Below are 57,423 nucleotides of genomic sequence, written 5' to 3' on the forward strand. Positions count from 1 at the left end.
AGGGGCCGGTCGGGACGACGTCCCGACCGGCCCCTCCGCCGTCGTGGTGGTGCAGTCGGCGTGCTCAGTCGCGCCTCGAGCCGCTCAGCGCGGCCTGTCCCGCGGTCCGCTCCGGCGCGACAGCAGCTCCGTCAGCCGCCGCGGCCTCGGCCGGCGGGGACGGGACGGCGGTCTCCGCGCCCCCGACCGCGGCGTCGGTCCGGCCGCCCCGGCGCGGGCGGGGCAGCAGGGCGATCGCGAGCGGGGTGATCCCCGCCGAGTGCAGGATCGTGCGCATCTCGCGGAGCTCCCGGCCATCCACCCGACCGCTGGGAACGACCAGGACGACCTCGTCGTGGCGCTCCGCCACGTCCTTCCAGGCCCGCAGGGGGACCAGCGGGTCGCCGACGTCCAGCCGGATCCCCTCGGCCTCGGTCGGCTCCCCGGTCCCCGGGGAACCGACCGAGGCGTCCAGGCCGCGGCTGCGCAGCACGCCGGTCACCGACTCGGCGAACCGGCGGACGGTGTCCTCCTCGCCCGGCGTGGGCGCCACGACCACGACCCGCGCCGACCCCTGCGCGGCCCGCAGCTCGATGCGGCGGGCCAGCGTGCCGGCCACCTGGCCGGTCAGGGCGCCGTGCCGGGCCCGGCCGGAGGGCTGCACGAGCACCTCGGTCGCGCCGCCGTCCTCGCCCCACGCGAGCCGCAGGCCGTCCTCGGTGGCGAGCGTGGTGTCCGTGCGGCTGCGCACCACGGCGGCGGCCAGACCGAGGAACAGACCGGCGAGCACGCCGAGCGACAGCACGAACAGCAGCACCGGGGACGACGGCGAGTCGGGCGCCACGGCCGGGTCGGCGACGGTGAGGTGCACCGGCTCGTCGCCCGACGACGGGGTCTCCAGGGTCTCGACGGTGTCGGCGAACCGGTCGGCGACGGCGTTGGCGATCTCGGCCGCCTCGGCCGGGTCCGGGCCGCTCACGGTGACGTGCAGCTGCGTGGTGTCCGGCGGGTTGGTCGCCGAGACCCGCGCCCGCAGGTCGGTCAGCGACTCGTCGAGGTCCAGGTCCTCCAGGACCGGGGCGAGCACCGCCTCGCTGCGGACGAGCGCCGGATAGCTCGTGACCCGCTGCTGCACGAAGGAGGCGCTGTTGGGGATCGACGGCGACACCGAGACGAAGACGGTCGAGCTCGCCTCGTAGGTCTTCGGGGTCAGCGAGAAGACCAGCAGCCCGCCGAGCGCGCCGACGACCGTCGCGCCGACCCAGACGGCCCAGTGCCGCCGCAGCGCGGCGAGGTAGTCCCGCAGTTCCATGTCGTGTGCTCCCTGCCCGCGCGTCCCCGGGGTGAGCACCACCGCGGTGTGCGGCCGCGAGCTCCGTCCCCCTGTCGGAGCGGCGACGGTAACCCGCAGGTCAGCGCGCCGGACCCGGACCGATCAGCGCCCTCACCCCTCCGGGGGGCGCCCCGCCGGTCCGCCGAGGTGACCGTGCCGCTCCGAGCCGCCCGAAGGGGTGAAGATGCCCGGGGGCGTCACCATGAGTGACCGGATCCGGCTACTTTCCTGGATGTTCACGGAGTCGAGCGCCATGGATGCCGCTCCTACGTGACGCAGCGTCATCAGGCGCGTGGTCCCGTCCGGGGACCGCGGCGCCACGGGAGGATCGGGGGATCCCATGACCGTCGTCGGCTACGCGCCGGGTGCGTACGACCTGTTCCACATCGGGCACCTGAACGTGCTCCGGCACGCCGCCGGGCACTGCGACCACCTGATCGCGGGTGTGGTCTCCGACGAGGTGCTGCTGCAGACCAAGGGGCGCCTCCCGGTCGTCCCGCTGGCCGAGCGCATGGAGATCGTCCGGGCGCTGCGCTTCGTCGACGACGTCCACGCCGAGGTCGTGCCGGACAAGATCGACACCTGGCGCGAGGTCCGTTTCGACGTCATCTTCAAGGGCGACGACTGGCGGGGGAGCCCCAAGGGCGTGAAGCTCGAGCGCGACTTCGCCGCCGTCGGCGTCGAGGTGCGCTACTTCCCCTACACGATGCACACCTCCAGCACGGCGCTGCGGAAGGCGCTCGCCACCCTGGAGGCAACGGTCCCGGCCCCGCGCACCGCCGTCCGCGCCTGACCGCGCGCACCCGGGTCCCCGGGGACGACGGCGGCGGCCGTCGGTGCGCGCGGCTAATCTCGGGAGCCGGCCCCGCCGCACTCGCGGCACCGTTCGGGGCCGGTCGATCTCCGGGAGTCCGATCCACGTGTCCCTGCGCGGCGTGCTCGACGTCGTCCTGACCGATCCCGGCATGGCCCGCGTCGTTGCGGCGGCCGGCCGGGCCGAGCTCGCGGTGACCGCACCGCCGCCGGTCCAGCCGCTCGTCGCCGCCGCGCTGGCCGCGGGCCCGCGCGACGCCGGCGGCGCCGCCGGGGTGCCGGTCCTCGTCGTCACGGCGGGGGAGCGGGACGCCGACGCGACCGCCGACCTGCTGCGCTGCTTCGTCCCCGGCGCCCGGGTGGAGGTGTTCCCCGCCTGGGAGACGCTGCCGCACGAGCGGCTGAGCCCCCGCGCCGACACCGTCGGCCGCCGCCTCGCCGTGCTCCGCGACCTCGCCCACCCCGGCGACCGGCCGCCGGTCGACGTGCTGGTCGCCCCGGTGCGCAGCGTCCTGCAGCCGCTGGCGCCCGGGCTGGGCGAGCTGGCCCCGGTCGAGCTGCGCCCCGGCCAGGAGGCCGAGCTCGACGACGTCGCCCGCGCGCTGGCCGACGCCGCCTACACCCGCGTCGAGCTGGTCGAGAAGCGCGGTGAGTTCGCCGTCCGCGGCGGCCTGCTCGACGTCTTCCCGCCCACCGAGCCGCATCCGGTCCGCGTCGAGTTCTGGGGCGACGAGGTCGACGAGCTGCGCTACTTCTCCGCAGCCGACCAGCGCTCCCTCGACGACCGCCCCGAGCGGCTGTGGGCGCCGCCGTGCCGGGAGCTGCTGCTCACCGACGCCGTCCGCGCCCGCGCCGCGGAGCTCGCCGCGGAGCACCCCGGCCTGGGCGAGATGCTGGGGAAGCTGGCCGAGGGCATCGCCGTCGAGGGCATGGAGTCCCTCACCCCGGCGCTGCTGGGCCAGCAGCCGATGCAGCTGCTCACCGACCTGGTGCCGCGGGGCACCCACGTGCTCGTCTGCGACCCCGAGCGGGTGCGCAGCCGCGCCGCGGACCTGGTGCGCACCGCCGAGGAGTTCCTCGCCGCCTCCTGGGCCACCGCGGCCGAGTCGGGCGAGGCGCCGCTGGACCTCGGGGCGTCGTCCTTCCGCGACCTGGCCGACGTCGAGGCCGCCGCCCGCGGCCGCGGCCTGCCCTGGTGGACCACCGGCGCGTTCACGATCCAGGCCGAGGACGACGACACCCAGGTCACCCTCGACGCCACCACGGTCGACCGGTTCGCCGGTGACGTGCCGAAGGCGATCGAGACCATGCGCGGCTGGCACCGGGAGGGCTGGCGGGTCGTCGTCACCTTCGCCGGCCCGGGGCCCGCGCAGCGCGCCGCCGACCAGTTCGGCGAGGCCGAGCTCGGGGCCACGCTGGTGCCCGGCATCGAGGCCGCGCCCGACCAGCGGCTGACCACCGTCACCCAGGGCAACCTGGAGACCGGCTTCGCCTTCCCCGGCGTGGGCCTGGCCCTGCTCACCGAGCACGACCTCACCGGCTCCCGCGGCACCACCATGCGCGACGCGGTGAAGATGCCCGCCCGCCGCCGCAACGCCGTCGACCTGGTGCAGCTGCAGCCCGGCGACCTGGTCGTCCACGAGCACCACGGCATCGGCCGGTACATCGAGATGATCAGCCGCACCGTCAACGGCGGGCAGCGCGACTACCTGATCGTCGAGTACGCCCCGGGCAAGCGGAACCAGCCGCCGGACCGGCTGTTCGTGCCGACCGACTCCCTGGACCAGCTGACCCGCTACGTCGGCGGCGAGGCCCCGGCGCTGTCCAAGCTCGGCGGCGCCGACTGGCAGAAGACCAAGGGCCAGGCCCGCAAGGCGGTCAAGCAGATCGCCGCCGAGCTGATCCGGCTGTACTCGGCGCGGATGGCCACGCAGGGCCACGCGTTCGGCCCGGACACCGTCTGGCAGCGCGAGCTGGAGGACGCGTTCCCGTTCCAGGAGACGCCCGACCAGCTGGCCGCGATCGACGAGGTCAAGACCGACATGCAGAACCCGGTCCCGATGGACCGGATCATCTGCGGCGACGTCGGCTACGGGAAGACCGAGATCGCCGTCCGCGCGGCGTTCAAGGCGGTGCAGGACGGCAAGCAGGTCGCCGTCCTCGTGCCGACCACGCTGCTGGCCAACCAGCACTTCAAGACCTTCTCCGAGCGGTTCGCCCAGTTCCCGGTGACCGTGCGGGTGCTGTCCCGGTTCCAGTCCGAGGCCGAGAGCTCCGAGACGCTGCGCCAGCTGGCCGCCGGCGAGGTCGACGTCCTGGTCGGCACCCACCGGCTGCTGCAGCCGACCACCCGGTTCAAGGACCTCGGGCTGGTGATCGTCGACGAGGAGCAGCGCTTCGGCGTCGAGCACAAGGAGTACCTGAAGACCATGCGGACGGCGGTCGACGTCCTGTCGATGTCGGCCACCCCGATCCCGCGGACCCTGGAGATGAGCCTGACCGGCATCCGCGAGATGTCGACGATCCTCACCCCGCCCGAGGAGCGGCACCCGGTGCTGACCTACGTCGGCGCGTGGGAGGACAAGCAGATGGCCGCCGCGGTCCGCCGCGAGCTGCTGCGCGACGGCCAGGTGTTCGTGATCCACAACCGGGTGCAGTCGATCGACAAGGCCGCGGCCAAGATCCGCCACCTGGTGCCCGAGGCCCGCGTCGCCGTCGGCCACGGGCAGATGAAGGAGCACGAGCTCGAGCGGATCATGGTCGGCTTCTGGGAGAAGGAGTACGACGTCCTGGTGGCGACGACGATCGTCGAGTCCGGCCTGGACATCCCCAACGCCAACACCCTGATCGTCGACCGCGCCGACACCTTCGGCCTCTCCCAGCTGCACCAGATCCGCGGGCGGGTCGGCCGCGGCCGGGAGCGCGCGTACGCCTACTTCACCTACGACCCGACCCGGCCGCTGACCGAGACCTCGGTCGACCGGCTCACCACGATCGCCAACAACACCGACCTCGGCGCCGGCATGGCGGTGGCGATGAAGGACCTGGAGATCCGCGGCTCGGGCAACCTGCTCGGCGGCGAGCAGTCCGGGCACATCGCCGGGGTGGGTTTCGACCTCTACGTGCGGCTGGTCGGCGAGGCGGTCGCGGACTACCGGGCGCAGGTGACCGGCGAGTCGCCGCCGGTGGAGCCCGCCGAGGTCCGGGTCGACCTGCCGGTCGACGCGCACCTGCCGCACGACTACGTGCCGGGCGAGCGGCTGCGGATGGAGGCCTACCGCAAGGTCGCCTCCGTGCAGGACGACGACCAGGCGCAGGCCGTGCTTGACGAGCTCACCGACCGCTACGGCGCCGCGCCCGCGCCCGTGCTCAACCTGCTGGCCGTCGCCCGCTTCCGGGTGGCGATGCGGGCGCTGGGCATCACCGAGGTGTCGCTGACCGGGCGGGTCATCCGGATCGGCCCGGTCGACCTGCCCGAGTCCAAGCAGATGCGGCTGGCGCGGCTGGCCGAGGGCGCCACGTACAAGGCGGCCGCCTCGACCATCTCGCTCAAGGTGCCGGTGGGCCCCGACCGGCGGACGCCGCTGCGCGACGTCGCGCTGCTGGAGAACCTGCACGCCACCCTGCAGGCGGTGCTGGGGCAGCCGGTCGCCGCGTGAGGCAGGGGGCGCCCGCCGCGTGAGGCAGGGGGCGCCCGCCGCGTGAGGCCGGGGGCGCCCGCCGCGTGAGGCCGGGGGCGCTCGCCTGCGACGGCGGTCACAGCCCGGTGTGGGAGTGTGCGGGTCGTGCGCACGCGTCGACCGGCCGCCGTCCTCGCCCTCGGGCTGATCGCCGGGCTCGCCCTGACCGGCTGCCGGAACAGCCCGGCCGTGGCCGCCTACGTCGGTGAGGACACGGTCACCGTGGACGAGCTGGACGCCGCCGTGCAGGAGCGGCTGGCGGACCCGGCGCTCGCGGCGGCGGTCGGGGACGACACGGTCGGCTACACCCGCCAGGTGCTCGGCGAGCTGATCAACCGGGAGGTGCTCGACGTCGCCGCGCAGCGCTACGACGTCGCGGTCGACGACGGCGAGGTCCGCGCGCGGCTGGCGGAGCTGCTGGGCGGCCGGGACGAGGACGAGGCGCTGGCCGCGCTGGCCGAGCAGGGCGTCGGGCGGGCGGACCTGCTCGCGAACCTGCGGGTGCAGCTGGTGCTGGAGGAGGTGGCCGTGGCCGCCGAGACCTCCGGCGCGGTCGACGAGGCCGCCCTCGGGGACGCCTACGACCGGCTGCGCGCCTCGGGCGAGGCCCGCCCGCTGGGCGTGGTCACCGCCCCCGACCAGGCCTCCGCCGACGCGGTGGCCGAGGCGCTGCGGGCCGACCCCGGCGCCTACGCCGACCTCGCCGCGCAGTACCCCGGCCCGACGACGCTGTCCGACGTGCAGGACATCGGCCCGGGTCAGCTCCCGCCGGAGCTCGCCGCAGCGCTGGCCACCGCCCCGGCCGGCTCGGTCACCGTGCAGCCGGTCGAGGGGTTCGGCGGCGTCGTCGTCCTGTTCGTGCCGCCGCTGGAGACCGTCCGCCCGCAGCTGCTGCGCCAGCTGCGGACCCAGCTGCAGCAGTCGGCGGCCCCGCTGGTGCAGGAGCTCGTCGGCGACCTCGACATCACCGTGAACCCGCGCTACGGCACCTACGACCAGGGCGGCGTGGTGGCCCCGGAGGGCGGCGTGGTGCAGCTGCTCGAGGAGCCCGCGGACACCGGGCCGGCGGCGGGCGGCGTCCCGGCCGGCAGCGACGCGGCCGGGACTGCCGGAGACTGACCGCCGTGCCCGTCGCCCTCGCCGTCGTCACCAGCCCCCGCCTGCCCGGACTGCTCGGTCCCGCCGGCTGGCGCGCCGTCACCACCGCGCCGTCGCTGGCCGCCGTCCCCGGCGCCGCGGCCACCGCGGCCGCGCTGCGCGCCGAGGGCCTGGCGGTGACCGACGTCGCCGACCTGGCCGCCGCCGCGGCGCTGCCCGGCGAGGTCGTCTGCCTGGTCCCGGCGGGGGAGCCGGTGGGGGAGGTGCCCGTCGTGGCCGGCGCGCCGGAGCCCGCCGGCGCCCGGCTGCTCGACGTCGTCGCGGTGATGGACCGGCTGCGCTCGCCCGGCGGCTGCCCGTGGGACGCCGAGCAGACCCACTCCTCGCTGCGCGGCTACCTGCTCGAGGAGGCGCACGAGGCCTACGACGCGATCGTCGACGACGACCCGGTCGCGATGCGCGAGGAGCTCGGCGACGTGCTGCTGCAGGTCGTCTTCCACGCCCGGGTGGCCGCCGAGGCCGCCGCCGGGCGCCGGTTCGACGTGGACGACGTCGCCGCGGAGCTGGTGGAGAAGCTGGTCCGCCGGCACCCGCACGTGTTCGCCGACGCCGGCCCGCGCGACGTCGCGCAGGTCGAGGCCGGCTGGGAGGAGATCAAGAAGGCGGAGAAGCAGCGCCGGTCCCCGACCGAGGGCGTCTCCCGGTCCCAGCCGGCCGCCGCGTGGGGCGCCGCGCTGGTGCGCCGGGCGGGGCGGGCGGGCCTGCCGACGCCGGACGCCGCCGAGCTGGCCGCCCGGAGCCCGGAGGAGCTGGGGGAGCGGCTGCTGGCGGTGGTGGCCGCCGCGACCGCCCGCGGGTGGGACGTGGAGGACGCGCTGCGCGAGGCGGTGCGCCGCTACGCCGGGGAGCTGGACGCCGCCGCCGGGGCCCGCGCGCAGGGCTGAGCCGGCCGCCCGCGGCGAGGGGCGCGAAGGGCGCGCCGGGGGCTCGTTAGGCTGCCCCCGTGGCCAGCATCGACGCCGTCGGCGCGCGGGAGATCCTCGACTCGCGCGGAAACCCCACCGTGGAGGTCGAGGTCGCCCTCGACGACGGGACGATCGCCCGGGCGGCGGTGCCCAGCGGCGCCTCCACCGGCGCCTTCGAGGCGGTGGAGCTGCGCGACGGCGGTGAGCGCTACGGCGGCAAGGGCGTGACCCAGGCCGTCGACGGCGTCCTCGACGTGATCGGTCCGGAGCTCGTCGGCTACGAGGCCAGCGAGCAGCGGCTGGTCGACCAGCGCCTGCTCGACCTCGACGGCACCCCCGACAAGTCCCGCCTGGGCGCGAACGCGATCCTCGGCGTCAGCCTGGCCGTGGCCCGCGCCGCCGCCGACTCGGCCGGCCTGCCGCTCTTCCGCTACGTCGGCGGGCCCTCGGCGCACCTGCTGCCCGTCCCGATGATGAACATCCTCAACGGTGGCGCCCACGCCGACAGCAACGTCGACGTGCAGGAGTTCATGATCGCCCCGATCGGCGCGGCGACCTTCGTCGAGGCGCTGGCCGTGGGCACCGAGACCTACCACGCGCTCAAGTCGGTGCTGAAGGGCCGCGGCCTGTCCACCGGCCTCGGCGACGAGGGCGGCTTCGCCCCCGACCTGCCCAGCAACCGCGACGCGCTCGACCTCATCGCCGAGGCCGTCGAGAAGGCCGGCTACACCGTCGGCACCGACATCGCGTTCGCGCTCGACGTCGCCGCGACCGAGTTCCACACCGACGGCGGCTACGACTTCGAGGGCCAGACCCGCACGGCGGAGTACCTCACCGACTACTACCGCGAGCTGGTCGACGCCTACCCGATCGTGTCGATCGAGGACCCGCTGTCGGAGGAGGACTGGGACGGCTGGATCGCCCTCACCGCCGCCCTCGGCGACCGCGTGCAGCTGGTCGGCGACGACCTGTTCGTCACCAACCCCGCCCGCCTCGCCGACGGCATCGAGCGCAAGGCGGCCAACGCGCTGCTGGTGAAGGTGAACCAGATCGGCACCCTCACCGAGACCCTCGACGCGGTGGACCTGGCGCACCGCAACGGCTACCGCAGCATGATGAGCCACCGCTCCGGCGAGACCGAGGACACGACGATCGCCGACCTCGCCGTCGCCACCGACTGCGGGCAGATCAAGACCGGCGCCCCCGCCCGCAGCGAGCGCGTCGCCAAGTACAACCAGCTGCTGCGCATCGAGGAGGAGCTCGACGACGCCGCCCGCTACGCCGGCGCGTCGGCCTTCCCGAAGCTGGCCGCGCGCGGCTGACGTGGCGGGTTCGGGGGACCGGCGCGGGCCCCGGCGACGGAGTACCGGCCGGCCCCTGGCGCACGCGGCGTCCCGGCCCCTGCCCACCGGGCGGGTGTCGGGCGCCGGCAGCCGCCCGGAGCGGCGCCGTCCGGTCCGCCGGGCCCCCCGGACGGCGGCGGCACCGGGCCGCGCGCGCAGCCAGCTGTTCACCGGCCGGGCCGTGCTGCTGGTCGGCCTGGTGCTGCTGCTCGCCCTCACCCTGGCCGGCCCGGTGCAGCAGTACCTGGCCGGCCGGGCGGAGATCGCCCGGCTGGACGCCCAGGCCGCGGCCCTGGACGAGCAGATTGCCGAGCAGGAGGCGCGGCTGGCCGAGCTGAGCGACCCGGTCGTGCTGGCCCGCGAGGCGCGGGAGCGGTTCTTCTACGTCGCCCAGGGCGACCGGCTGGTCCGGGTCGTCGACGAGGCCGACGCGCAGGGCGACGCGGGCACCGTCCCCGACTCCCCGGACCGTGGCCCGCGCACCTGGTACGACGGCCTGATGGGCTCGCTGGCCACCGCCGACGACCTGGGGGACCGATGAAGGACCCCGCTGCCCCCCAGACCTCGCGAGCTCGACCTGGGCCCCTGCAGCGCGGCCGTTCCAGCCCCGTCTCCGAGGAGGACCGTGCGGTCGTGGAGCGGCAGCTGGGCCGCCCGCCGCGCGCGCTGGCCGCGGTCGCGCACCGCTGCCCGTGCGGGCAGCCCGACGTCGTCGAGACCTCCCCGCGGCTGGAGGACGGCACCCCGTTCCCGACGCTGTACTACCTGACCTGCCCGCGGGCGTCGGCCGCGGCCAGCCGGCTGGAGTCGGCCGGGCGCATGCGCGAGTGGCAGGAGGAGCTGGGCACCGACACCGAGCTCGCCGCCGGCTACCGCGCCGCGCACGAGGCCTACCTCGCGACCCGCGACGCCGCCGCCCGCCCCGGCGAGCCGGTGCTGGAGACGCGCACGACCGCCGGCGGCATGCCCGACCGGGTCAAGTGCCTGCACGCGCTCGCCGGGCACAGCCTGGCCGCCGGGCCGGGGGTCAACCCGGTCGGCGACCGGGCGGTGGCCGAGATGGGGCAGTGGTGGGCCAAGGGGCCCTGCGCGCTGCCCGGAGGGGACGACGCATGACCCGGGTCGCGGCGATCGACTGCGGCACCAACTCCATCCGGCTGCTGGTCGCCGACGTGCCCGAGCGGGGAGCGCACACCGACCTGCTGCGCCGCATGGAGGTCGTCCGGCTCGGAGAGGGCGTGGACGCCACCGGCCGGCTGTCCGACGCCGCCATCGAGCGCACCCGCCGGGTGCTGGCCGAGTACGCCACCCAGGCCCGCGAGCTCGGGGCGACGGCCGTGCGCATGGTGGCCACCAGCGCCAGCCGCGACGCCGCCAACCGCGCCGACTTCGAGCAGATGGTGCTGGCCACGCTGGGCCGGCTGCCCGACGTCGTCCCCGGCTCCGAGGAGGCGCACCTGTCCTTCCTGGGTGCCACCGCCTCGCTGGACGCCGCCGTGGCCGCGCACGGCGGGGCCGCCCCCGAGGCGCCGTACCTGGTCGTCGACATCGGCGGCGGCTCCACCGAGTTCGTGCTCGGCGGCCCCGACGGGGTGCGCGCCGCCCGGTCGGTGGACGTCGGGTGCGTGCGGCTGACCGAGCGGCACCTGCACGGCGACCCGCCGACCGCCGACGAGATCCAGCGCGCCGAGGCCGACGTGCGCGCCGCGCTGACCGAGGTGCTGGCCGACGTCCCGGTGGGGGAGGCCGCGACGCTCGTCGGGCTCGCCGGCTCGGTGACCACGGTGGCCGCGCTCGCCCTGGACCTGCCCGCCTACGACGCCGCGGCGATCCACGGCTCGCGGATCCCGGTGTCCGCCGTCCGCGCCGTCACCGCCGGGCTGCTGACCGCCACCCGCGAGCGCCGGGCCCGGTACGCGGTGATGCACCCCGGCCGGGTCGACGTCATCGGGGCCGGTTCGCTGGTGCTGCGGGTGGTCATGGACGCCTTCGCCCTGGACTCCGTCGTGGTCAGCGAGCACGACATCCTCGACGGCATCGCCCTGCAGCTCGCCCGCGGTGGCTGAGGACACCGAAGGCTTCCACGTGACCCGGACCGCGGCCGGGGTGGTCCGGTCGGCCCGCGGGGTGCGCGACCTCGCCGTCCTGGACGCGCGCGTCTCCGGCTGCCGGGCCTGCCCGCGGCTGGTCGCCTGGCGGGAGGAGGTCGCCCTCGTCAAGCGGGCCTCCTTCCGCGACGAGGAGTACTGGGGCCGGCCGGTGCCCGGCCTCGGTCCGGCCGACGCCCGGATCGCCGTCGTCGGGCTCGCCCCGGCCGCGCACGGCGGGAACCGCACCGGCCGGGTGTTCACCGGCGACCGCAGCGGGGACTGGATCTTCGCCGCCCTCTGGCGGGCGGGGCTGGCCAACCAGCCGACGTCCACGCACGTCGGCGACGGCCTGGAGCTCACCGGCGTCCGGGTGGCCGCCGCGGTGCGCTGCGCGCCGCCGGCCAACGCCCCCACCCCGCAGGAGCGCGACACCTGCTCGCCGTGGCTGGCCCGCGAGCTGGCCCTCCTCCCGCGGCTGCGGGTGGTCGTGGTGCTCGGCGGTTTCGGGTGGACGGCGCTGTGGCCGGTGCTCGCCGGCGCCGGGTACGCGCTGCCCCGGCCGCGGCCGGCGTTCGGGCACGGCGTGGAGGTGACCCTGGAGGGCCCGAGCGGGCCGCTGACCCTGCTGGGCAGCTACCACGTCAGCCAGCAGAACACCTTCACCGGCCGGCTGACCGAGCCGATGCTGGACGCCGTCCTGACCCGGGCCACCGCGCTCGCCCGCGGAACGGCGCCCGGCGGCTAGCGTCTGCTGCGCGCCCCCGTAGCCCAACCGGCAGAGGCAGGCCCCTTAAAAGGGTCCGAGTGTGGGTTCGAACCCCACCGGGGGCACCCGGGCGAGGGACTCCCGCCAGGTCAGGAACGCGATGCACTTCTGCGACGTTGGACAGATCGAGTGGGGTGCAGGACCGTTGACCCCACGACCGCCAGTCACCTCGAGGAGATGACGATGCCCAGCTCCAACCCGGCCTTCGGTCGGGGCTTCGCCAACGCCACCAACGGCGCGGCGGGCCAGCAGTACGCCAGCTGGGGCGCCCCCCAGCAGTACGGAGCCCCCACCCAGGACCCGTACGCCGCCCCGGCGCCGTACACGCGCAGCACCACCCGCTACATGACGATGGACGACGTCGTCCAGAAGACGGGCCTGTCCTTCCTCGTCACCGTCGTCTCGGCCGCCGCCACCTGGGCGCTGCTGCCGCAGGAGTCCGCGCTCGCGCTGGCCCTCCCGGCAGTGCTGGTCGCCTTCGTGCTCGGCCTGGTGATCTCCTTCAAGCAGATCGCCAACCCGGCCGCCACGCTGGCCTACGGCGCGCTCTACGGCGTCGCCCTCGGCGCGATCAGCGAGGCGTTCAACAACCTCTACCCGGGCATCGTGATGCAGGCGGTGATCGGCACCTTCGGTGTCTTCGCCGGCATGCTCGTGGTCTACAAGACCGGTGCCATCCGGGTCACCCCGAAGCTGACCCGCTGGGTCGTGGGCGCCATGTTCGGTGTCCTCGCGCTGGTGCTGGTGAACCTGGTCGCCGGCTTCTTCGTGGACGGCGGGCTGGGCCTGCGCAGCGGCGGCCCCGTCGCCATCCTGTTCAGCCTGGTCGTCATCGGTGTCGCGGCGTTCACGCTGCTGCTCGACTTCGACATGGCCGACGAGGCCATCCGCCGCGGCGCCCCGGCGAAGTTCGCCTGGTACATCGCCTTCGGCCTGCTGGTCACCGTCGTCTGGCTGTACCTGGAGATCCTGCGCCTGCTCTCCTACCTGCAGAACGACTAGTCCGCACCGCACCACGAGCCGGTGGCCCGGTCCCCTCGCGGGGCCGGGCCACCGGTCCGTCCGGGGGACGTCGACCGCCCCCTTCCCGGACGCGCGACGGCCCGGCCCCCCCGAGGGGGGCCGGGCCGTCGTCGTACGCCCCGCTACCGGCGCCCGCGCCGAGCTCGGGAGGCGTGGGGGGCAGCGGCGTCCCTCGTCAGGAGAGGCGCTCCAGGACCATCGCCATGCCCATGCCGCCACCGACGCACATGGTCTCCAGGCCGAAGGTCTCGTCCCTCGTCTGCAGGCCGTTGATCAGCGTGCCGGTGATGCGGGCGCCGGTCATGCCGAACGGGTGACCGACGGCGATGGCGCCGCCGTGCACGTTCAGCTTGTCGATGTCGATGCCCAGGTCGCGGTAGCTCGGGATGACCTGCGCGGCGAACGCCTCGTTGATCTCGACCAGGTCGATGTCGTCGATGGTCATGCCGGCCCGCTTCAGCGCCAGCCGGGAGGCGTCGACCGGGCCGTAGCCCATGATCTCCGGCGACAGGCCGGTGACCGCGGTCGAGACGATCCGCGCCAGCGGGGTGAGGCCCAGCTCGCGCGCCTTGGTGTCGCTCATGACCACCACGGCGGCGGCGCCGTCGTTGAGCGGGCAGGCATTGCCGGCGGTGACCCGGCCGTCGGGGCGGAAAACCGGCTTGAGGGCGGAGATGCCCTCGAGGGTGGTGCCGGCGCGGGGGCCGTCGTCGGCGCTGACGACCGTGCCGTCGGGCGTGGTGACGGGCGTGATCTCCCGCTCCCAGAAGCCGTCGGCGATGGCCTGCTCGGCCAGGTTCTGGCTGCGGACGGCGAACTCGTCCATCTCCTGGCGGGAGACGTCCTTGAGCAGCGCCAGGTTCTCCGCGGTCTGGCCCATCGAGATGTAGATGTCGGGCGTCTGCCCGTTCTCGCGCGGGTCGGTCCACGAGTCGGCGCCGCTCTCGGCGGTCTTGGCGACCCGCGCCGCGGCCTCGTCGAACAGCGGGTTGTGCGTGTCCGGCAGGGAGTCGCTGTTGCCCTTGACGAACCGGGACACCATCTCCACGCCGGCCGAGATGAAGACGTCGCCCTCGCCGGCCCGGATGGCGTGCATCGCCATGCGGGTGGTCTGCAGGGACGAGGAGCAGTAGCGGGTGGTCGTCGTCCCTGGCAGGTGGTCCATGCCGAGCAGGACGCTCACGACGCGGCCCATGTTGTTGCCCTGCTCGCCGCCGGGCAGGCCGCAGCCGAGGAGCAGGTCGTCGATGTCGGTCGGGTCGAGGGCCGGCACCTTGTCCAGGGCGGCGCGCACGATCGTGGCGGTGAGGTCGTCGGGCCGCAGGTCCTTCAGCGAGCCCTTGAACGCCCGCCCGATGGGCGAGCGCGCGGTCGCGACGATGACGGCTTCGGGCATGGGTCCTCCACGACGAGCGGGGTGGTTCGGTCACCGCGAACGTACCCCCGCGCGGCGCCTCTCCCCGGTCCCGGGGCCCACGCCCCGGGGCGCTGCCGGGCGGCCCCGGGCTCAGGCGACCGGGACCTGCGGGGTCTGCTCGTCCTGCTCGGCGCGTTCGGCCTGGTCCGACGTCGGCAGCTCCGGCGGCCGGCGGCGTCGCAGCCGGGCCCACGCGCCGCGCGGGCCGGTGCCCGAGCCGCGTACCTCCGTCGGCTGCACCTCGGTGCCGGGCCGGTCGGCCGCCCGGGCCGCGGCCCGCTCCACGGGGCGGACGGTGTCGCGGCGCAGCTTCCGCAGCCCGCGGTCGGCGGCGGCCGGCCACACGCCCAGCGCGTCGGCCAGCGCCGGCAGGATCACCGCCGCCGCGGCGGCGTAGCCGGCGGCGCTGGGGTGGAACTCGTCGGCGCCGAACATCGAGCGGTCGCGGGCGAAGGTCGGCCCGAGGATCGACCCGAGGGAGACGGTACGGCCGCCGGCCTCGACCACCGCGACCGTCTGCGCGGCGGCCATCTGCCGGCTCCAGTGCCGCGCGAACTGCCGCAGCGGCTGGGCGATCGGCCGGATGGTGCCCAGGTCCGGGCAGGTCGCCACGACGACCTCCGCGCCGATCGCCCGGAACCGGCGCACCGCCTCGGCCTGGAAGGCCACCGAGACCGCCGGCGCGGTGCGGGTGGTGACGTCGTTCGCGCCGATCATGACCAGGACGGCGTCCGGCCGCTCCGTCAGCGCCTGCTCCACCTGCTCGGGCAGCTCGCGCGACTCCGCGCCGGAGACGGCCAGGTTGACCAGCCGGACCGGTCGCTCGGCGAGCTCGGCCAGCGCGGCGGCCAGCAGCACCCCGGGCGTCTCGGCCGCGCGGTGCACCCCCAGCCCGACACCGGTGGAGTCCCCGAGCACGGCCAGCACCAACGGCTTGCCGCGGCCCCGGCCGTAGACGCCGTTGCCCGACGGCGGCAGGTCCTTCGTGGTCCGGGCGGCGATCGCCCGGCGGGCCAGCCTGGCCTGGCCGCGCAGCAGGACGAACAGCCCGCCGAGGGCGACCCCGAGGCTGCCGCCCATGCCGGCGACGCCCGTGGCCAGCCGGCGCGCCGTCCCCGTGTCCGTCATCGCCGCCCTCCCATCGGTCCCACCGTGCAACCACCTGGTCCGCAGGTTAACCGCCGCCTACGGTCCACCCGTGCCAGATTCCCCCCTCGGGGTCACCCCGGGCGAAACCGCGGGTGAACGCTCGCAGCTCATCGTCGCCACCCTCGTCGAGGCGTTCGCCGAGCTCATGACCGCCGACGCCGACGCCTTCCGGACCAAGTTCCGCAAGATGGCGGCCGACCCGTTCGCGTTCTACCGGGGCAGCGCCTGCCTGTTCTACGCCGACATGGCGCGGCTGGAGGACCGGTGGAGCGACGAGCGCACCTCCCGGGTGTGGATCCAGGGCGACCTGCACGCGGAGAACTTCGGCACGTACATGGACGCGCAGGGCCGGATCGTGTTCGACGTCAACGACTTCGACGAGGCATACCTCGGGCACGTCAGCTGGGACCTGCGCCGGTTCGCCGCCAGCTTCGCCCTGCTGGCCTGGCGCAAGGCGCTCGGCGACGAGGTGATCGGCGACCTGCTGCGCACCTACCTGGAGGCCTACCTCGACCAGGTCGCGGCGTTCACCCGCTCCGACGACGACCGGTCCTTCGCCCTGACCCGTGACAACACCGAGGGCGCCGTCCGGGACGCGATCCTGGCCACCACCGCCCGCAGCCGGCTGCAGCTGCTGGACCGGATGACGGTCGTCGAGGGCTTCGAGTGGCGCTTCGCCGACACCGGCCGCACCCGCCGCCTGGACGACGACGAGCGCGGCCGGGTGCTGGCGGCCCTGGAGCGATACCGGCACACCCTCCTGCCGCCGCCGCGTCGCCGCGACGTCACCTTCGACGTCAAGGACGTCGTGGGCACCGGCGGCTTCGGCATCGGCAGCGCCGGGCTGCCGGCGTACAACGTGCTGCTGGAGGGCTACGACCAGGCGCTGGAGAACGACGTCGTCCTGTCGCTGAAGCAGGGGAACGTGGCCGCGCCCAGCCGGGTGGTGACCGACGCCGACGTGCGGGCGGCGTTCGAGCACGAGGGGCACCGGACCGCCGTCAGCCGGCGGGCGCTGCAGGCCAACGCCTCGCAGTTCCTGGGCTGGACCGAGGTCGACGGCGTCGGCTTCGTCGTCGCCGAGCTCTCGCCGTACGAGGTGGACCTGGAGTGGGACGAGCTCACCGAGCCCGAGGAGATCGCCCCGGTGCTGGTCCAGTTCGGGCGCGCGACGGCGAAGATGCACTGCGTGGGGGACGCCGACAGCGAGCACACCCTCGTGCCGTTCCAGACCGAGGAGGCGATCACCGCGACGGTCCTGGACCGCCGCGAGGAGTTCGTGGCCGACCTGGTCGACTTCGCGCACTCCTACGCCCGCCGGACCCAGACCGACCACCGGCTGTTCGTCGACGCCTTCCGCGCCGGCGCGATCCCGGGCATCACCTCCAGCGGCGCCCTCTCGGCCCCGTCCCGGGGCCGCCGGGGATGAGGAGGACGGGGTCCTCCGTCAGCGGGCGCGGCGACCGCGCCGGGCACGCAGGTAGTCGGCCACCACGTACTCGCCCAGCCGGTCGCTGTCCGGGGTGAACACCCGGCCGCCGGCCCGTTGGGTCATGTCGTGGACGAAGTGCACCAGCGCCGGCTCCGGGTCCAGGGCGAAGACGTTCAGCGTGGCGCCGGAGCGGGCCACCTTCTCCACCTCGGCGACGGTCCGCGCGATCGTCTCGGGCATCGGCGGCCAGCAGAAGAACGGCGTCCCGTCCGGCTCCAGGTGCGCGGTCGGCTCGCCGTCGGTCACCACCAGGACCACCGGCTCGGCGTCCCGGTGCCGGGCGAGGAACCGGCGGGCCAGCATCAGCCCGTGCTGCAGGTTGGTGCCCTGCAGGGTGTCCACGCTGAGCTCGGCCAGCGTCTCCGGGCGCAGCACCTGGGCCACCGAGGAGAACCCGATGATCTGGATCGCGTCCTGCGGGAACCGCGTCGTCACCAGCGAGTGCAGCGCCATCGCCGTCGACTTGGCCGCGCCCCACGTGCCGCGCAGCGCCATCGAGTAGGACAGGTCGACCAGCAGCGCCACCGCGGCGCCGGTGCGCCGCTCGGTCTCCACGACCTCGAAGTCCTCGACGGCGATCCGCACGGCCCGGTCCCCCTCGCGCGGGGCGCCGGAGGTCCGCAGCACGGCGTTGCGCACGGTCCGGACGACGTCCAGCGGCTGCTCGTCCCCGAACTGCCACTCCCGCGAGGCGCCGGTGAGCTCCCCGGCGGCGCCGGCGTCGGCGACGTCGTGCTCGCCGCGGCCGGCCGAGTCCAGCTGGGCGAAGACCCGCCGCAGCGCAGTGGCGCCCAGCCGCCGCACCGCCTTGGGGGAGAGCTCCAGCCTGCCGTCGGAGCGGTTGAGGTAGCCCTGCCGCTCCAGCTCGCGCTCCAGCTGGCGCAGCGCGGCGAGGTCGTCGACGGCCTCGCGGCCCAGCGCCTGCTCCAGCAGTTCCTCGTCGACGTCGGCCAGCGAGGCGCCGGCGTACCCCTGCGACAGCTGGTTGGACAGCGCCTCCAGGTCGGCGAGGTCGGCGACGGCGCTGGTGGCGTCCCCCAGGCCGAGGGACTGCTCGCCGTCGGGGACCTGCCCGCGCTGCCCCCAGGGCAGGTCCGGCCGGGCCTGCCGGAGCGCGTCCTGCAGGTGGGCCATCTCGCTGGCCAGCCCCATGTCCTGCATGGTCTGGGCCATCAGGTCCGACAGCTCGGCCCGCTGCTCGGCGGAGAGGCCGGCCATCATGCGTTCCTGCGCCGCCGCCCGGCGGGCGAGGGAGTCGATGAGCTCGTCGACCGACTGCGGGTCGTCGGGGAAGAACTGGCCGTGCTTCTCCATGAACCGGTCGAACTGCTCGTCGGTGTCCTCGCCGCGGTTGTGCGCGTCGACGAGCCGGGAGAGGTCGGCGACCATGTCGCGGACGGCCTGCACGTCCTGCTCGGTCGCGTTCTCCAGCGCCTGCTTCATCGAGGCGAAGGAGCTGTCGAGGACCTCGCGGCGCAGCGTGTCCTGGATCTGCTGGTAGGCCTGGCGGGCCTCCTCGCTGCGCCACGGGTAGTCCTTGAGCGCCCGGACGGCACCCGCGGTGTCCTGCGGCAGCGCGTCGAGCTCGGCCTCGGCGAGCCGGGCGGCGTCGTCGGGGTCGGGGAACAGCTCACGGCGCTCGGCCTCCAGCGCCCGGTCCAGCAGCTCCCGGACCTCCTGCAGCGTGCCGTCCATCCGGCCGGCCTGGCGGGCCTGGCGCAGCCGGTCGCGGACGGTGCGCCGCAGGTCGTCCAGGCCCCGGCGGCCGGCCATGCCGCGCCGCAGCAGCTCGCGCAGCGCCTCCTTGACCCCGCTCCCGCCCAGGACGGAGTCGCCGATCTCGTCGACGGCGTCGCCGAGGTCGTAGGGCGGGGCGAGCGGGTCCGGGCCGCCCCGCCAGCGCCCGTACCGGTAGCCCTTCCCGGGCCGGCGGACCACCTCAGGCCCCGTACACCGTGCGGGCGCCGTCGGTGTCCTTGGCCAGCCGGCGGGTCAGGTACAGGCCCTCCAGCGCGAACTCGACCGCGGCGGCGGCCTGCTCGGCCGACTGCTCGCCCTCGGGCACGCCGAGGCGGCCCAGCAGCTCCGCCAGCCGGGGGATGGTGCCCAGCTGGCCCAGCAGCGCCGCCGCCGGCACGAGCTCGCCGGACTCGACGGTCTCCCCGCCGGTGAAGTGCTCCTGCAGGCCGCTGAGGTCCAGCCCGGCGCAGCGGGCGCGGAAGGTCTGCGCGGTGGCCTGCCGCAGCAGGTGCTCCAGCACCTCCAGCTCCCGGTCGTCGTCGGGGTCGCTGCCGGAGTCGGCGAACTCGACCTTGCCCCGGCTGGCCGGGACGACCGCCGGCAGGTCCACCACGCGCGCCACCGGCCGGTTCTCCCCGGCGACGGCGGCCCGGCGCACGGCGGAGCCGGCGAGGGTCTCCAGCGCGGCGATCGCGAAGCGCGCACTGACACCGGAGCGCTGGTCGACGGAGCCGGACTCGCGGACCAGCCGGGTGAACCGGGCGATGATCTCGACCAGGTGCTCGGGCACCACGGGGGAGTCCAGGGTCGGCATCGCGTCGGGGGCGCCCAGCCCGCTGGTGCGCGCCTCCTGGTGCAGCAGCCGGATCTCGTCGGCGAGCTCGATCGGGTAGTGCGTGCGCACCTCGGTGCCGAAGCGGTCCTTGAGCGGGGTGATGATCCGCCCGCGGTTGGTGTAGTCCTCGGGGTTGGCGCTGGCCACCAGCAGCAGGTCCAGCGGCAGCCGCACGCGGTAGCCGCGGATCTGGATGTCGCGCTCCTCCAGGACGTTGAGCAGCGCCACCTGGATGCGCTCGGCCAGGTCGGGCAGCTCGTTGACGCTGAAGACGCCGCGGTTGGTGCGGGGCACCAGCCCGTAGTGCACCGTCTCCGGGTCGCCGAGCGTGCGGCCCTCGGCGACCTTGATCGGGTCGACGTCGCCGATCAGGTCGCCGACGCTGGTGTCGGGGGTGGCGAGCTTCTCGCCGTAGCGCTCGCTGCGGTGCAGCCAGGTGACCGGGGTGGCGTCGCCGTGCTCGGCGACCTGCCGGCGCCCCCACACCGAGATCGGGTGCAGCGGGTGCTCGTTGAGCTCGCTGCCGGCCAGCACCGGCGTCCACTCGTCGAGCAGGCCGACCAGCGTGCGGATGAGCCGGGTCTTGCCCTGGCCGCGCTCGCCCAGCAGGACGAGGTCGTGGCCGGCGATGAGGGCGCGTTCGACCTCGGGGACGACGGTGTCCTCGAACCCGACGATGCCGGGCAGCGAGGGCTCGCCGGCCGCGAGGCGGGCCAGCAGGTTGGCGCGGATCTCGGCCTTGACCGGCCGGAAGGTGGCGCCGCTCGCGCGGAGCTCGCCGAGCGTCGTCGGAGCGGGGGCGTCGGGGGCGGGGGACGCGGGTGCCGTGGGGGCGCTGTCCGTCACCTCGCCAAACATACGACGACGATGTGCGCATGTCTCCGTCGTCCGCGCTCGTCACCGGTGCCGACGTCGAGGCGGCCGCCGCGCTGCTCGCCGACGTCGTGCGCCGCACCCCGCTGGCCTACTCGCGCGCCCTGGCCGAGCGGGTCGGCGGACCGGTCTGGCTGAAGTGCGAGAACCTGCAGCGGACCGGCTCGTTCAAGATCCGCGGGGCCTACACCCGGCTCAGCCGGCTGACCGCGCGGGAGCGGGAGCGCGGGGTCGTCGCCGCCAGCGCGGGCAACCACGCGCAGGGCGTCGCGCTGGCCGCGCAGCTGCTCGGCATCCGGTCGCGGGTGTTCATGCCGGTGTCCGCGCCCCTGCCCAAGGTCTCGGCGACCCGCGCGTACGGCGCCGAGGTCGAGCTGGTGGGCGCCACGCTGGCCGACGCCCTCGCCGCGGCCGCCGCGCACGCCGAGGCCTGCGGTGCGGTGTTCATCCACCCCTTCGACCACCCCGACGTCGTCGCCGGGCAGGGCACGGTCGGCCTGGAGCTGCTCGAGCAGTGCCCGGGCGTGGCCACCGTCGTCGTCCCGGCCGGCGGCGGCGGGCTGGTGGCGGGCGTCGCGGCCGCGGTGCGCGCCGTGCGGCCCGGCGTGCGCCTGGTCGCCGTCCAGGCCGAGGGCGCCGCCGCGCTGCCCGGCTCGCTGGCCGCGGGGCGGCCGGTGCCGCTGGCGGCCACCGCGACGATGGCCGACGGCATCGCCGTCGGCGCCCCGGCGGAGCTGACGCTGGCGCACGTGCGCGAGCAGGTGGACGACGTGGTCACGGTGTCGGAGGAGGACCTGTCGCGGGCGCTGCTGTTCTGCCTGGAGCGCGCCAAGCTCGTGGTGGAGCCCGCCGGGGTCGCCGCAGTGGCCGCGGTGCTGGCCGACCAGGGTGCGTTCGCGCCGCCGGTCGCGGCCGTCGTCTCGGGCGGGAACGTCGACCCGGTGCTGCTCATGAAGGTGGTGCAGCACGGCATGGCCGCCGCGGGGCGCTACCTGTCCCTGCGGCTGCGCGTGCCGGACCGGCCGGGGTCGCTGGTGGCGGTCCTCGGCGAGCTCGCGGCCGGCGGGGCGAACGTGCTCGAGGTCGAGCACGCGCGGACCTCCCCGGCGCTGCACGTGGGGGAGGTGGAGATCGCCGTCGTCGTCGAGACCCGCGGGCCCGACCACGCGGCCGCGGTGGTCGCGGCGCTGCAGCGGACCGGGTGGCCGGTCGAGGTCGTCTGAGCCACCGCCGATGAGTCCGGCCGGCGCGGGCGGTCGTCCTGGCATGCGACCCCCGAGGCATCCGCGGCGAGCGAGCCGGAACCGTCGGTACCCGGACCTAGCGTGGCCGGCATGACTCCCGCCGTCGTCGTCGAGGGCCTCGTCAAGCGGTTCGGCGCGCACACCGCGCTGGACTCGGTGGACCTGGCCGTGCCGGAGGGCAGCGTGCTGGGCCTGCTCGGGCCCAACGGCGCTGGCAAGACCACGGTGGTGCGCATCCTCACCACCCTGCTGAGACCCGACGAGGGCCGGGCCGAGGTGGTCGGTCTCGACGTCGTCCGCGACGCCGCCCGGGTGCGCGCGGCGATCGGCCTCACCGGCCAGTACGCGGCGGTCGACGAGTACCTGACCGGGTTCGAGAACCTGGAGATGGTGGGCCGGCTCTACCGGCTGGGGCGGCGCGAGGCGCGGGCGCGGGCGGGGGAGCTGCTGGAGCGCTTCGACCTGGTCGACGCGGCCGCGCGCCCGGTCCGCACCTACTCCGGCGGCATGCGGCGGCGGCTGGACATCGCCGCCTCGCTCATCGCCCGGCCGCGGGTGCTCTTCCTCGACGAGCCGACCACGGGGCTGGACCCGCGCAGCCGGCTGGGCATGTGGGAGTTCATCGCCGGCCTGGCCGACGGCGGGACGACGATCCTGCTGACCACCCAGTACCTGGAGGAGGCCGACCGGCTGGCCGACGCGATGGTGGTGATCGACCGCGGCCGGGTCATCGCCCGCGGCACCGCCGACGAGCTGAAGGCGCAGGTCGGTGGCCAGCGGCTGGAGCTGACGGTCGCCGACGCCGCGGAGGTCGCCACGGTCCGGGAGCGGTTGCGCCCGCTGGCGGCCGGCGAGGTCCAGGTCGACGAGCAGACCCGCCGGGTGGGACTGCCGGTCAGCGGCGGCACCGACTCCCTCGCCGAGGCCCTGCGCCGGCTGGAGGGCAGCGGGGTGGTGGTGCTCGACGTGGGGTTGCGCCGTCCCGACCTCGACGACGTCTTCCTCACCCTGACCGGCCGGGGTGCCGACGAGGCAGCCGCGCCGGAGGAGCCCGTCCCCGCGACGTCCGGAGGAGCCCGATGAGCAGCCTGACCGCGGTGGTCGCCGACAGCGTCACCATCACCCGCCGCAACCTGATCAAGGTCAAGCGGGTGCCCGACCTGATCGTCGTGGCGACCCTGTCGCCGATCATGTTCGTGCTGCTGTTCCGCTACGTGTTCGGCGGCGCGATCAACGTGCCCGGGGACGTGAGCTACGCGGAGTTCCTGCTGCCGGGGATCTTCGCGCAGACGGTCGTTTTCGGGAGCACGATGACCGGGGCCAGCCTGGCGGAGGACCTGCAGAAGGGGCTCATCGACCGGTTCCGCTCGCTGCCGATGTCGCGGTCGGCGGTGCTGGTCGGGCGCACGGCCGCCGACCTGGCGCTCAACGGGATCTCCATCGCGGTCATGGCGCTGACCGGCCTCGTCGTCGGCTGGCGGATCCACACCTCCGTGCCCGAGGCGGTCGCCGGCTTCCTGGTGCTGCTGGTGTTCGCGTACGCGGTCAGCTGGCTCATGGCGGTGGTCGGGCTGCTGGTCCGCACGCCGGAGGTGGTGAACAACGCCAGCTTCATCGTGATCTTCCCGCTGACCTTCGTGGCCAACACGTTCGTTCCGCTGGAGAGCTTCCCGCCGGTGCTGCGCACCTTCGCCGAGTGGAACCCCGTGTCCACGGTGGTCCAGGCGGCCCGCGAGCTGTTCGGCAACACCGTGGCGGGGGCGCCGGAGCCGGACGCGTGGTCCCTGCAGAACCCCGTGCTCTACACCCTGCTGTGGACCGTCGCCTTCCTCGCGGTGTTCGTGCCGCTGGCGGTGCGCCTCTACGGCCGGACGTCCAGCCGCTGAGCCGTAGCAGGATGGGCGCCGATGAGCGCCCTCGAGCACCCGACGGTCCCCAACCCCCTGGAGCAGTCCTCGCCGCTGCCGTTCGAGCTGCCACCGTTCGCCGACATCACGCTCGAGCACTGCCGCGAGGCGGTGCTGGCCGGGATGGCCGAGCAGCGGGCCGAGGTTGCGGCGATCACCGGCTCGGCGCAGCCGCCGACGTTCGCGGACACGGTCGTGGCGCTGGAGCGGTCCGGCCGGCTGCTGCGGCGGGCCGACGCCGTCCTGGGCAACCTCTCCTCGTCGCTGTCCACGCCGCGGCTGCGCGAGATCGAGCGGGAGCTCGCGCCGCTGCTGTCGGCGCACTCCGACGCGATCCGCCTCGACCCGGCCCTCTTCGCCCGCGTCGACGCCGTCCACGCCGGGCGGCTGGAGGCGGGCCTGGACCCCGAGTCGCTGCGGCTCGTCGAGCGATACCACCTGGACTTCGTGCTGGCCGGCGCGCGGCTCGACGACACCGGCCGGGCCCGGCTCACCGCGCTCAACGCGGAGCTGTCGCAGCTGTCGACGGCGTTCGCGCAGAACCTGCAGGCGGCCACGGAGGCCGCGGCCGTGCGGGTGACCGACGCCGGTGAGCTCGACGGGCTCGGCGAGGAGGAGGTGGCGGCCGCGGCACGGGCGGCCGCCGACCGCGGCCTGCCGGGGTACCTGCTGACGCTCGTGCTGCCGACCGGCCAGCCGCTGCTGGCGAAGCTGCGCGACCGCGACCTGCGCCGGCGGGTGTTCGAGGCGTCGGTGTCCCGGGCGTCGTCCGGGGAGCACGACAACGGGCCGGTGGCCGCGCGCATCGCGCGGTTGCGCGCCGAGCGGGCGCGGCTGCTGGGCTTCGACACGCACGCCGACCTGGTGCTGGCCGACCAGACCGCGGGCAGCGTGGCGGCGGTCGACGCGATGCTCGCCTCGATGGTCGGACCCTCGGTCGCCAACGCCCGGGCCGAGGCCGCCGTCCTCGCCGAGGCCGCGGCGGCCGACGGCGTCGAGCTGGCCGCCTGGGACTGGGCCTTCTACAGCGAGCGGGTGCGCGCCGAGCGGTACGCCGTCGACACCGCGGCGCTGCGGCCGTGGTTCGAGCTGGACCGCGTCCTCGTGGACGGCGTCTTCCACGCCGCCGAGCTGCTCTACGGCTTCCGCTTCACGCCGCGCCCCGACCTGGCCGGCTACCACCCCGACGTCCGGGTCTGGGAGGTCACCGACGCCACCGGCGCGGCCGTCGGCCTGTACCTGGGCGACTGGTTCGCCCGGGAGGGCAAGCGCGGCGGGGCGTGGATGAGCAGCTTCGTCTCCCAGTCACGGCTGCTGGACACCCGCCCGGTGGTGGTGAACAACCTCAACGTCACCCGCGCACCCGACGGGCAGCCGACCCTGCTCACCCTCACCGAGGTCGACACGCTGTTCCACGAGTTCGGCCACGCCCTGCACGCGCTCAGCTCGGCGGTCACCTACCCGCGCTTCGCCGGCACCGCCGTCCCGCGGGACTTCGTGGAGTTCCCCAGCCAGGTCAACGAGATGTGGGCGATGTGGCCGGAGGTGCGCGACCACTACGCCCGGCACGTCGGGACGGGGGAGCCGCTGCCCGGCGAGGTGGTGACCGCGCTCGACGCGGCGGCGCTGTGGGGCGAGGGGTTCGCCACCCTCGAGTACCTCGCGGCCACGCTGCTGGACCAGGCCTGGCACCGGATCACGCCGGAGACCGAGGTGGGCGACCCGGTGGAGTTCGAGCGCCGCGCGCTGGCGGCGGCGGGCGTCGCCTCCGACCTGGTGCCGCCGCGCTACCGGACGGCGTACTTCCAGCACGTCTTCGCCGGGGGCTACGCGGCCGGCTACTACTCCTACATCTGGTCGGAGGTGCTGGACGCCGACACCGTCGAGTGGTTCAAGGACAACGGTGGGCTGACCCGCGCCAACGGGGACGTGTTCCGGGAGCGGCTGCTCGCCCGCGGCGGATCGGTCGACCCGCTGGAGGCGTTCCGGGCCGTCCGCGGCCGGGATGCCGACCCGGGGCCGCTGCTGCGCCGCCGCGGCCTGGCGGCGTGACCCCTCGCCGCCGCGGTGTCGCCGGCTGACCCCTCGCCCTCGCGCCGTGGCGCGCCCGCGGTCGGGCCGCGGTCCGGGAGGTGGCGGGGCGTTGCGGGTGTTCCTCGTGCCTCGGCGGTCCTGCAGGACCCGCGACGCGCGAGGGACACCCGCAACGGGGTCGCCCGGCGGGCTCCTGCGGTCCTCCTCGTGCTCTCGCGGTTCTGCAGCGCCGCGAGAGCACGAGGAACACCGCACGAGCCGGCGGCGGGCCGGGGGCTCAGAGCCAGGGGAGCGAGAGCACCAGGTCCAGGTCGTCGGGGGCGGCGCCGTCACGGACCAGCCGGTTGGGCTGGCGGTGGCCGCACGCCGTGCAGCGGTGCACCACCTGCCAGCCCTTGCCCGACTTCTCCACCAGCCCGATCGGCTCCATGAGCTGGCGGCAGGTGCTGGCCCGGTCGCCGGGCAGGTCGTCGACGTGCAGCGACCACAGGCAGTACGGGCAGTGGTTGCGGTAGTGCCCGTCGGTGTTGGCGGGCACCGCGGCCCGGCAGTGCCCGCACTCGAAGCCGGTGTTCTCCGCCCGCCGGGAGCGGCGCACGGCGGGGCCCGTCAGGGGACGAAGGGCTCGACCGCGACGACGTCGACGGTGATGTCCCGGCCGTTGGGTGCCTGGTAGGTCACGGTCGCCCCGGGGGCGGCACCCATGATCGCCGCGCCGAGCGCCGACTCCGGCGAGTACACGGTCAGGTCCGTGGTGCCGGCGATCTCGCGGGAGCCCAGCAGGAACTTCTCGGTCTCGTCGTCGCCCGCGAAGCGGATCGTGATGACCGTGCCGGTGGTCGCGTGGCTGGCCTCGGTGGGGGCGTCGCCGACGGACGCCTTGCGCAGCAGGTCGGTGAGCTGCCGGATGCGGCCCTCCTGCTTGCCCTGCTCCTCCTTGGCCGCGTGGTAGCCGCCGTTCTCCTTGAGGTCGCCCTCCTCGCGGCGGGCGTTGATCTCGGCGGCCATGGCCGGGCGGTTCGCCACCAGCTGGTCGAGCTCGGCCTTCAGCCGGTCGTGGGCCTCCTGGGTCAGCCAGATGCCCTGCTCGTTCTCAGTGGGGGTGGTCACGCGGGGGTTCTCCTGGGACTCGGGTGCGACCGTCCGGACGGACGGCGCTCACGGGGTGATCCGCCAACCTAACACCGGGTGGCGACGTGGTGCAGGTTCCTTCGAGTAACCGGAACGTACCGGTCCGGAGAGTGACCCGCGGCACAGCACACCCGTCCGGGTGGCCCGGTCCCGCCGCCTCGTCCCCGGAGCGGGGGATGATGTCCCGGTGACCGACGCAGACCAGCTCCGGCTGCTCGCCGTGCACGCCCACCCCGACGACGAGTCGAGCAAGGGCGCCGCGACGATGGCCAAGTACGTCGCCGAGGGCGCCCGCGTCATGGTGGCCACGCTCACCGGCGGCGAGCGCGGCTCGGTGCTCAACCCGGCCCTGGACCGACCCGAGGTGTGGGAGCGGCTCCCGCAGATCCGCGCCGAGGAGATGGCGCGCGCCCGCGAGATCCTCGGGGTCGAGCAGGAGTTCCTCGGCTTCGTGGACTCCGGCCTGCCCGAGGGCGACCCGCTGCCGCCGCTGCCCGAGGGGTGCTTCGCGCTCGTGCCGACGGAGGAGGCCGCCGCCCCGCTGGTGGAGCTCATCCGCCGCTTCCGGCCGCACGTCGTCACCACCTACGACGAGCGCGGCGGCTACCCGCACCCCGACCACATCAAGACCCACGAGGTCTCGGTGCACGCCTTCGAGGCCGCCGGTGACCCCGACCGCTACCCCGAGCTGGGGGAGCCCTGGCAGCCGAGCAAGCTCTACTACCAGATGAGCTTCACGCTGCCCCGCACGCGGGCGCTGCACGAGGCGATCGTGGCCTCCGGCGGGGAGTCCCCGTACGCGGAGTGGCTGGAGAACTGGGACCCCGAGCAGGACATCTCCCACCGGGTCACCACCAAGGTGCCGTGCGCGGAGTACTTCGCCGTCCGCGACGCCGCGCTGATCGCGCACGCCACCCAGATCGACCCCACGGGCCGCTGGTTCGCCGTGCCGATGGACCTGCAGCAGCGCATCTGGCCGACCGAGGACTACGAGCTGGCCCGGTCGCTGGTCGACTCCCCGCTGCCCGAGGACGACCTGTTCGCCGGCATCCGCAGCGAGGTGACGGTCCGATGATCGACGTGTGGGCGGCCACGGACCAGGTCCCCGAGGACGTCGGCAAGTCCGGGCCCCTCGGCCTGCTGCTGCTGGTGCTCGGGCTGATCGCGGTCGCGTTCCTCGTCCGGTCGATGACCCGCCACCTCAAGCGGGTGCCGCGCAGCTTCGACCCCTCCCGGGAGCAGGAGGTCGTCGTCCCCGACACCGCCGAGGAGCTGCTCGAGCAGCGCCGCGGGCAGCCGGGGCAGGACGTGCTCGACACCCTGCGCCGCGCGCCCCGGGCGATCGAGCCGCCCCGGGACGGGGACCGGGGCGGCGGCTCCGCCGGCTGACCCCGTCACCTGCGCGCACCGGGCGCCGTCCGTGATCGGACGGCGCCCGGTGTCGTCTCACCAGGTGTGCGCGACGTCGACGACAAGCCGCGCGTCGTCGCCGGGGCCGTCGAGGACGAACACCCGGAACGGCAGCCGGGCGCGCACGCCGAGACCCAGGGTGGTGTGGCCCTCGAACGAGCCGCCCCACGCCACCTGGCGGAACGTGGTGTAGCCCGTCACGTCCACGACGCCGGGGACGTAGGTGGCGTCGCCGTCGGCGTCGTAGGCCGGTTCGGCGACGACGACCTGCAGGTCGGCGCCGCCGCTCAGCGGCACGGCCTCGCCCGAGCCGTCGGCGCGGAACTGCGGCACGTACTCCACCCGGTACCCCACGGCCGTGCCGGCCGCGCCGTCGATCACGACGACGAGCCGGTCATAGCAGTCGTGGCGCCCGGTGCGGACGTCGTCGACGGTGCCGGCGCCCCCGCCGGTCGCCGACTCGGGGAGGGAGCCCCAGACGGTGGTGCAGCCGGGGGTGGCGGAGGCGGGGGCGGCCAGCGCCGTGAGGGCGAGGACGGCCCCGCCGGTGAGGGCGGTGGCGAGGCGGACGGGGACACGGGACCGCGGGGACATGGCGACCTCCGAGGGGGTGGTGCGGACGACGGCAGAGTCCGCCGACACGCCCGGAGTGGACAAGGCCCGCCGTGGTGCAGGAGTGACGAAGCACCCGTCGCGGCGTTGGCGAGGTGCTGCCGCGGTGATCGCGCGGCCACGGCATGGAGCGGGCGACATCTGCCAGTGCCCCCGCCGCCGCTGTTCCGCGCGGGGCGAACGGCGGGAGGTGTCCCCGACGCCTAGTCCGGCTTACCGTGTAACTCCGTAATCATCTGAGGAGGTCCTCATGTACGGACAACGCTTCACGGACGCGGCGTCGGGTGCGGGCAGGGGTCCCTGGGGTCGCGGCCGCGGTCCCGGGCGCGGCCGCGGTCAGGACGCCCCGCCGCCCGTCGAGCGCACCGAGGTGGCCGGCTGGTTCGCCGGGCGGCTGCCCGACGGCTGGTTCACGGAGCCGGTGGAGCTGACGGTGGACCGCGACGAGATCACCGTCGTCGGCCGCCTGCCCGAGCCCGACGCGGGCGAGGGGGACCCGGCCGCCGCCCGGGCCGGCCGCATCGCCCGGTTCCGCGAGGACACCCGCACCCAGCGGATGGCGATCGCCGACGCCGCGCAGGAGCGCTACGGCCGGTCGGTGGCGTGGGGTGCGTCCTGCGGCGACGCCCGCGAGCTGTTCACCACCCTGTCGGTGCCGGTGATGACCCGGCTGCGCCAGCCCGAGCGGCTCGTGCTCGACACGCTCGTCGACGCCGGCGTCGCGCGGTCCCGGTCGGAGGCGCTGGCGTGGGCGGTCCGGCTGGTCGGCCGCAACGCCGACGCGTGGCTCACCGAGCTGCGCGACGCGATGACCGCCGTCGAGGAGGTCAGGGCGCGCGGACCGCGCGCCGACTGAGGCACCCTGGCCGGGTGACTCCTCCCTCGCCGGTCGAGCTGCTCCGCACCGCCTACGGCGGCCTCGTGGCGGTGCTGTCGGACCTCACGCCTGATGAGCAGTGGCGGCCCACCGGCTGCGCCGGCTGGACCCCGGTGGACCTGGGCTGGCACCTGCTGGCCGATGCCCGCCGGGGTCTGGTGGCGCTGTCCACGCCCGCCGCGGGGCCGGCGACCACGGACGCCGTCGGCTACTGGCGGGCCTGGCAGCCCGACGGCACCGACGCCGACCACGACCTGTGGGCGACCCGGGTGTCGGCGAGCGTGACCGGCGGGCTGGCGCCCATCCGGGACGCCCACGCCGAGACCACCGCCGCCGTGCTGGTCTCGGCCGGCCGGGTGGGCGGCGACGACCTCGTCGGCACCCAGGGGCACGTGCTGCGCGTTGCCGACCTGCTCTCCACGCTCGCGGTGGAGGCCGCGATCCACCACCTCGACCTGGTGGCGCACCTGGACCGGCCGGGCCCCGCCGCGGCGCCGCTGGCCGAGGTCCGCCGGGTGCTCGAGGGGCTGCTCGGGCAGCCGCTGCCGGCGGGGTGGGACGACGCCACGGCCGCCCGCCGCGGCACCGGCCGCCAGCCGCTGACCGACGCTGACCGGGCCGCGCTGGGCGCCGGGGCCGACCGCTTCCCGCTCCTCGGCTGACGCCGGGGACACTGGGGCGGTGAGCAGCGCCGTCGCCCCGCCGTCCGCCACCGACGTGCTGGTGGTCGGCGCCGGTCCCGCCGGGGCCGCGGCGGCCGCCTGGGCCGCGCGCGCCGGCCACGACGTCCTCCTCGCCGACGCCGCCGTCTTCCCGCGGGACAAGGCGTGCGGCGACGGTCTCACCCCCCGGGCGATCGCCGAGCTCGACCGGCTCGGTCTGGGGGACTGGGCGCGCTCGCGGGCCCGCAACCGCGGCCTGCGCGCCGCCGGCTTCGGCCGCACCTGGGAGCTGCCCTGGCCCGGCGGGGAGTTCCCCGACCACGGCAGCGCCGTGCCGCGCACCGAGCTGGACGCCCGCATCCGCTCCTGCGCGCTGGAGGCGGGGGCGACGCCGGTGGAGGGTGCCCGCGCCGTCGACGTCGAGCGCGACGGCGACCGGGTCACCGGCGTGGTGTTCGAGACCGGCGCCGGACCGGTGACGATCGGCTGCACGCGGCTGGTGGTCGCCGACGGCGTCCGCTCCACGCTCGGCCGGGTGCTCGGCCGGCAGTGGCACCGCGACACCGCCTACGGCGTCGCCGCCCGCGGCTACGTCACCTCCGGCCGGGCCGCCGACGAGTGGATCTCCTCGCACCTGGAGCTGCGCGGCACGTCCGGCGAGCTGCTCTCCGGCTACGGCTGGGTCTTCCCGCTGGGCGCCGCCGCCGGCGAGGTGAACATCGGCGTGGGCACCCTGGCCACCGCCCGCCGGCCCGCCCGCGTGCAGCTGCGGCCGCTGATGGAGGCCTACGCCGCGGCCCGGCGCGAGGACTGGCGGCTGGAGGGCCCGGTGCGGGCGCCCGCGTCGGCGCTGCTGCCCATGGGCGGGGCGGTCTCGGGCGTCGCCGGCCGGAACTGGGCGCTGGTCGGCGACGCCGCCGGCTGCGTCAACCCGCTGAACGGCGAGGGCATCGACTACGGCCTGGAGACCGGCCGGACCGTCGTCGACCTGTTCGGCGAGCCCGACTGGACCCACGCCTGGCCGGCCGTCCTGCGCGGCCACTACGGCCAGGCGTTCTCCATCGCCCGCCGGCTGGCGGGCCTGCTCACCGTGCCGCGCTTCCTGCCCGCCGCCGGGCCGGTCGGCATGCGCTCGCGTGCCCTCATGACCATCGCCCTGCGGGTGATGGGCAACCTCGTCACCGAGCACGACCGGGACGCCGTCGCGCGGCTGTGGCGCGCCGCCGGCCGGGGCTCGACCCGGCTGGACGAACGCGCCCCGTTCAGCTGAACGGCGAGTTGTAGACCGCGAAGTAGACGGCGATGTAGTGGCAGACGGCCGCGACGATCGTCATCGCGTGGAAGACCTCGTGGTACCCGAAGACGCCGGGCCACGGGTTGGGCCGCTTGATGCCGTAGGCCACGCCGCCCAGGGTGTAGAGCACCCCGCCGGCGGCCAGCAGCACCAGCGACGCGACCCCGGCGATCTGCAGGATGTCGGTCAGGATGAAGACGGCGACCCAGCCCAGGCCGATGTACAGCGGGACGCCGAGCCAGCGCGGCGCCGTCGGCCAGGTCAGCTTCAGCGAGACGCCGGCGATCGCGCCCGCCCACACGATGGCCAGGATCCAGTAGCCGGCCGGCTGGTCGACCGCCAGCAGCGCGAACGGCGTGTAGGTGCCGGCGATGAACAGGAAGATCATCGAGTGGTCGAGCCGCTTCATGACCTTCCAGCCGCGCGGTGACCAGCGGCGGCGGTGGTACAGCGCGCTGATGCCGAACAGGCCGCAGATGGTCAGGCAGTAGACGGCGACGGAGAAGCCGGCCCGGGCACCCTGCACCGCGGCGAGCGGGATGAGGACCGCGCCGGCCGCGATCGCGCCGAAGAACGCGAACAGGTGCAGCCAGCCGCGCAGGCGGGGACGGGTGTCGGGGTGGTCCCAGTCGTCGTCGGCGAAGTCGTCGGCGGTCCAGGTGCGCTCGACCTGCTCGCCCTCGGCCGCGACGGTGGCCACCGCCGGGCCGCGGGGCGCCTCGATCTCGGCGCCGTCCGCCTCCACCCGCACGCGCTCACGGTCAGGGGGAAGGGCGCTCATGGACCGAGGTTACGGACCCGCGGCCCCGCCCCGCACGGGCTGGCGACTGTGAGCTGCGCGGCCCAGCGCGCCGGGCCCCCCGCCGCGAGGGCGGGCCCCCGGGCGGGTCACTAGGGTGACCGCCGTGGGGGTGCGTCAGTTCGTTCGCGACGTCCTGACCCAGGTCTACGAGCGACGGCTGGCCCGGGCCCTGGACGGCGCCGACACCCCGCGGCACGTCGGCGTGATCGTCGACGGCAACCGCCGGTGGGCGCGCTCGATCGGCCTCGAGGACCCCAACGCCGGGCACCGCCGCGGCGCCGACCGGATCGCCTCGCTGCTGGGGTGGTGCGACGAGACCGGCGTCGAGGTGGTGACGCTCTTCCTGCTGTCCACCGACAACCTCTCCCGCCCCGAGCCGGAGCTGCTGCCGCTGCTGCGGATCATCGAGGGCGTCGCGGAGGACCTGTCCGCCCCCGACCGGCGGTGGCAGCTGCGCCCGGTCGGTGCCCTGGAGCTGCTGCCGGCCGAGACCGTCGCCGTCCTGAAGCAGGCGGAGGAGGCCACCCGGGACCGTCCCGGGACGTCGGTGAACCTGGCCGTCGGCTACGGCGGGCGGCGCGAGATCGCCGACGCCGTCCGCTCGCTGCTGGCCGAGCACGCCTCGCGCGGGACGTCGCTGGAGCAGCTGGTGGAGATCCTCGACGTCGAGCACATCGCCGAGCACCTGTACACCCGCGGGCAGCCCGACCCCGACCTGGTGATCCGCACCAGCGGGGAGCAGCGGCTGTCGGGGTTCCTGCTGTGGCAGACCGCGCACTCCGAGTTCTACTTCACCGACGTCTACTGGCCCGAGTTCCGCCGCGTCGACTTCCTGCGCGCGCTGCGGGCGTACTCGGCCCGGCACCGCCGCTTCGGCGGCTGAGAGGATCGCCGGCATGAGCCCCGCCCAGGCCGACCCCGCCCTCGAGTACGTCCGGCTGGGGCTGCGCTTCGACCGCCTGGAGAGCGGGTTCGTCGACGCCTACACCGGTGACCCGCGGGTCCGTGCCGCCGTCGAGGACGAGCCGGCGCCCACCCCGCAGGGGCTGCGCGACCAGGCGCGGGCCCTGCTGCGCGAGCTGGACTCCGCCGGGCTGCCGGCCGACCGCACCGAGTTCCTGCGCGGCCAGCTCACCGGCCTGGAGTGCAGCGCGCGGAAGATGAGCGGCGAGCCGGTGACCTTCCGCGACGAGGTGCGCAGCTACTTCCAGGTCGACGTCGAGCTGGGGGACCCGGCCGACTACGCCGCCGCGCACGCCGAGCTGGCCGAGCTGCTGCCGGGCCCGGGGACCCTCGTCGAGCGCTACGCCGCACACCGCCGCCGCGAGGAGTGCCCGCCGCAGCGGCTGGAGGTGGCGGTGCAGGCCCTGTCGAGCGCGCTGCGCGACCGGGTGCGCGCCGGCTACGGGCTGCCGGAGGTCGAGACGGTCCGCTACGAGGTCGTCACCGACAAGCCCTGGTCGGGCTTCAACTACTACGAGGGCGGCTACCGCTCGCGGGTCGCGATCAACGCCGACCTGCCGCACCGGCTCAGCCAGCTGCCGCACCTGGTGGCGCACGAGTCCTACCCCGGCCACCACACCGAGCACTGCCGCAAGGAGCAGGGCCTGGTCGAGCGGGCCGGCCGCCTCGAGCACACGGTCTTCCTGGTCAACACCCCCGAGTGCCTCATGGCCGAGGGGCTGGCCGACCTGGGCGTCCAGGCCGCGATCGGCGACGGCTGGGGGCCGTGGGCGGCCGACGTGCTCGGTGACCTCGGACTGCGCTTCGACGGCGGGCTCGCCGAGCGGATCGCCGCGGCCGCGGCGCCGCTGAACCGGGTCCGCCAGGACGCCGCCCTGATGCTGCACGACCGCGGCGCCGACCCCGACGAGGTCGTCGCCCACCTGCAGCGGTGGTCGCTGGTCGGCGAGGAGCGGGCCCGCCAGCAGCTGCGCTTCCTCACCCACCCCCTGTGGCGGGCCTACATCACCACCTATGTGGAGGGGTTCGAGCTGCTCGCCGGGTGGCTCGACGCCCGCCCGGCGGAGCAGACCGTCGCCGACCGGTTCCTCCGCCTGCTCGACGAGCCGCTCACGCCGGCCGCCGTCGCCGGCGAGCTGCAGACCGCCTGAGCCCGTGGCGCGGCGCAGCCCCGGCGAGGCCCGGTTCCTCGGCCTCTGGACGGCGGGCTGCCTGTTCGTGCTGCTGGTGGCGGGCCTGCTGTGGGTCGGGGACCTCGCGCTGCAGTGGCCGGTGCTGCTGGTGCCCGCGCTGTGGGCGCTGGTCGCCGTCCGGCCCCGCCGCTCCGCCGTCCCGGCCCGGCCGTCGCGGGCCGCCTCGCCGGCCGCGGACGACGGGTGGCCGGCGACCCGGGAGGCCCCGGCGCTGCCGCCGCCCCCGGGCCCGTGTCGCCGGGAGGGGTGAGCGCGCCGCCGGTGGCCTGCCGGGCGGGCGGGCCGGCCGGGCAGAGTGGGTGCCGTGTCGACGACCCGGTTGCTGCTGCTGGGGGCCGTGCGGATCTTCCAGCCCGTCCACGGCTACCTGCTGCGCCGCGAGCTGCTGAGCTGGCACGTCGAGGAGTGGGCGCACGTGCAGCCCGGGTCGATCTACTCGGGGCTGCGGACGCTGGTGAAGCACGGGCTGGTCGACGAGCTCCCCGGTGAGCCGGTCTCCTACCGGCTCACCCCCGACGGGCAGGTCGAGTACGACCGGATGCTGCGTGCCGCGCTGCGCCAGCCCGAGCCGGGGGACCCCAGCCGCCTGCTGGGCGGGCTGTGCTTCGTGACGACGCTCCCGCGCGACGAGGTGCGCGAGGCGTTGCGCGCCCGCGACCTGGTGCTGCAGGCGACGATCTCGGGGCTGGACTCCTCCGTGCGCGGCGTCGAGACCTCGCGCCTGTCGCCGGCCAGCACCGTGGAGATGTTCCACGTCACCCGGGCGTGGGTGGAGGGGGAGCGGGCGTGGGTGCGCGACCTGTGCGCGCGCATCGACGCGGGCCACTACCGCTTCGCCGGCGAGGGCCCCGGGCCTGACCTGCCGGTCGACGGGGTGTGGCCACCGGCGGTGCTGGAACGCCCTTGACGCTGCCGTAGTCAAACTTGAACACTGCGGGTGTGATCCACGCCCGCGGCCTGGCCCGCACCTTCCGCAGGAAGAACCAGGAGGTCCACGCCGTCACCGGGGTGGACCTCGACGTGGCGGCCGGCGAGATCGTCGGCTTCCTCGGACCCAACGGCGCCGGCAAGACGACGACGCTGCGCATGCTCACCACCCTGCTCACCCCCACCGCCGGCACGGCCACCGTCGCCGGGTGCGACCTGGTCGGCGACCCGGTCGGCGTCCGGCGGCGGATCGGCTACGTCTCGCAGACCGGCTCCACCGCGCCCGAGGCGCGAGCCGGCGAGGAGGTCGTCGACCACGCCCGGCTGTACGGGCTGGGCACCGCCGAGGCCGTCGCCCGCGGCCGGCAGCTGTTCCGCGACCTGGACCTCGACGGCCTCTGGGAGCGCCCGCCCAAGGCCATGTCCGGCGGCCAGCGCCGCCGGCTCGACATCGCCATGGGCCTGGTGCACGACCCCGGGCTGGTCTTCCTCGACGAGCCGACCACCGGCCTGGACCCGCAGGCCCGGGCCAACCTGTGGGAGCACGTCCGCGGGCTGCGCGACGACCGCGGGACGACGGTCTTCCTCACCACCCACTACCTCGACGAGGCCGACGCGCTCTGCGACCGGATCCTCGTCATCGACCGCGGCGCCATCGTCGCCACCGGGACGCCCGACGAGCTCAAGTCCCAGGTCGGCGGCGACGTGCTCACCGTGACGGCCGCCGACCCGGCCCGCGCCGCGGACGTCGCCCGGCTGGTCGCCGCGCTGCCGGGGGCGGAGACGCCGCAGGTGGACGGCGCCCGCGTGGTCGGCCGGGTGCCGGCGGGCGGCCGCGCGCTGGTCGGCCTGGTCCGCGACCTGGACGCCGCCGGCATCGACGTCGCCGGGGTGGAGAGCCGCCGGCCCAGCCTGGACGACGTCTTCCTCGGCCTCACCGGCCGCTCCCTGCGCGAGGAGGGCGCCTCCGCGGCCGCCCCGCAGGAGGTGCCGGCGTGAGCACCCTCGCCCGCGACACCTGGACCGTCTTCGCCCGCGCCACCCGCCTGTCGCTGCGCAACCCGGCGTGGGTCGTCATCGGCCTGCTGCAGCCGATCCTCTACATCGTGCTGTTCGGGCCGCTGCTCGAACCGCTGGCCGGCCGGCTGGGGTCGGGCAACGCCTACCAGCTGTTCGTCCCGGGCATCCTCGTGCAGCTGGGCATCTTCGGCGCGCTGTTCGTCGGGTTCGGCCTGATCGCCGAGTACCGCGCCGGGGTGGTGGAGAGCCAGCGGGTCACCCCCGCCAGCCGGACGGCGCTGCTGCTGGGCCGCGTGCTGCGCGACGTCGTCGTCCTGCTCGTGCAGGGCCTGCTGCTGGTGCTGGTGTCCATCCCGCTCGGGCTGCGGGCGCCGCTGCTCGGCGTGGTGCTCACCCTGGTACTCGTCGCGCTGCTGGGGGCCGCGTTCGCCTCGACGTCCTACGCGCTCGCGCTGACGCTCAAGAGCGAGGACGCGTTCGCGCCGCTGCTCAACGCCTTCGTGCTCCCGGTGCTGCTGCTGTCGGGGATCCTGCTGCCGATGTCGCTGGCGCCGGGGTGGCTGCAGGCGGTCAGCGACGTCGTCCCGATCAAGCACGTCGTGGAGGGGACCCGGTCGCTGTTCCTGGGCGACTACGGGGCCGCGGACGTGTGGTGGGGCGTCGGGCTGACCGCCGCGCTGGCCGCGCTGGGCTGGGTGTTCGGGGTGCGCCGGTTCCGGCGGGAGACCGGCTGAGCCGGGTGGTGCGGCTGGGGCTCCCTTTCGGGGGACACGTGGTCTGCCCGACACGTTCCCGTCACCTCCCCGGCCTAGCGTCCGGGGTGGACGGCGGGGTTCCCCCCGGCGTCCACGGGAGGCCCGGTTGGTGCTGACGAGTTCGTCGACCAGGGGGGCCGGTACCCGGCCCCTGCGCCGGGGCCCGGCCACCTTCGAGCAGGGGTGCGCTGCGCACCCCACGGGAGCCGACACGTGACCACTCGCCGCCGCACGTTCGTCCTCGACACCTCCGTCCTGCTCTCCGACCCGGGCGCGCTGCGCCGGTTCGGCGATTCCGACGTGGTGCTCCCGCTGGTCGTCATCGGGGAGCTCGAGGACAAGCGGCACCACCCGGAGCTGGGGTGGTTCGCCCGGCAGGCCCTGCGCATCCTCGACGACCTGCGCCTGGCGCACGGGCGGCTGGACGCGCCGGTGCCCATCGGCGACGAGGGCGGCACCCTGCACGTGGAGCTGAACCACAGCGACCCGTCGGTGCTGCCGGCCGGCTTCCGCAACGACAGCAACGACAGCCGGATCATGGTGGTGGCGCTCAACCTGGCGGCCGAGGGCCGCGACGTCTGCCTGATCACCAAGGACGTGCCGCTGCGGGTCAAGGCGGCCGCGGTCGGCCTGGACACCGACGAGTACCGGGTCGTGGAGGCCGTGGACGCCGGCTGGACCGGCATGACCGAGCTGTCCCTGGACGACGCGGAGCTCGACGCGCTGTACGAGGCGGGGGAGACCTTCGTGCCCGCCGCGGCCGAGCTGCCCTCGCACACGGGGCTGGTGCTGCTCAGCTCGCGCGGTTCCGCGCTGGGGCGGGTCACCCCGGACAAGCAGGTGCGCCTCGTGCGCGGTGACCGCGAGGCGTTCGGGCTGCACGGGCGGTCGGCGGAGCAGCGCGTGGCGCTGGACCTGCTGCTCGACCCGGAGATCGGCATCGTCTCCCTCGGCGGCCGGGCGGGCACCGGCAAGTCGGCGCTCGCGCTGTGCGCCGGGCTGGAGTCGGTGATGGAGCGGCGGGCGCACAAGAAGGTCGTGATCTTCCGGCCGCTGTACGCCGTCGGCGGGCAGGAGCTGGGGTACCTGCCGGGCAGCGAGGGCGAGAAGATGTCGCCCTGGGCGCAGGCGGTCTACGACACCCTCGGGGCGCTGGTCTCCCCGGCGGTGACCGACGAGATCGCCTCCCGCGGGCTGATCGAGGTGCTGCCGCTCACCCACATCCGCGGGCGGTCGCTGCACGACTCGTTCGTCATCGTCGACGAGGCGCAGTCGCTGGAGCGCGGCGTGCTGCTGACCGTGCTGTCGCGGCTGGGGTCGGGGTCGCGGGTCGTGCTCACCCACGACGTCGCGCAGCGGGACAACCTCCGCGTCGGCCGGCACGACGGCATCGCCGCGGTCATCGAGGCGCTGAAGGGGCACCCGCTGTTCGCGCACGTGACCCTGACCCGCTCGGAGCGCTCGCCGATCGCCGCCCTGGTGATTGAGATGCTGGAGGACCTGCCCCTCTGACCCGCCGTCCTGCTGGCTCTTGCGGTGTTCCTCGTGCTCCTGCGGTCCTGCAGCACCGCGCAGGCGCGAGGAACACCGCAAGAGCGCGGGTCAGCGGCGTCGACGGCCGCGGGCGAAGGCCCGGAGCAGCCTGTCGCCGACCGTCCGCGGGGAGTCGAGGTCCGGCCAGGTCCACCGGGCGACCTCCCGGCCGGCGTCGCGCACGTCGTCCTCCCGGACCTTCTCCGCGAAGACCGCGTCGCCGGGGGCCTGGCCGGGTCGCAGCAACCGGCCGTACTTGATGCGGCCGTCGAACTCGGCGACCGTCCGCTCGTCCTCCCAGCCGAAGTCGCAGAACCCGATGCGTGAACCGTCGGTGCGCCAGACCTCCACCTGGAGGTCCGGCGCGGGGAGCCCGAGCCGGTGGATCAGCACGCGGCTGCGGCTCTCGCCGACACTGCCGCTGCGGGCATCGGCGAAGTCGACGACCCGGGCCGCGCGACGGGTCCCGGGGACCGGCCCCATGAGCGCCAGGCGGGCCCGCAGTTCCTCCCTGGTGGTGAGTCCCCGACCGAGGGCGTCGTCCGCGAGGACGACGGCGGACTCGAACGGCACCGTCCGTGCCAGGTCGAGCACGGTCCGCGTCACGTCGGTGACAGGGACGTCGTCCACCACGGCCACCTCGTCGTCGGGCAGGCGGGCCAGGTGGAGGTGCACCCGGGCGCTGCCGCTGCCGGCCGAGCCCGGCCGTCGGGTCACGTGCAGCCGCCGCGCGGGCACCCGCCAGAGGGGCAGGCCGTGCAGGAGTGCCGCGGAGGTGTGGCTGACGACGCCGGGCACCCGCAGGCCGGCCATCGTCGCGGTGATCCGCAGGCGGTCGTCCGGGAGAGTGTCCGGTTCGACGTAGGCCCCTCGCTGGAGGCGGACGAGCTCCCGACGCCGCACCATGCGGGCCAGCTCGTCATCGGAGAGGCCCTGTGCGAGGGCGGCCGGGCGCAGCAGCGGGGGGATCGGACGATCGGACATCACACGAGCCTGGGGAGCCCCGGGCCCCGCTGGTGGACCTCGCCCGGATCTGTGGACAGCGTGCGACCGCTCTTGCGGTGTTCCTCGTCCTCCTGCGGTGCTGCAGGACCGCAGGAGGACGAGGACAACCGCAGGAGCGGGGGGTGCGGGGCCGGAGCCGGGCGAGCCGCGTCGGGTCAGGGAGTGGGGGCGGTCTCCGTGTCCGTGGCGGACGACGGCGCGTCGTGCGCCCCGTCGGGACGACCGGACCCCCCGCGCGGGCGGGCGACGGCGGTCAGCAGCGCCACCACCGCCCAGGCCGCCCCGAGGCACCAGGGCAGCCGGGCCAGCACGTCGTCGGGCGTCAGGTCGCCACGCAGGCCCATGGCGAGCACCGGCAGGGCCAGCACGAGGGCCAGGCCCAGCACCTCCCAGCGCAGCGGGCTCATGCCTCGACGGTCTCCAGTCGCTCACAGAGCAGCGAGGCCCAGCGGTGCGCGGTGGCCCGCGCGCCGTCCAGCAGCGCGACCGGGACGCCGGCGCGGGAGAGCACCGCGGCCGGGTCGGTCGTCAGGTCGGTGTCCTGGACCATCAGGGCGTCGACCCGGGGGAGGGCGTCCAGCCAGGAGCTGAGGTCCTCGGCCTTGCGGGTGGCCTCGACGACGGCCCACACCGCCGACGGCGCCCAGATCGCGAGCATCTGCTCCAGCCAGGTGCGGCCGCCGGCGCGCAGCGGGGCGTCCACCGCGACGATCGTCGTCTCGCCGGCCTGCAGGGACTCCTGCTTGCGCTCCATGGCGGTGTCGACCGACGCGATGCGGCTGGCGTGCGGCACCAGGTTGGCCAGGTCGCCGCGGCTGGCCCACTGCAGCCGGTCGCCGTCCAGGCGCAGGGAGGCGGCCAGCGACCGGGCCGCGGCGAGGGTCTCCGCGCCGGGACCGACCACGAGCAGCACCTCGCCGGGCCCGGTGGGCACCGCGGGCGCGGCCGGCAGCTTGGCCAGGACGCGGGTCAGCGCGGCGTAGGTGCCGGTCGCGGCGATGTCGGCGGCGAACCCGCCGCCCAGCAGCGCCTCGGGCAGACCGAGCGCGCGCAGCCGGTTGACGACGCCGACGGCCTCGATCATCCGCGGGTCGACCATGCCGCCGGCCGGCACCAGGCCGCCGGGACGCTCGCGCACCGAGGTGACGACGACGGGACCGCCGCCCGTCCGCGTGCCGCCACCGGACACCGGCAGCGGGGTGACCGTGGCCAGCCCCTGCGGCGCACGCGACGACGCGACGCGGGCGACGGCCTGGCCGGGCACCGGCGGCAGGCGCCGCGGCGGCGGGACCGGCGGGCGCCCGCCCAGCAGCGGCGGCACGGCCACCTGCGCGCCGGGGACGGGCGGCGGCAGCAGCGACAGCGGGGGCAGGATCGCCGTGGCGTCCAGCGGCAGGGGCGCGGGGTCGCTCGCGGTCGGCGCGAGGACGTCGTCCACGACCTCCCACTCGTCGGACTCCGTGGCGCCCTCGACCCAGGCCTGGGCGCCGGTGCCCGCGCGCAGCGCCGGCCGCTGGGAGGCGTTGGACAGCACGCCGCGCAGGATGTCGGTGAGGACGTCGTCGGAGGTGTCGTGCGCCAGCGCGGCGCGCAGCACCTCGGCGATGGCCTCCTCCCGGACGGTGGCGGGGCCGGCGACCTCGGGCCCGGCGAGCCACTCGGGGGTGCCCGACGCGTCCACGGGGACGGCGAACTCGACCGTGATCGGCTCGGCCAGGCGGGCGGCCTCGCGCTCGGCGGCGACCCGGCCGGCCTCGGCGGCCGCGGCCTGCTCGGCCAGGAGGCGGGCGGCCTCGCGCTCGGCGACCAGGCGGGCGGCCTCGCGCTCGGCGGCGAGACGCGCCGCTTCCTGCTCGGCGGCGACCCGCGCGGCCTCCTCTGCGGCGACGCGGGCGGCCTCGGCCTCGGCGGCGATCCGTGCGGCCTCCTCCGCGGCGGCGCGCTCGGCGGCGATCCGCGCAGCCTCCTCGGCGGCCAGGCGGGCGGCCTCGGCCTCGGCGGCGACCCGCGCGGCCTCCTGCTCGGCGGCGACGCGCGCGGCCTCGGCCTCGGCGGCCAGACGGGCCTCCTCGGCCTCCGCGGCGATCCGGGCCTGCTCGGCCTCGGCGGCGAGACGGGCCTCGGCGGCCAGACGGGCCTGCTCGGCCTCGGCGGCGAGGCGGGCGGCCTCCGCCTCGGCGGCGAGGCGGGCGGCCTCGGCCTCGGCGGCCTGGCGTGCGGCCTCCTCGGCGGCCTGCTTCTCCGCGGCGGCCCGCTCGCGGGCGATCCGCGCGGCCTCGCGCTGCGCGGCGATCCGCGCGGCCTCCTGCTCGGCGGCCAGGCGCGCAGCCTCGGCGCGCTCGGCGGCGGCGCGCTCCGCGGCCGCCTTGTCGGCGGCGGCCCGCTCGACCGCGGCCAGCGCAGCGGCGAGCCCGGCACCGGCGGGGGCCGGTGCCCGGCGCGCGGGCCGCGCCGTCGACCGGGCGGCACGCGCCGGGGTCGCGGTGGCCACGGCCTCCTCGACGGCCGCGCGGACCTCGGCGTCGTCGCTGACGACCTGGGCGAGCGCGGAGGTGAACGGCGACGGGACGGCCGGCTCGGGCAGCTCGGCGTCGGCGGGGGTCACCGGCGGGCGGGTCGCCGCACCGGTCCGGGTGCGCGCAGCGGCGGTGCGCGTCCCGGTGGTGCCCGGCGCGGCCGCGGGGGTGCCCCGGCCGGCGGGGGCGGCGTCCCGAGCGGCCGACGCGGCGGTCGTGCGGCCGGCGGCCGCCGCCCGGGCGAAGCTGGCCCGCGAGTAGACGTCGACCTCGGGGGACTCGCCGGCGCCGGAGCCGAGCAGCCCCGCCAGCTCGTCGACCGGGTCGGGCCGGGACGCGCGGGTGGCGGCCGGCCGGCGGGCCGGCTCGCGGTCGGCGAACCGGTCCTCGGCGAACCGGTCGTCCCGGCTCAGCGCGGCCTCGATGCGGCGGCGCGAGTCCGACAGCGGCGCGGGCTCCCGGCGACGCGGCTGCACCTCCTCGACCTCGGCGACGTAGCGCTCGCTGGCGAAGAAGCCCAGCACCCCGCCGCTGCGCGTCTTGCGGACGGCGACGACGCGGGCGGACGAGCCGTACTTCTCCTTCGCCGCGGCGATGGCACCCTCGCGGGTGGCGGCCTCAACGGATGGCAACGGCACCGTTCACCACTCCCAGTGACTCGATCTGGGCCGTCCGGGAGACCTCCGAGTAGGAGATCACCGGCAGCCGGGGCAGGACCTGGCGCATCAGGCGGGCCAGCGCCGCCCGGACCTGGGGGGAGCACACGAGCACCGGGGACAGGCCGTGGCGTTCGGCGTCCTCCAGCAGCCCGGAGCACCCGGTGACGAGCGCGTCGACGGAGCCGGCGTCCAGCGCCAGCACCTGACCGCCGTCGCTCTGGCGGACCGACTCGAGCAGGCGCTGCTCGAAGGCCGGGTCGAGCGTGAGCACGTGCAGCCGCTCGTCGGGGGTGACGTAGGGGTGGCTGATCGCGGCGCCCAGCGCGGCGCGGACGGCCTCGACCAGCCCGTCGAGCTCGGTCGACGTCCGCGCCCGCACCGACAGCGCCTCGAAGATGCGCACCAGGTCGCGGATCGAGACGTTCTCGGCCAGCAGCGCGTGCAGCACCCGCTGGATCTCCCCGAGCGTGAGCAGCGAGGGGGTGAGCTCCTCGACGACGATCGGGTGGCTGCGCTTGACCATCTCCACGAGCAGCTTGACGTCCTCCCGGCCCAGCAGCTCGGCGGCGTTCTGCCGGACGACCTCGGCCAGGTGGGTGGTGATGACCGACGAGCGGTCGACCACGGTCGCGCCGGCCATCTCGGCCTGCCGCTGCAGCTCCGCGGGCACCCACTTGGCGGCCAGCCCGAACACGGGCTCGCGGGTGGGGCGGCCGGGCAGCCCGTCCAGGCCGTCCCCGATGGCCAGCACGGTGCCGGCGGGGGAGGAGCCCTTCGCGGCGGGGACGCCGTTGAGCCAGATGACGTACTGCGAGGAGGGCAGGTCGAGGTTGTCGCGGGTGCGGACCAGCGGGATGACCAGGCCGGTCTCCATGGCGACCTTGCGGCGCAGCGCCTTCACGCGGTCGAGCAGGTCGCCGCCGCGGCTGGAGTCGACCAGGTCGACCAGGTCGAAGGCGACCTCGAGCTCCAGCGGGTCGACCCGCATCTTCTCGGCGATGGCCTCGGGGGAGTCCGGGCGGGGCCCCTCCTCGCCGGGCACCGCGACGTCGGCGTCCTCGTCGACGTCGGGCGTCTCCTGCATCCGCGAGGCGAGGAACAGGAACAGGCCGCCGATGAGCAGGAACGGCAGCTTGGGCAGGCCGGGGATGAGGCACAGCGCGATGGCGGCGCCGCCGGCGATCCGCACGGGCTGCTTGAAGCGGCCGAGCTGGGCCAGCAGGTCCGAGCCCATGTCGCCCTCGCTCGCGGAGCGGGTGACGATGATGCCGGTCGCGGTGGACAGCAGCAGCGCGGGGATCTGGGAGACCAGGCCGTCGCCGACGCTGAGCAGCGAGTAGGTCTCGACGGCGTCGCCGGGGCTCATGCCGTTCTGCATGACGCCGATCGCGAAGCCACCGATCAGGTTGATCAGCGTGATGATGATGGCCGCGATGGCGTCGCCCTTGACGAACTTCGATGCACCGTCCATCGACCCGTAGAAGTCCGCCTCGGCGGTGACCTCGGCCCGGCGCTTGCGCGCCTGCTTCTCGTTGATCAGGCCGGCGTTGAGGTCGGCGTCGATGGCCATCTGCTTGCCGGGCATCGCGTCGAGGGTGAAGCGGGCGCCCACCTCGGCCACGCGGCCGGCACCGTTGGTGATGACGACGAACTGGATGATCGTCAGGATCACGAAGATCACGAGACCGACGATGAGCGAGCCGCTGATCACGAAGTGACCGAAGGCCTCGATCACCTTGCCGGCGAACCCGTCGCTGAGCACGAGCCGGGTGGACGACACGTTGAGCGCCAGCCGGAAGAGCGTCGCGATGAGGATCAGCGACGGGAAGACGGCGAAGTCCAGCGGCCGCTTGATCTGCATCGCGACCAGCAGGATCAGCAGCGACGCGGTGATGTTCAGGCCCAGCAGGACGTCCAGCACCGCCGACGGCAGCGGCACGACCAGCATGAGGACGATGGCCACGACGCCGATCGGGACGGCGGCCCTGCTCATGCCTCTCACGGCACGAACATCGGCAGTTCCAGTCGAACCGGGACGGGGATGCGGCTCGTCCGCCCCACCCGCACCCCTGGTCCCGGGCAGCCCTCAGCGGCACAGGCGTCGCAGCGCGCGGGGGCGCGGACGACGGCTGCGCGGGGGCTCGCCGGGACGGGGAGTCAGGACGCCGCGGGCAGCCTCCTGCGGCCGGCCCTCGGCAGCCCGTCGACGTCGGGCGCCTCGAAGCCCGGGCGGTGGAACCCGCCCCGGACCCCGCGGGTGCCCAGCTGCATGACGAACGCGAGCACCCGGGCCACCGCGGTGAACAGCTGCGGCGGCACCTCCTGCCCGATCTCGCAGGAGGCGTGCAGGGCCCGCGCCAGCGGGATGTCCTGGACCATCGGCACCCGGTGCTCGGTGGCCTTGTCGCGCAGCTTGGCCGCGACCAGGTCGGCGCCCTTGGCCACGACCCGCGGCGCACCCTTCTCCGGGTCGTACTTGAGCGCGACCGCGACGTGGGTGGGGTTGACCAGCAGGACGTCGGCCTGGGCGACGTCGGACATCATCCGGTTGCGCGACATCGCCAGCGCCGTCGAGCGCCGGTGCGCCTTCTGGTGCGGGTCACCCTCGGACTGCTTGTTCTCCTGCTCGATCTCGTAGCGGCTCATCTTGAGCTGCTTCATGGTCTTCATGCGGACGATCACGTAGTCGGCGATCGCGATGACGAGGCCGGTGACGGCGACGACGCGCAGCATCAGCACCGCCGAGTCGGTGAAGGTCGAGACGACCGCCGACAGCGGCAGGGCCCCGGCGGAGGACACCAGCGTCATCGCCTTGTCGCTGGTGAGGACGACGACGGCGCCCAGCGCGGCCGTCTTGATGACCGCCTTGGCCGCCTCCCACAGGCCCTGCGTGCCGAACATCCGCTTCACCCCGGGCAGCGGGTTGAGCTTCTTGAGCGTCGGCTTGATGCCCTTGGCCGACACCGTGACCCCGCCCTGGGCCGCCGACGCCACCAGGCCCACGACCATGAGCCCGACCGCGGCGGGCATGAGGGTGGACAGGAACGCCGACAGCGCCCGGCCCAGCAACGCCGTGACGCGGGCCGGCTGCGGGTCCGACATCACGGCGCCGACCTGCACGAACAGCTCGCCGACGGTGTCGTAGGCGTTGCCGACGAGCATCGGCATCAGCACGCTGGCCGCCGCCACCCCGGCCCACGTCCCCAGTTCCTGGGTCCGTGGGATCTGCCCTTCCTTGCGGGCGTCCTTGAGTTTCTTGGGTGTCGGCTTCTCGGTCTTCTCCCCACCGGGACCGTCCTTGGCCACTAGCTCACCCCCTCACCCGGGAGGCGCGGCCGGCTCGGGGCGGCCATCAGCCGCTCCTCAGCGAGACGATCGCGCGGGTGGCCTGCTCGAGCAGCGCGTCGAGGGCCGGGGGCAGCAGCGGGAAGGTCAGCCCCAGCAGGGCCAGCGTGAGCATGATCTTCACCGGGAAGCCGATCGCGAAGATGTTCAGCGCGGGCGCGGCCCGGGACAGCAGCGCGAGGGCGACGTCGGCCAGCAGCAGCACCGCGACCATGGGCCCGGCGATCTGCAGCGCGGCGAGGAACATCATCGACAGCGCGGTGAGCAGCACCTCGCCGAGGTGGTCGGTGGGCACCCCGCCGCCGACGGGCAGCCCCTCGTAGGAGGTCGCGAAGCCCCGGACGATCATCATGTGCCCGCCGCTGGTGAACAGCAGCGCCGTCGCCAGCAGGTAGTGCAGCCGGCTGATCACCCCGGAGCTGTTCATCGACAGCGGGTCGAACGCCGGCTGCAGCGAGAAGCCGCCGGTGACGTCGACGAGGTCGCCGGCGAACTGCACGGCGGCGAAGAACACCTGGACGACGAAGCCCAGGCCCGCGCCGATCGCCACCTCGGTGACCGCGCCGACGATGATGAAGCCCGGCGTCGGCTCCGGGAGCTGCGGTGCGATCCGGCCGAAGAGGGCCACCGCCAGGGCGAGCGCCAGCGCGCCCTTCACCGGCGCGGGGATCGTCCGGGTGTTGAACGGCGGCGCCAGCAGCACGAACCCGGTCGCCCGGGCGGTGGCCAGCAGCAGCGCCACGAGCGTGGCGGCCGGGACCTCGAGGTCCATGCCGGTCAGGTCCGCCCGAGCAGCCGCGGGAGGTCGTCGAACAGGGTGTGGGTGAAGCTGACCAGCTCCGACAGCACCCAGTTGCCCGTGACCAGCAGCGCGATGGCGACGGCGATCATCTTCGGCACGAAGGACAGGGTCGCTTCCTGGATCTGCGTGGCGGCCTGGAACAGCGAGATCAGGAAGCCGACCAGCAGGGCCGTGAGCAGGATCGGGGCGGCGACCTTGGCCCCGACCATCATGGTCTTGATCGCGATCTCGGTGACGTCGGCGTCGCTCACGTGTAACTCCCGACCAGGGAGGTCGTGATCAGCGCCCAGCCGTCGACGACCACGAACAGCAGCAGCTTGAACGGCAGCGACACGATCGACGGCGGCACCATCATCATGCCCATCGCCATGAGCGCGGAGCTGACGAGCATGTCCAGCACCAGGAACGGGATGAAGATGACCAGCCCGATGATGAAGGCGCTCTTCAGCTCGGAGAGGACGAACGCGGGGATCAGCGTCGTCACGCTGACGTCGGCCCGGTCCTCCGGCTGCTCCTCGCCCGACAGCCCGACCATGAGCTCGAGCTCGTCGTCGCGGGTGTTGTCGAGCAGGAACTCCTTGAGCGGGACGACGCCCACGTCGTAGGCCTGGCTGACGCTCAGCTGCCCGTCCAGGTAGGGCTGCACGGCCTGCTCGTTGATCTGGGCGAGCACCGGGCCCATCACGAACAGCGTGAGGAACAGGGCGATGCCGGTGAGCACCGAGTTCGGCGGCGAGGACTGCAGGCCCAGCGCGTTGCGGGTCAGCGACAGGACGACGGCGATCTTGGTGAAGGAGGTGGCGAGCAGCAGTACCGACGGCGCCACGGACAGCACGGTGATCGCGAGGATCAGCGTCACCGAGGTGCTGGGGCTGCCGCTGCCGACGGAGATGTCCACGCCGCCGTCGACCGCGGGCGCGACCGGCGCGGTCGGTGCCGCCGGCGCGGTGGGCGTGGCCGGCGCGGCCGAGGCGGGGCCGGCCAGCAGCACGGCCGCGACCGCGCCGGCCAGCAGCGCCAGCAGCAGGACGACGGTGCGGCGCAGCGCCGGCGACGTCGTCCGCGCGGGCACGGGGGGAGCGGTGGTCATCAGCGGCGGACCGTCCGCTCGCGCAGCTGCTGGACGAACCCGCCCCAGCTGCTGCGGTCGAAGACGGAGCCGGCCAGCGCGCCGCCGGCGGGCGCGCCGGAGCCGGCGAGCGGGCGGCGGCCGGCGGCGGGGCCGCCCGGGGTGGGCGCCGCGAGCTCGTGCTCGGCGAGCGTCGCCTCGACGGTCTCCCCGTCGACCTCGGCCAGGAGGGTGACCGACTGCTCGGTGGCCCCGACGACGAGCACCCGGTCGGCGACGCGGATGACGTGCACGGTGCTGGCGCGGCCCACCCGCTGGTGGGCGACGACCTCCACCAGGCCGTTGGACTGGCCCATGCCCCGCTTGCGGGCCAGGCGGGCGGCGAACCACAGCACGCCACCGACGAAGGCCAGCGAGAGGACCAGGCGGATCAGCATCCAGGTCATGGCGCGACGGCCCCCAGCTCGGCGGCGTCGCTGACGATCTCGCTGATCCGCAGGCCGAAGTCCTCGTCCACCACGACCACCTCGCCGCGCGCGATGAGCGTGCCGTTGACCAGCAGGTCGGCCGGGGCGCTCGCGGCCCGGTCGAGCTCGACGACCTCGCCGGGGTGCAGCGAGAGCAGCTCGCCGACGGTCATGCGGGTGCGGCCGATCTCGACCGTGACCTCCATGGCCACGTGCCGCAGCAGCTCCAGGCTGCCGCGCTGCGTCCGGGCGGCGGTGGGGAGGGTGACCTGCAGCGCGAGCGTGGCGACGTGCTCCTCGCCGGCCTCCCCGGTGCCCAGCAGCGGGACGGCGACGTACATGCCCTTGTCGCGCAGGCCGTCCAGCGCCGTGACCGGGTCCTCGGTGCGCTCGGAGTCCACCCGGACCCGGCCCAGCGCGGCGGCGGCGGCCTCCAGCGCCGGGCGCAGCGCGGTCGCGACGTCCATCGGGCCGACGGGGGAGTTGTCCAGCGCCTCCACGACCTCGGCCGAGAGGACCAGGACGACGTCACCGGTCACCTCGCCCGACAGGCGGGCGCTGACCGCGGCGGCGGCCGTGGCCGGCAGGGCGACGGCGTCGGGGTCGGTGACCGCGTCGCCGGCCACCAGGTCGACGGGCGACGGGACCAGCGCGGGGGGGGGGGGGGGGGGGGGCCCGACGTCGGGGGGGTTGGGGGGGGCGGGGGGGGGGGGGGGGGGGGGGGGGGGGGTGGGGGGGGGGGTGGGGGGGGGGGGGCCGCGCGGGGGCCCCCCCCCCCCAACACCCCCCCCCCCCCCCCCCCCCCCCCCCCCCCCCCCCCCCCCCCCCCCCCCCCCCCCCCCCCCCCCCCCCCCACCGAACAGGTCACCGAGGTCGAACGGCTGCCCGGTGCCGGCGTTGTTGGGGAAGCCGCCGGGGAACCCGGCCCGCGCCCCCGCCCCGCCGGCACCGAACAGCCGCCGCGCCTCGTCGTACTCGGCCCGGCGCTTGGTGTCCGAGAGCACGTCGTAGGCCTCGGAGACCTCCTTGAACCGGGCCTCCGCCTCCGCGTTGCCCGGGTTCTTGTCCGGGTGCAGGTCGCGGGCGAGCTGGCGGTAGGCCTTCTTGATCGCCGCCGCGTCGGCGTCCTGGGCGACGCCCAGCGCGGCGTAGTAGTCCTTCTCGATGAAGTCCCGGGTGCTCATCGGACGCCCCCTCTCCCGCTCAGTCGGACGCCGGCGAGCCGGTGACCGGCTCCTCCGCCGTCTCCCCGGCCGGGCTCGCGGCCGGGGCGGGGTGCTCGGGCTCGGTCACGGCGACCATCGCCGTGCGCAGCACGCGGTCGCCGCGGCGGAAGCCCTGGCGCAGGACGGTGGACGCGGTCGGCACGTCGACGTCGGCCGAGGTCTCGTGCATGACGGCCTCGTGCAGCGCCGGGTCGAACGGGTCACCGGACGTGCCGAAGGCCTCCACGCCCAGCCCGTCGAGCACGCCGAGGACCCGGTCGGCCACGACCTTGAAGGCACCGGTGAGGTCGCCGTGGTCCCGCGCGCGCTCGATGTCGTCCACGATCGGGAACAGCCCCGTCGCGAACCGCTCGGCGGCCTGGTCGACCACCAGCGCGCGGTCACGGTCGACCCGCCGCCGGTAGTTGGCGTACTCGGCGGTGACCCGCTGCAGGTCCTCGGTGCGCTCGGTCAGCTGGCGGGCGAGGTCGCCGTCCGCCGGTCCGTCCGCGACCTGCTCCCCGGCGGGCGCGGCCGCCGTCTCGTTCTCGCTCATCTGCTCCCCTGCTGCACGGCTGGTGGGCGGGCCCGGCGGGGAGCCGGCCGGCTGCGCGCCGGCCGGCTCCCGCACCGTGCCGCTGGTGGGGTCGATCCGCCGCTTGTCCCGGATCACGACCCGCGGCTGCTCGTCCCCCTGACTCATCGGCGGGTGTCGTCCTCGTCGACGATCTCGGCGTCGACGACGTCGTCGTCACCGGACTGCGCGGCACCCGGCTGGCCGTCGCCCGCCGCGCCGGCAGCCCCACCGGCGGCACCGGCCGCGCCCGCCTCCGCCTGCTGGGCGTAGAGCGCGCCGCCGACCTCCTGGGAGATGCGCGCGACCTTCTCCTGCGCCGACTTGATCGCGGCGATGTCGGAGCCGCCGAGGGCGGAGCGCAGCTCGGTCAGCGCCTCGCCGAGCTCCTCCTTCTTGTCGGCCGGGATCTTCTCGCCGTTCTCGGCCAGGAACTTCTCGGTCTGGTACTGCAGCGACTCGGCCAGGTTGCGGGTCTCGGCCTCCTCGCGGCGGCGCTTGTCGTCCTCGGCGTGGGCCTCGGCGTCGCGCATCATCCGCTCGATGTCGTCCTTGGGCAGCGCCGAGCCGCCGGTGATCGTCATCGACTGCTCCTTGCCCGTGCCCAGGTCCTTGGCGTGGACGTGCACGATGCCGTTGGCGTCGATGTCGAAGGCGACCTCGATCTGCGGGACGCCGCGGGGCGCCGGCGGCAGACCGGTCAGCTCGAACATGCCGAGCTTCTTGTTGTACATCGCCATCTCGCGCTCGCCCTGGAAGACCTGGATCTGCACGGACGGCTGGTTGTCGTCGGCCGTCGTGAAGATCTCCGAGCGCTTGGTCGGGATCGTGGTGTTGCGCTCGATGAGCTTGGTCATGATCCCGCCCTTGGTCTCGATGCCGAGGGACAGCGGGGTGACGTCGAGCAGCAGGACGTCCTTGACCTCGCCCTTGAGGACGCCGGCCTGCAGGGCCGCGCCGATGGCGACGACCTCGTCGGGGTTGACGCCCTTGTTGGGCTCCTTGCCGCCGGTCAGCTCCTTCACCAGCTCGGTGACGGCGGGCATGCGGGTCGAACCACCGACCAGCACGACGTGGTCGATCTCGCCGACGGAGATGCCGGCGTCCCGGATGGCCTGGTTGAACGGCGCGCGGGCCCGGTCGAGCAGGTCCTGGGTCAGCCGCTGGAACTCGGCGCGGGTGATCGTGACGTCCAGGTGCAGCGGGCCCTCGGCGCCGGCGGTGATGTAGGGCAGGTTGACGTTGGTCGACTGCGCACCCGACAGCTCGATCTTGGCCTTCTCGGCGGCCTCGCGGAGCCGCTGCATGGCCAGCTTGTCCTTGGACAGGTCGATGCCGTTCTGGGCGTTGAACGTCTGCACCAGGTGCTTGACGACCCGCTCGTCCCAGTCGTCGCCGCCCAGGTGGTTGTCACCGGCGGTGGCCTTCACCTCGATGACGCCCTCGCCGATCTCCAGCAGGGAGACGTCGAAGGTGCCACCACCGAGGTCGAAGACGAGGATGGTCTGCTCGGTCTCGCCCTTGTCCAGGCCGTAGGCCAGCGCGGCCGCGGTCGGCTCGTTGACGATGCGCAGGACGTTGAGGCCCGCGATCTCACCGGCCTCCTTGGTGGCCTGACGCTGCGCGTCCTCGAAGTAGGCCGGGACGGTGATGACCGCGTCGGTCACCGGCTCGCCCAGGTAGGTCTCCGCGTCGCGCTTCAGCTTCTGCAGCGTGCGGGCGCTGATCTCCTGCGGCGTGTACCGCTTGCCGTCGATCTCGTCGGTCTTCCAGTCGGTGCCCATGTGCCGCTTGACGCTGCGGATGGTGCGGTCGACGTTGGTGACCGCCTGGTTCTTCGCCGACTGCCCGACGAGGACCTCGCCGTTCTTGGCGAAGGCCACGACCGACGGGGTGGTGCGCGAACCCTCGGAGTTCGCGATGACCGTCGGCTCCCCGCCCTCGAGGACGGTGACGACGGAGTTGGTGGTGCCGAGGTCGATGCCGACCGCTCGAGCCATGGAGCTGGCCTCTCTTCCGTTCATCCGTGATGCGGTGTGGTGCTGTCCGGTGGAGGAGCCGAGGGACGCCGACCGGCCGTCGTCCGGCCTTGCGTCGGGTCCGCTCAACTTTCCTGCCCAGCCTAACGGCACGTCCGGCGACTGTGTTCCCGGCGGTCCCGACCCCCCGCCGCAACACACTCCCCCGCTGCCTCTCACCGGCCCCCGCCCGGCACCGCGGCAGTGCCGCACCGTCGGGGCGACCGCCGCCCCGTAGCGCGGCAGTGACCCCCGAACCGCGACACCGCCGCGGTGGAGGGGGCGGGCGGAGCGGAGGGCTGAGGGCGGGCGGCGCGGCGGGCGGGGGCGACCGGGGGCACACTCGGGGTGAGAGGCGTCACCCTCGGCCCACCGGACGGCGCGCAGGGGGGATTACCGCCGAGTAGCGTGAGCGGGCGCCGTTATCGTGCGCAGGCGTGCGGGCAGCGGAGCCCGTGGCGGTCAGCCCGCCGGCCACCGGCCGGTGCGCGGCGGCGGGGGCGCACCTCCCGACGCCGGGGTCGACCGGAGATCGTCCGACGCCGCCGGCGTCCGGGAGGGAAGCACTCTATGACAGGCCCGCTGCAGATCGTCATGGGGACGATCAGCGTCCTGTTCCTGATCGTCGCGTCCGTGCTCGCCTACCGGGCGGTCCGCGCGATGATCCGGATCATCAAGACCGGGCAGCCGGACGGCAGCCGGTTCGCGCCGGTCGGCCCGCGACTGAAGACCCTCGTGGTCGAGTCGCTCGGCCACACCCGCATGCTCAAGTGGTCGGCCATCGGCGCCGCCCACTGGTTCGTCTTCCTCGGCTTCTACGGCCTGTTCCTCACCCTCGTCGAGGCGTTCGGCGAGGTGTGGAACCCGGCCTTCCACCTGCCGCTGATCGGCGAGTGGAGCCTGTGGAACCTGTTCGCCGACATCATCGGCGCGGGCACGATCGTCGGGATCCTCTACCTGATCTACCGGCGCCAGAAGGACCACCCGCGCCGGCAGGGCCGCACGAGCCGGTTCGCCGGGTCGAACGAGGGCCGGGGCTACTTCGTCGAGGCCGTCGTCCTCACCGTCGGGCTCTGCATCCTGCTGATCCGCGCGCTCAAGGTCTCCTCCGACCTGACCGACGCCCCCGGCTGGTCGCACCCGATCTCCGGCGCGGTCGCCAACCTGCTGCCCGACAGCCCGACGCTGCTGTCGGTCGTCGCGTTCATCAAGATCATCGTGTCGCTGACCTGGCTCGTGGTGATCAGCCGCATCCTGAACATGGGCGTGGCCTGGCACCGGTTCAGCGCGTTCTTCAACATCTACTTCAAGCGCGAGGACGACGGGAAGCCCGCCCTCGGCCCGCTGCAGCCGATGACCTCGAACGGCAAGCCGATCGACTTCGAGGACCCCGGCGAGGACGACGTCTTCGGTCGCGGCAAGATCGAGGACTTCACCTGGAAGGGCATGCTCGACTTCACCACCTGCACGGAGTGCGGTCGGTGCCAGAGCCAGTGCCCGGCGTGGAACACCGGCAAGCCCCTGTCGCCCAAGATGGTGATCATGGACCTGCGGGACCACCTCTACGCGAAGGCCCCGTACCTGCTCGGCGAGAAGACGGCCAGCGAGACCGCGCCGGACTACGACGTCCTCAAGCCCAGCGACGAGCAGGTCTGGGCGTCGGGCTACGCCCGCATCGAGGGCACCAACGACGCGCAGGCCCACCGCCCGCTGGTCGGCACCCTCGAGGAGGGCGGGGTCATCGACCCCGACGTCCTGTGGAGCTGCACCAACTGCGGCGCCTGCGTCGAGCAGTGCCCCGTCGACATCGAGCACATCGACCACATCGACGACATGCGCCGCTACCAGGTGCTCATCGAGTCCAGCTTCCCCTCCGAGGCCGGCGTGATGATGCGCAACCTGGAGAACCGCGGGAACCCCTGGGGCGTCAGCCCGAGCACCCGCAACGAGTGGATCTCGGAGATGGACTTCGAGGTCGAGGTCGCCGACGGGCCGCTGGACTACGACGTCGAGTACCTGTTCTGGGTCGGCTGCGCCGGCGCCATCGACGACCGCGCCAAGAAGGTCACCAAGGCCGTCGCCGAGCTGCTGCACACCGCCGGCGTCCGCTTCGCGGTGCTCGGCGAGGGCGAGGGCTGCTCCGGTGACCCGGCCCGCCGCATGGGCAACGAGTTCCTCTTCCAGATGCTCGCCCAGCAGAACGTCGAGACCCTCGACGGCGTCTTCGAGGGCCGCGTGCCGGGCATGCGCAAGATCGTCGTGACCTGCCCGCACTGCTTCAACTCGCTGGGCCGCGAGTACCCGCAGGTCGGCGGCCACTACGAGGTGGTGCACCACACGCAGCTGCTCAACCAGCTGCTCGAGGACGGCCGGCTCACCCCGGTCACCCCGATCGACCGCAAGATCACCTACCACGACCCGTGCTTCCTGGGCCGGCACAACAAGGTCTACACGCCGCCGCGGGAGATCCTCGACTCCGTGCCGGGCCTGGCCACCCAGGAGATGCACCGCTGCAAGGACCGCGGCTTCTGCTGCGGCGCCGGCGGCGCGCGCATGTGGATGGAGGAGAAGATCGGCAAGCGGATCAACGTGGAGCGCACCGAGGAGGCCCTGGGCCTGGACCCCGACGTCATCTCCACCGCCTGCCCGTTCTGCATCACGATGCTGTCGGACGCCCTGACGTCCAAGAAGCAGAACGGCGAGGCCCCCGAGCACGTCGAGGTCCTCGACGTGAGCCAGATCCTGCTCCGCTCGATGGCGCCGGCCGGCGCCCCGGGCACCGAGGCGGGGGCCGACGTCGGCACCAAGGCCGACGACGTGGCCGGCACCGGCTCCGCGGCGACGGAGCACGGCTCGCACTAGCAGGAGGCCCCCTCGCGGGGTCGAGCACACCCACGACGGCGCGTGTCCCCACTCCGGGGCACGCGCCGTCGCGCTGTCGCGGATAGAACATCCCGGTGCTGATGCAGCTGAGGGTGACCGTCCCGCCGGACCGCACCGACGTCGTCCGCGACCTGTTCGCCGACTGCCCCGGCACCGCCCACCTCGCGGTCCTGCCCGGCGCCTCCGTGACGCCACCCGGCGACCTCGTCCTCGCCGACGTCGCGCGCGAGTCCGCCGACGGGCTCGTCGCCTCCCTGCGCGCGCTGCACGTCGACCGGGACGGCGCGATCACGCTGGAGGCCGTCGACGCCGCGGTGTCCGCCGCCGCCGAACGGGCGGAGGAGGAGGCCCCCGGCGACGCGGCCGACGCCGTCGTCTGGGAGCAGGTGGTGCGCGCGAGCGCCGCCGACTCGACGCTGTCGGTGTCCTACCTCGCCTTCCTCGTCATCGCGACGCTCATCGCGGCGGCCGCGATCGTCAACGACTCGGCGATCCTGGCATCGGGGCCATGGTGCTCGGCCCGGAGTTCGCGCCGCTGGCCGCGCTGGCGGTCGCCGCGGTGCACCGGCGCCGGTCGGTGGCGCGCAGCGCCGTGCGGGCGGTCGTCGTGGGGTTCGTCGTCGCGATCGCGGTGACCGCGCTGGTCTGCCTCGCCGGCCGCGGCCTCGGGTGGTTCGGGCCGGAGCTGCTGGACGCCGACCGGCCGCAGACCGGTTTCATCACCCGGCCCGACCGCTGGTCGCTGGTCGTCGCCGTGCTGGCCGGGGTCGCCGGCGTCCTGTCGCTGACGTCGGCCCGCAGCGGCGCGCTGGTCGGCGTCTTCATCTCGGTGACCACCGTCCCGGCCGCCGCCGACATGGCCCTCTCGCTGGCGCTCGGGGGCGGCGACGAGTTCTGGAGCGCCGCCGCGCAGCTGGGGATCAACCTGGCCGGGATCCTGGTCGCCGCGACCGCCACCCTCGCCGTGCAGCGCGCGCTCTGGCGCCGCGTCCCCCGCGCCACCCCGCGGGTGGACGCGCTGCCGCCGGCGTCCGGCGGCCTGTGGGCCCCGGCCACGGCGGGTCCGCGCCCGGCGGTCGTTAGCCCGGCGAAGGACCCGGCGGAGAGCGCCGCCGGGGGCCGGAGGACCATCGAGCGGTGACCCGCACCGCCCCGCCCCGCCCCGCCGCCGCCCCGGCCACCCACCGGGGGCTGCTGCTCGTGGGGACCGCCATCGTCCTCACGGCGCTGAACCTGCGGACGGCGGTCAACAGCGTGGGCCCGGTGCTGGAGGAGATCGAGCAGGGCCTGGACATCTCCAGCGGCGCCGCCGGCCTGATCACGACCATGCCGGTGCTGTGCTTCGCGCTCATCGGCTTCGCCGGGCCCCCGCTGGCCGCGCGCTACCGGGACGGGCACGTCCTCGCCGGCGCCCTGCTGGCGATGGCCGCCGGGCTGGTGGTACGGGCGCTGGCCGGCTCCTTCCCCCTCTTCCTGCTCGGGACCGTGCTGGCCATGGTCGGTGGGGCGCTGGGCAACGTGCTGCTGCCCAGCCTGGTGAAGCGGTACTTCCCCGACCGGACCGGGCTGCTGGTGGGCGCCTACAGCGCGGCGATGGCCGTCGGCGGCGCGACCGCGTCCGTGGCCGCCGCCCCGATCGCCGCGGCCGGCGGCACCGACGGCTGGCGGTGGTCCCTCGGCGTCTGGGCGCTGCTGGCGGTCGTGGCCGCGGTGCCGTGGCTGGCCGTGCCGGCCCGGCCCGGCGCCTCCCGCGGCGCGCACGCCGCCGTCCGGATGCGCTCGCTGGCCCGCAGCCCGCTGGCTCTGGCCCTGGCGGTCTTCTTCGGCCTGCAGGCCATGCAGGCCTACGTGATCATCGGCTGGTCGGCGCAGTACCTGCGCGACTCCGGGCTGTCGGCGGCCACGGCCGGCCTGATGCTG

52 protein-coding genes, 1 tRNA gene and 1 pseudogene (1 of these 54 only partly in view) are annotated in these 57,423 nt (G+C 75.0%); 32 read left to right on the forward strand and 22 right to left on the reverse strand.

The window, feature by feature from the left end:
* Positions 1-64: 64 nt before the first annotated feature.
* A complete protein-coding gene (locus tag ACI781_RS09230) occupies positions 65-1,291 on the reverse strand; it encodes a YveK family protein (RefSeq protein WP_456565794.1) in 1,227 nt (408 codons plus the stop codon).
* A 361-nt stretch (positions 1,292-1,652) separates the two neighbouring features.
* Between ACI781_RS09230 and ACI781_RS09235 the strand changes: the two genes are divergently transcribed.
* From ACI781_RS09235 to ACI781_RS09285, 11 genes are all read left to right on the forward strand, one after another.
* Positions 1,653-2,105: an adenylyltransferase/cytidyltransferase family protein gene (locus ACI781_RS09235; protein WP_456565795.1), complete on the forward strand. Its 453-nt coding sequence runs from the start codon at positions 1,653-1,655 to the stop codon at positions 2,103-2,105.
* 127 nt (positions 2,106-2,232) lie between these two features.
* A complete protein-coding gene (mfd, locus tag ACI781_RS09240; protein WP_456565796.1) occupies positions 2,233-5,784 on the forward strand; it encodes a transcription-repair coupling factor in 3,552 nt (1,183 codons plus the stop codon).
* 126 nt (positions 5,785-5,910) lie between these two features.
* Complete coding sequence (locus ACI781_RS09245; RefSeq protein ID WP_456565797.1) at positions 5,911-6,924, forward strand: SurA N-terminal domain-containing protein; 1,014 nt, start codon at positions 5,911-5,913, stop codon at positions 6,922-6,924.
* A 5-nt stretch (positions 6,925-6,929) separates the two neighbouring features.
* Positions 6,930-7,847, forward strand: coding sequence for a MazG family protein (locus ACI781_RS09250; RefSeq protein ID WP_456565798.1), 918 nt, complete (start codon positions 6,930-6,932; stop codon positions 7,845-7,847).
* Positions 7,848-7,906: 59 nt separating this feature from the next.
* Entirely contained in the window at positions 7,907-9,190 is a 1,284-nt protein-coding gene (gene eno, locus ACI781_RS09255) for a phosphopyruvate hydratase (protein ID WP_456565799.1), read from the forward strand.
* Positions 9,191-9,284: 94 nt separating this feature from the next.
* Positions 9,285-9,752, forward strand: a complete 468-nt coding sequence (locus ACI781_RS09260; protein ID WP_456565800.1) for a septum formation initiator family protein — start codon at positions 9,285-9,287, stop codon at positions 9,750-9,752.
* A gap of 92 nt (positions 9,753-9,844) precedes the next feature.
* Positions 9,845-10,327: a DUF501 domain-containing protein gene (locus ACI781_RS09265; RefSeq protein WP_456565801.1), complete on the forward strand. Its 483-nt coding sequence runs from the start codon at positions 9,845-9,847 to the stop codon at positions 10,325-10,327.
* Positions 10,324-11,277: a Ppx/GppA phosphatase family protein gene (locus ACI781_RS09270; protein ID WP_456565802.1), complete on the forward strand. Its 954-nt coding sequence runs from the start codon at positions 10,324-10,326 to the stop codon at positions 11,275-11,277. Before ACI781_RS09265 ends, ACI781_RS09270 begins: the two co-directional genes overlap by 4 nt.
* A 19-nt stretch (positions 11,278-11,296) precedes the next feature.
* On the forward strand, positions 11,297-12,046 hold the full coding sequence (locus ACI781_RS09275; RefSeq protein WP_456565803.1) for a uracil-DNA glycosylase: 750 nt from the start codon (positions 11,297-11,299) through the stop codon (positions 12,044-12,046).
* A 12-nt stretch (positions 12,047-12,058) separates the two neighbouring features.
* Positions 12,059-12,132, forward strand: a tRNA-Leu gene (locus tag ACI781_RS09280).
* 118 nt (positions 12,133-12,250) lie between these two features.
* A complete protein-coding gene (locus tag ACI781_RS09285) occupies positions 12,251-13,069 on the forward strand; it encodes a Bax inhibitor-1/YccA family protein (protein ID WP_456565804.1) in 819 nt (272 codons plus the stop codon).
* A 196-nt stretch (positions 13,070-13,265) separates the two neighbouring features.
* Here ACI781_RS09285 and ACI781_RS09290 read toward each other — a convergent pair whose 3' ends face one another.
* Together ACI781_RS09290 and ACI781_RS09295 are read right to left on the reverse strand one after the other, a co-directional pair.
* A complete protein-coding gene (locus ACI781_RS09290; protein WP_456565805.1) occupies positions 13,266-14,486 on the reverse strand; it encodes an acetyl-CoA C-acetyltransferase in 1,221 nt (406 codons plus the stop codon).
* A gap of 111 nt (positions 14,487-14,597) precedes the next feature.
* The gene (locus ACI781_RS09295; RefSeq protein WP_456565806.1) at positions 14,598-15,635 is read right to left on the reverse strand and encodes an SGNH/GDSL hydrolase family protein; all 1,038 of its coding nucleotides are present in this window, start codon (positions 15,633-15,635) and stop codon (positions 14,598-14,600) included.
* A 70-nt stretch (positions 15,636-15,705) separates the two neighbouring features.
* Between ACI781_RS09295 and ACI781_RS09300 the strand changes: the two genes are divergently transcribed.
* Complete coding sequence (locus ACI781_RS09300; protein ID WP_456565807.1) at positions 15,706-17,085, forward strand: DUF2252 domain-containing protein; 1,380 nt, start codon at positions 15,706-15,708, stop codon at positions 17,083-17,085.
* An 18-nt stretch (positions 17,086-17,103) separates the two neighbouring features.
* Here the strand turns inward: ACI781_RS09300 and ACI781_RS09305 are convergent, their stop codons facing one another.
* Together ACI781_RS09305 and ACI781_RS09310 are read right to left on the reverse strand one after the other, a co-directional pair.
* Positions 17,104-19,086: a VWA domain-containing protein gene (locus tag ACI781_RS09305; RefSeq protein ID WP_456565808.1), complete on the reverse strand. Its 1,983-nt coding sequence runs from the start codon at positions 19,084-19,086 to the stop codon at positions 17,104-17,106.
* A 1-nt stretch (position 19,087) separates the two neighbouring features.
* Positions 19,088-20,569, reverse strand: coding sequence for a magnesium chelatase (locus ACI781_RS09310; protein WP_456565809.1), 1,482 nt, complete (start codon positions 20,567-20,569; stop codon positions 19,088-19,090).
* Positions 20,570-20,598: 29 nt separating this feature from the next.
* Here ACI781_RS09310 and ilvA point away from each other — a divergent pair, with 29 nt between their 5' ends.
* The 4 genes from ilvA to ACI781_RS09330 all read left to right on the forward strand — a co-directional run bounded on the left by ilvA (position 20,599) and on the right by ACI781_RS09330 (position 25,799).
* Positions 20,599-21,819, forward strand: a complete 1,221-nt coding sequence (gene ilvA, locus ACI781_RS09315; RefSeq protein WP_456565810.1) for a threonine ammonia-lyase — start codon at positions 20,599-20,601, stop codon at positions 21,817-21,819.
* 111 nt (positions 21,820-21,930) lie between these two features.
* Positions 21,931-22,923, forward strand: a complete 993-nt coding sequence (locus ACI781_RS09320) for an ATP-binding cassette domain-containing protein (protein WP_456565811.1) — start codon at positions 21,931-21,933, stop codon at positions 22,921-22,923.
* On the forward strand, positions 22,920-23,726 hold the full coding sequence (locus tag ACI781_RS09325) for an ABC transporter permease (RefSeq protein ID WP_456565812.1): 807 nt from the start codon (positions 22,920-22,922) through the stop codon (positions 23,724-23,726). Before ACI781_RS09320 ends, ACI781_RS09325 begins: the two co-directional genes overlap by 4 nt.
* A 21-nt stretch (positions 23,727-23,747) precedes the next feature.
* Positions 23,748-25,799, forward strand: coding sequence for a M3 family metallopeptidase (locus ACI781_RS09330; protein WP_456565813.1), 2,052 nt, complete (start codon positions 23,748-23,750; stop codon positions 25,797-25,799).
* A gap of 259 nt (positions 25,800-26,058) precedes the next feature.
* Here the strand turns inward: ACI781_RS09330 and ACI781_RS09335 are convergent, their stop codons facing one another.
* Both ACI781_RS09335 and greA read right to left on the reverse strand, forming a co-directional pair.
* Positions 26,059-26,379, reverse strand: coding sequence for an RNHCP domain-containing protein (locus ACI781_RS09335; protein ID WP_456565814.1), 321 nt, complete (start codon positions 26,377-26,379; stop codon positions 26,059-26,061).
* Between the two features lie 11 nt (positions 26,380-26,390).
* A complete protein-coding gene (gene greA, locus ACI781_RS09340) occupies positions 26,391-26,891 on the reverse strand; it encodes a transcription elongation factor GreA (RefSeq protein ID WP_456565815.1) in 501 nt (166 codons plus the stop codon).
* 208 nt (positions 26,892-27,099) lie between these two features.
* On the opposite strand from greA, the gene mca reads away from it, so the two are divergent.
* Both mca and ACI781_RS09350 read left to right on the forward strand, forming a co-directional pair.
* Positions 27,100-27,987 (forward strand): mycothiol conjugate amidase Mca, encoded by an 888-nt coding sequence (mca, locus tag ACI781_RS09345; RefSeq protein WP_456565816.1) that lies wholly within the window; start codon positions 27,100-27,102, stop codon positions 27,985-27,987.
* Entirely contained in the window at positions 27,984-28,301 is a 318-nt protein-coding gene (locus ACI781_RS09350) for a hypothetical protein (protein WP_456565817.1), read from the forward strand. Before mca ends, ACI781_RS09350 begins: the two co-directional genes overlap by 4 nt.
* 57 nt (positions 28,302-28,358) lie before the next feature.
* On the opposite strand, the gene ACI781_RS09355 is transcribed toward ACI781_RS09350, so the two are convergent.
* Positions 28,359-28,964, reverse strand: a complete 606-nt coding sequence (locus ACI781_RS09355; protein ID WP_456565818.1) for an AMIN-like domain-containing (lipo)protein — start codon at positions 28,962-28,964, stop codon at positions 28,359-28,361.
* Between the two features lie 220 nt (positions 28,965-29,184).
* On the opposite strand from ACI781_RS09355, the gene ACI781_RS09360 reads away from it, so the two are divergent.
* From ACI781_RS09360 to ACI781_RS09370, 3 genes are read left to right on the forward strand one after another with little or no spacing between them, the layout of a single operon-like run.
* Positions 29,185-29,790 (forward strand): hypothetical protein, encoded by a 606-nt coding sequence (locus ACI781_RS09360; RefSeq protein WP_456565819.1) that lies wholly within the window; start codon positions 29,185-29,187, stop codon positions 29,788-29,790.
* Positions 29,791-29,804: 14 nt separating this feature from the next.
* On the forward strand, positions 29,805-30,473 hold the full coding sequence (locus tag ACI781_RS09365; protein ID WP_456565820.1) for a maleylpyruvate isomerase N-terminal domain-containing protein: 669 nt from the start codon (positions 29,805-29,807) through the stop codon (positions 30,471-30,473).
* Positions 30,474-30,492: 19 nt separating this feature from the next.
* On the forward strand, positions 30,493-31,743 hold the full coding sequence (locus ACI781_RS09370; RefSeq protein WP_456565821.1) for a geranylgeranyl reductase family protein: 1,251 nt from the start codon (positions 30,493-30,495) through the stop codon (positions 31,741-31,743).
* On the opposite strand, the gene trhA is transcribed toward ACI781_RS09370, so the two are convergent.
* Positions 31,736-32,548 (reverse strand): PAQR family membrane homeostasis protein TrhA, encoded by an 813-nt coding sequence (gene trhA, locus ACI781_RS09375; protein WP_456565822.1) that lies wholly within the window; start codon positions 32,546-32,548, stop codon positions 31,736-31,738. The genes ACI781_RS09370 and trhA overlap by 8 nt on opposite strands.
* A 124-nt stretch (positions 32,549-32,672) precedes the next feature.
* Between trhA and ACI781_RS09380 the strand changes: the two genes are divergently transcribed.
* The 7 genes from ACI781_RS09380 to ACI781_RS09410 all read left to right on the forward strand — a co-directional run bounded on the left by ACI781_RS09380 (position 32,673) and on the right by ACI781_RS09410 (position 38,939).
* Positions 32,673-33,452, forward strand: a complete 780-nt coding sequence (locus ACI781_RS09380; RefSeq protein WP_456565823.1) for an isoprenyl transferase — start codon at positions 32,673-32,675, stop codon at positions 33,450-33,452.
* A 13-nt stretch (positions 33,453-33,465) separates the two neighbouring features.
* Complete coding sequence (locus ACI781_RS09385; protein ID WP_456565824.1) at positions 33,466-34,683, forward strand: DUF885 domain-containing protein; 1,218 nt, start codon at positions 33,466-33,468, stop codon at positions 34,681-34,683.
* 4 nt (positions 34,684-34,687) lie between these two features.
* Positions 34,688-34,975 carry a hypothetical protein gene (locus ACI781_RS09390; RefSeq protein WP_456565825.1) on the forward strand — a complete coding sequence of 96 codons (288 nt, stop codon included), beginning with the start codon at positions 34,688-34,690 and terminating at the stop codon, positions 34,973-34,975.
* A 54-nt stretch (positions 34,976-35,029) separates the two neighbouring features.
* Entirely contained in the window at positions 35,030-35,632 is a 603-nt protein-coding gene (locus ACI781_RS09395) for a PadR family transcriptional regulator (RefSeq protein WP_456565826.1), read from the forward strand.
* Positions 35,633-35,664: 32 nt separating this feature from the next.
* Complete coding sequence (locus tag ACI781_RS09400; protein WP_456565827.1) at positions 35,665-36,651, forward strand: ATP-binding cassette domain-containing protein; 987 nt, start codon at positions 35,665-35,667, stop codon at positions 36,649-36,651.
* Entirely contained in the window at positions 36,648-37,406 is a 759-nt protein-coding gene (locus tag ACI781_RS09405) for an ABC transporter permease (protein WP_456565828.1), read from the forward strand. Before ACI781_RS09400 ends, ACI781_RS09405 begins: the two co-directional genes overlap by 4 nt.
* Before the next feature lie 234 nt (positions 37,407-37,640).
* Entirely contained in the window at positions 37,641-38,939 is a 1,299-nt protein-coding gene (locus tag ACI781_RS09410) for a PhoH family protein (protein WP_456565829.1), read from the forward strand.
* 90 nt (positions 38,940-39,029) lie between these two features.
* Here ACI781_RS09410 and ACI781_RS09415 read toward each other — a convergent pair whose 3' ends face one another.
* The 13 genes and pseudogenes from ACI781_RS09415 to dnaK all read right to left on the reverse strand — a co-directional run bounded on the left by ACI781_RS09415 (position 39,030) and on the right by dnaK (position 52,602).
* Positions 39,030-39,944 (reverse strand): hypothetical protein, encoded by a 915-nt coding sequence (locus ACI781_RS09415; RefSeq protein ID WP_456565830.1) that lies wholly within the window; start codon positions 39,942-39,944, stop codon positions 39,030-39,032.
* Positions 39,945-40,120: 176 nt separating this feature from the next.
* Positions 40,121-40,372, reverse strand: a complete 252-nt coding sequence (locus ACI781_RS09420) for a hypothetical protein (RefSeq protein WP_456565831.1) — start codon at positions 40,370-40,372, stop codon at positions 40,121-40,123.
* Positions 40,369-43,113 carry a hypothetical protein gene (locus ACI781_RS09425; protein WP_456565832.1) on the reverse strand — a complete coding sequence of 915 codons (2,745 nt, stop codon included), beginning with the start codon at positions 43,111-43,113 and terminating at the stop codon, positions 40,369-40,371. The genes ACI781_RS09420 and ACI781_RS09425 overlap by 4 nt, the downstream gene beginning before the upstream one ends.
* Entirely contained in the window at positions 43,100-45,133 is a 2,034-nt protein-coding gene (gene flhA / locus ACI781_RS09430; RefSeq protein ID WP_456565833.1) for a flagellar biosynthesis protein FlhA, read from the reverse strand. The genes ACI781_RS09425 and flhA overlap by 14 nt, the downstream gene beginning before the upstream one ends.
* A 164-nt stretch (positions 45,134-45,297) precedes the next feature.
* A complete protein-coding gene (locus ACI781_RS09435; protein WP_456565834.1) occupies positions 45,298-46,446 on the reverse strand; it encodes an EscU/YscU/HrcU family type III secretion system export apparatus switch protein in 1,149 nt (382 codons plus the stop codon).
* A gap of 46 nt (positions 46,447-46,492) precedes the next feature.
* On the reverse strand, positions 46,493-47,257 hold the full coding sequence (fliR, locus tag ACI781_RS09440) for a flagellar biosynthetic protein FliR (protein WP_456565835.1): 765 nt from the start codon (positions 47,255-47,257) through the stop codon (positions 46,493-46,495).
* 5 nt (positions 47,258-47,262) lie between these two features.
* On the reverse strand, positions 47,263-47,538 hold the full coding sequence (fliQ, locus tag ACI781_RS09445; RefSeq protein WP_456565836.1) for a flagellar biosynthesis protein FliQ: 276 nt from the start codon (positions 47,536-47,538) through the stop codon (positions 47,263-47,265).
* A complete protein-coding gene (gene fliP, locus ACI781_RS09450; protein WP_456565837.1) occupies positions 47,535-48,377 on the reverse strand; it encodes a flagellar type III secretion system pore protein FliP in 843 nt (280 codons plus the stop codon). Before fliP ends, fliQ begins: the two co-directional genes overlap by 4 nt.
* Complete coding sequence (locus ACI781_RS09455; RefSeq protein ID WP_456565838.1) at positions 48,377-48,802, reverse strand: FliO/MopB family protein; 426 nt, start codon at positions 48,800-48,802, stop codon at positions 48,377-48,379. The genes fliP and ACI781_RS09455 overlap by 1 nt, the downstream gene beginning before the upstream one ends.
* Complete coding sequence (gene fliN, locus ACI781_RS09460; RefSeq protein ID WP_456565910.1) at positions 48,799-49,449, reverse strand: flagellar motor switch protein FliN; 651 nt, start codon at positions 49,447-49,449, stop codon at positions 48,799-48,801. Before fliN ends, ACI781_RS09455 begins: the two co-directional genes overlap by 4 nt.
* 354 nt (positions 49,450-49,803) lie before the next feature.
* A pseudogene (locus tag ACI781_RS09465) lies at positions 49,804-50,007 on the reverse strand (DnaJ domain-containing protein); the annotation flags it as partial.
* A gap of 19 nt (positions 50,008-50,026) precedes the next feature.
* A complete protein-coding gene (gene grpE, locus ACI781_RS09470; protein ID WP_456565839.1) occupies positions 50,027-50,731 on the reverse strand; it encodes a nucleotide exchange factor GrpE in 705 nt (234 codons plus the stop codon).
* Entirely contained in the window at positions 50,728-52,602 is a 1,875-nt protein-coding gene (dnaK, locus tag ACI781_RS09475) for a molecular chaperone DnaK (protein WP_456565840.1), read from the reverse strand. The genes grpE and dnaK overlap by 4 nt, the downstream gene beginning before the upstream one ends.
* A 588-nt stretch (positions 52,603-53,190) precedes the next feature.
* Here dnaK and ACI781_RS09480 point away from each other — a divergent pair.
* From ACI781_RS09480 to ACI781_RS09495, 4 genes are all read left to right on the forward strand, one after another.
* On the forward strand, positions 53,191-55,482 hold the full coding sequence (locus tag ACI781_RS09480; RefSeq protein ID WP_456565841.1) for a heterodisulfide reductase-related iron-sulfur binding cluster: 2,292 nt from the start codon (positions 53,191-53,193) through the stop codon (positions 55,480-55,482).
* Between the two features lie 95 nt (positions 55,483-55,577).
* Positions 55,578-56,138, forward strand: coding sequence for a hypothetical protein (locus tag ACI781_RS09485; protein WP_456565842.1), 561 nt, complete (start codon positions 55,578-55,580; stop codon positions 56,136-56,138).
* Complete coding sequence (locus ACI781_RS09490) at positions 56,063-56,644, forward strand: DUF389 domain-containing protein (RefSeq protein WP_456565911.1); 582 nt, start codon at positions 56,063-56,065, stop codon at positions 56,642-56,644. The genes ACI781_RS09485 and ACI781_RS09490 overlap by 76 nt, the downstream gene beginning before the upstream one ends.
* Positions 56,641-57,423, forward strand: partial view of a CynX/NimT family MFS transporter gene (locus tag ACI781_RS09495; protein ID WP_456565843.1) — the 5' portion only. 543 nt of this gene lie beyond the right edge of the window; the window shows 783 of its 1,326 coding nt (coding positions 1-783); the start codon lies at positions 56,641-56,643; its stop codon lies off the right edge, out of view. The genes ACI781_RS09490 and ACI781_RS09495 overlap by 4 nt, the downstream gene beginning before the upstream one ends.

This window comes from Blastococcus sp. SYSU D00695 (assembly GCF_054050555.1).

What these genes read in the sequence shown, in the direction of transcription:
- ACI781_RS09290 (WP_456565805.1), bottom strand. Translation starts at nt 14,486, where the DNA reads ATGCCCGAAGCCGTCATCGTCGCGACCGCGCGCTCGCCCATCGGGCGG.
- fliR (WP_456565835.1), bottom strand. Translation starts at nt 47,257, where the DNA reads ATGGACCTCGAGGTCCCGGCCGCCACGCTCGTGGCGCTGCTGCTGGCC.
- dnaK (WP_456565840.1), bottom strand. Translation starts at nt 52,602, where the DNA reads ATGGCTCGAGCGGTCGGCATCGACCTCGGCACCACCAACTCCGTCGTC.
- ACI781_RS09360 (WP_456565819.1), top strand. Translation starts at nt 29,185, where the DNA reads ATGTACGGACAACGCTTCACGGACGCGGCGTCGGGTGCGGGCAGGGGT.
- fliP (WP_456565837.1), bottom strand. Translation starts at nt 48,377, where the DNA reads ATGACCACCGCTCCCCCCGTGCCCGCGCGGACGACGTCGCCGGCGCTG.
- ACI781_RS09325 (WP_456565812.1), top strand. Translation starts at nt 22,920, where the DNA reads ATGAGCAGCCTGACCGCGGTGGTCGCCGACAGCGTCACCATCACCCGC.
- ilvA (WP_456565810.1), top strand. Translation starts at nt 20,599, where the DNA reads ATGTCTCCGTCGTCCGCGCTCGTCACCGGTGCCGACGTCGAGGCGGCC.
- ACI781_RS09480 (WP_456565841.1), top strand. Translation starts at nt 53,191, where the DNA reads ATGACAGGCCCGCTGCAGATCGTCATGGGGACGATCAGCGTCCTGTTC.
- ACI781_RS09415 (WP_456565830.1), bottom strand. Translation starts at nt 39,944, where the DNA reads ATGTCCGATCGTCCGATCCCCCCGCTGCTGCGCCCGGCCGCCCTCGCA.
- ACI781_RS09235 (WP_456565795.1), top strand. Translation starts at nt 1,653, where the DNA reads ATGACCGTCGTCGGCTACGCGCCGGGTGCGTACGACCTGTTCCACATC.
- ACI781_RS09420 (WP_456565831.1), bottom strand. Translation starts at nt 40,372, where the DNA reads ATGAGCCCGCTGCGCTGGGAGGTGCTGGGCCTGGCCCTCGTGCTGGCC.
- ACI781_RS09330 (WP_456565813.1), top strand. Translation starts at nt 23,748, where the DNA reads ATGAGCGCCCTCGAGCACCCGACGGTCCCCAACCCCCTGGAGCAGTCC.
- ACI781_RS09230 (WP_456565794.1), bottom strand. Translation starts at nt 1,291, where the DNA reads ATGGAACTGCGGGACTACCTCGCCGCGCTGCGGCGGCACTGGGCCGTC.
- ACI781_RS09385 (WP_456565824.1), top strand. Translation starts at nt 33,466, where the DNA reads ATGAGCCCCGCCCAGGCCGACCCCGCCCTCGAGTACGTCCGGCTGGGG.
- ACI781_RS09295 (WP_456565806.1), bottom strand. Translation starts at nt 15,635, where the DNA reads ATGACGGACACGGGGACGGCGCGCCGGCTGGCCACGGGCGTCGCCGGC.
- ACI781_RS09320 (WP_456565811.1), top strand. Translation starts at nt 21,931, where the DNA reads ATGACTCCCGCCGTCGTCGTCGAGGGCCTCGTCAAGCGGTTCGGCGCG.
- grpE (WP_456565839.1), bottom strand. Translation starts at nt 50,731, where the DNA reads ATGAGTCAGGGGGACGAGCAGCCGCGGGTCGTGATCCGGGACAAGCGG.
- ACI781_RS09285 (WP_456565804.1), top strand. Translation starts at nt 12,251, where the DNA reads ATGCCCAGCTCCAACCCGGCCTTCGGTCGGGGCTTCGCCAACGCCACC.
- flhA (WP_456565833.1), bottom strand. Translation starts at nt 45,133, where the DNA reads ATGAGCAGGGCCGCCGTCCCGATCGGCGTCGTGGCCATCGTCCTCATG.
- ACI781_RS09455 (WP_456565838.1), bottom strand. Translation starts at nt 48,802, where the DNA reads ATGACCTGGATGCTGATCCGCCTGGTCCTCTCGCTGGCCTTCGTCGGT.
- ACI781_RS09350 (WP_456565817.1), top strand. Translation starts at nt 27,984, where the DNA reads ATGATCGACGTGTGGGCGGCCACGGACCAGGTCCCCGAGGACGTCGGC.
- trhA (WP_456565822.1), bottom strand. Translation starts at nt 32,548, where the DNA reads ATGAGCGCCCTTCCCCCTGACCGTGAGCGCGTGCGGGTGGAGGCGGAC.
- ACI781_RS09270 (WP_456565802.1), top strand. Translation starts at nt 10,324, where the DNA reads ATGACCCGGGTCGCGGCGATCGACTGCGGCACCAACTCCATCCGGCTG.